55 protein-coding genes and 1 riboswitch (1 of these 56 cut by a window edge) are annotated in these 54,384 nt (G+C 74.7%); of the genes, 43 read left to right on the top strand and 12 right to left on the bottom strand.

Going from position 1 to position 54,384, the window contains the following annotated elements; genetic code table 11:
• The 14 genes from murG to LGQ04_RS14715 form a co-directional block, all read left to right on the top strand.
• Positions 1 to 989, top strand: the 3' portion of a protein-coding gene (murG, locus tag LGQ04_RS14650) for an undecaprenyldiphospho-muramoylpentapeptide beta-N-acetylglucosaminyltransferase (RefSeq protein WP_229244673.1). The gene continues 148 nt to the left of window position 1, outside the view; the window shows 989 of its 1,137 coding nt (coding positions 149-1,137); its start codon lies off the left edge, out of view; the stop codon is at positions 987 to 989.
• Positions 990 to 1,060: 71 nt separating this feature from the next.
• The gene (murC, locus tag LGQ04_RS14655; protein WP_267494978.1) at positions 1,061 to 2,431 is read left to right on the top strand and encodes a UDP-N-acetylmuramate--L-alanine ligase; all 1,371 of its coding nucleotides are present in this window, start codon (positions 1,061 to 1,063) and stop codon (positions 2,429 to 2,431) included.
• Positions 2,432 to 2,703: 272 nt separating this feature from the next.
• The gene (locus tag LGQ04_RS14660; RefSeq protein ID WP_229244675.1) at positions 2,704 to 3,486 is read left to right on the top strand and encodes a cell division protein FtsQ/DivIB; all 783 of its coding nucleotides are present in this window, start codon (positions 2,704 to 2,706) and stop codon (positions 3,484 to 3,486) included.
• Positions 3,487 to 3,674: 188 nt separating this feature from the next.
• Positions 3,675 to 5,021, top strand: a complete 1,347-nt coding sequence (gene ftsZ / locus LGQ04_RS14665; protein ID WP_229244676.1) for a cell division protein FtsZ — start codon at positions 3,675 to 3,677, stop codon at positions 5,019 to 5,021.
• Positions 5,018 to 5,809 carry a purine nucleoside phosphorylase YfiH/LACC1 family protein gene (locus LGQ04_RS14670; RefSeq protein ID WP_229244677.1) on the top strand — a complete coding sequence of 264 codons (792 nt, stop codon included), beginning with the start codon at positions 5,018 to 5,020 and terminating at the stop codon, positions 5,807 to 5,809. Before ftsZ ends, LGQ04_RS14670 begins: the two co-directional genes overlap by 4 nt.
• Before the next feature lie 130 nt (positions 5,810 to 5,939).
• Complete coding sequence (locus tag LGQ04_RS14675) at positions 5,940 to 6,422, top strand: cell division protein SepF (protein WP_229244678.1); 483 nt, start codon at positions 5,940 to 5,942, stop codon at positions 6,420 to 6,422.
• A gap of 162 nt (positions 6,423 to 6,584) precedes the next feature.
• Positions 6,585 to 6,869, top strand: coding sequence for a YggT family protein (locus LGQ04_RS14680; RefSeq protein WP_229244741.1), 285 nt, complete (start codon positions 6,585 to 6,587; stop codon positions 6,867 to 6,869).
• A gap of 254 nt (positions 6,870 to 7,123) precedes the next feature.
• On the top strand, positions 7,124 to 7,789 hold the full coding sequence (locus LGQ04_RS14685) for a DivIVA domain-containing protein (RefSeq protein ID WP_229244679.1): 666 nt from the start codon (positions 7,124 to 7,126) through the stop codon (positions 7,787 to 7,789).
• Between the two features lie 135 nt (positions 7,790 to 7,924).
• The gene (locus LGQ04_RS14690) at positions 7,925 to 8,386 is read left to right on the top strand and encodes a TraR/DksA family transcriptional regulator (protein ID WP_229244680.1); all 462 of its coding nucleotides are present in this window, start codon (positions 7,925 to 7,927) and stop codon (positions 8,384 to 8,386) included.
• Positions 8,387 to 8,446: 60 nt separating this feature from the next.
• The gene (locus tag LGQ04_RS14695) at positions 8,447 to 9,079 is read left to right on the top strand and encodes a signal peptidase II (RefSeq protein WP_229244681.1); all 633 of its coding nucleotides are present in this window, start codon (positions 8,447 to 8,449) and stop codon (positions 9,077 to 9,079) included.
• Positions 9,076 to 10,008, top strand: coding sequence for an RluA family pseudouridine synthase (locus LGQ04_RS14700; protein ID WP_229244682.1), 933 nt, complete (start codon positions 9,076 to 9,078; stop codon positions 10,006 to 10,008). The genes LGQ04_RS14695 and LGQ04_RS14700 overlap by 4 nt, the downstream gene beginning before the upstream one ends.
• A 59-nt stretch (positions 10,009 to 10,067) precedes the next feature.
• The gene (locus LGQ04_RS14705) at positions 10,068 to 10,538 is read left to right on the top strand and encodes a GNAT family N-acetyltransferase (RefSeq protein ID WP_229244683.1); all 471 of its coding nucleotides are present in this window, start codon (positions 10,068 to 10,070) and stop codon (positions 10,536 to 10,538) included.
• A 489-nt stretch (positions 10,539 to 11,027) separates the two neighbouring features.
• A complete protein-coding gene (gene dnaE / locus LGQ04_RS14710) occupies positions 11,028 to 14,561 on the top strand; it encodes a DNA polymerase III subunit alpha (protein ID WP_229244684.1) in 3,534 nt (1,177 codons plus the stop codon).
• A gap of 37 nt (positions 14,562 to 14,598) precedes the next feature.
• Positions 14,599 to 15,000, top strand: a complete 402-nt coding sequence (locus tag LGQ04_RS14715; protein WP_267494982.1) for a pyridoxamine 5'-phosphate oxidase family protein — start codon at positions 14,599 to 14,601, stop codon at positions 14,998 to 15,000.
• A 60-nt stretch (positions 15,001 to 15,060) separates the two neighbouring features.
• Here the strand turns inward: LGQ04_RS14715 and LGQ04_RS14720 are convergent, their stop codons facing one another.
• Complete coding sequence (locus LGQ04_RS14720) at positions 15,061 to 15,294, bottom strand: RNA-binding S4 domain-containing protein (RefSeq protein WP_229244686.1); 234 nt, start codon at positions 15,292 to 15,294, stop codon at positions 15,061 to 15,063.
• A 117-nt stretch (positions 15,295 to 15,411) separates the two neighbouring features.
• On the opposite strand from LGQ04_RS14720, the gene hisD reads away from it, so the two are divergent.
• Together hisD and LGQ04_RS14730 are read left to right on the top strand one after the other, a co-directional pair.
• Entirely contained in the window at positions 15,412 to 16,737 is a 1,326-nt protein-coding gene (gene hisD, locus LGQ04_RS14725) for a histidinol dehydrogenase (protein ID WP_229244687.1), read from the top strand.
• A 32-nt stretch (positions 16,738 to 16,769) separates the two neighbouring features.
• The gene (locus LGQ04_RS14730; protein WP_229244688.1) at positions 16,770 to 17,237 is read left to right on the top strand and encodes a GNAT family N-acetyltransferase; all 468 of its coding nucleotides are present in this window, start codon (positions 16,770 to 16,772) and stop codon (positions 17,235 to 17,237) included.
• Between the two features lie 54 nt (positions 17,238 to 17,291).
• Here LGQ04_RS14730 and LGQ04_RS14735 read toward each other — a convergent pair whose 3' ends face one another.
• The 3 genes from LGQ04_RS14735 to LGQ04_RS14745 all read right to left on the bottom strand — a co-directional run bounded on the left by LGQ04_RS14735 (position 17,292) and on the right by LGQ04_RS14745 (position 21,388).
• Positions 17,292 to 19,532, bottom strand: a complete 2,241-nt coding sequence (locus LGQ04_RS14735; RefSeq protein WP_229244742.1) for a RecQ family ATP-dependent DNA helicase — start codon at positions 19,530 to 19,532, stop codon at positions 17,292 to 17,294.
• 292 nt (positions 19,533 to 19,824) lie between these two features.
• Positions 19,825 to 20,856 (bottom strand): alcohol dehydrogenase AdhP, encoded by a 1,032-nt coding sequence (adhP, locus tag LGQ04_RS14740; protein WP_229244689.1) that lies wholly within the window; start codon positions 20,854 to 20,856, stop codon positions 19,825 to 19,827.
• A 106-nt stretch (positions 20,857 to 20,962) separates the two neighbouring features.
• Positions 20,963 to 21,388 (bottom strand): hypothetical protein, encoded by a 426-nt coding sequence (locus LGQ04_RS14745; protein ID WP_229244690.1) that lies wholly within the window; start codon positions 21,386 to 21,388, stop codon positions 20,963 to 20,965.
• Between the two features lie 183 nt (positions 21,389 to 21,571).
• Between LGQ04_RS14745 and LGQ04_RS14750 the strand changes: the two genes are divergently transcribed.
• The 7 genes from LGQ04_RS14750 to LGQ04_RS14780 all read left to right on the top strand — a co-directional run bounded on the left by LGQ04_RS14750 (position 21,572) and on the right by LGQ04_RS14780 (position 26,592).
• A complete protein-coding gene (locus LGQ04_RS14750; RefSeq protein WP_229244691.1) occupies positions 21,572 to 22,048 on the top strand; it encodes a Rieske (2Fe-2S) protein in 477 nt (158 codons plus the stop codon).
• A gap of 52 nt (positions 22,049 to 22,100) precedes the next feature.
• On the top strand, positions 22,101 to 23,261 hold the full coding sequence (locus LGQ04_RS14755) for a histidinol-phosphate transaminase (RefSeq protein ID WP_229244692.1): 1,161 nt from the start codon (positions 22,101 to 22,103) through the stop codon (positions 23,259 to 23,261).
• Positions 23,258 to 23,857: an imidazoleglycerol-phosphate dehydratase HisB gene (gene hisB / locus LGQ04_RS14760; protein ID WP_229244693.1), complete on the top strand. Its 600-nt coding sequence runs from the start codon at positions 23,258 to 23,260 to the stop codon at positions 23,855 to 23,857. The genes LGQ04_RS14755 and hisB overlap by 4 nt, the downstream gene beginning before the upstream one ends.
• Positions 23,854 to 24,387, top strand: a complete 534-nt coding sequence (locus LGQ04_RS14765) for a hypothetical protein (RefSeq protein ID WP_229244694.1) — start codon at positions 23,854 to 23,856, stop codon at positions 24,385 to 24,387. The genes hisB and LGQ04_RS14765 overlap by 4 nt, the downstream gene beginning before the upstream one ends.
• Positions 24,384 to 25,034, top strand: a complete 651-nt coding sequence (hisH, locus tag LGQ04_RS14770; RefSeq protein ID WP_229244695.1) for an imidazole glycerol phosphate synthase subunit HisH — start codon at positions 24,384 to 24,386, stop codon at positions 25,032 to 25,034. The genes LGQ04_RS14765 and hisH overlap by 4 nt, the downstream gene beginning before the upstream one ends.
• An 80-nt stretch (positions 25,035 to 25,114) precedes the next feature.
• On the top strand, positions 25,115 to 25,846 hold the full coding sequence (gene priA / locus LGQ04_RS14775; RefSeq protein WP_229244696.1) for a bifunctional 1-(5-phosphoribosyl)-5-((5-phosphoribosylamino)methylideneamino)imidazole-4-carboxamide isomerase/phosphoribosylanthranilate isomerase PriA: 732 nt from the start codon (positions 25,115 to 25,117) through the stop codon (positions 25,844 to 25,846).
• Positions 25,843 to 26,592 carry an SseB family protein gene (locus tag LGQ04_RS14780; RefSeq protein WP_229244697.1) on the top strand — a complete coding sequence of 250 codons (750 nt, stop codon included), beginning with the start codon at positions 25,843 to 25,845 and terminating at the stop codon, positions 26,590 to 26,592. Before priA ends, LGQ04_RS14780 begins: the two co-directional genes overlap by 4 nt.
• An 18-nt stretch (positions 26,593 to 26,610) precedes the next feature.
• Here the strand turns inward: LGQ04_RS14780 and LGQ04_RS14785 are convergent, their stop codons facing one another.
• From LGQ04_RS14785 to LGQ04_RS14810, 6 genes are all read right to left on the bottom strand, one after another.
• The gene (locus LGQ04_RS14785; protein WP_229244698.1) at positions 26,611 to 27,102 is read right to left on the bottom strand and encodes a hypothetical protein; all 492 of its coding nucleotides are present in this window, start codon (positions 27,100 to 27,102) and stop codon (positions 26,611 to 26,613) included.
• A gap of 63 nt (positions 27,103 to 27,165) precedes the next feature.
• Complete coding sequence (locus LGQ04_RS14790; protein WP_229244699.1) at positions 27,166 to 27,912, bottom strand: S1C family serine protease; 747 nt, start codon at positions 27,910 to 27,912, stop codon at positions 27,166 to 27,168.
• Positions 27,909 to 28,583 (bottom strand): hypothetical protein, encoded by a 675-nt coding sequence (locus tag LGQ04_RS14795; RefSeq protein WP_229244700.1) that lies wholly within the window; start codon positions 28,581 to 28,583, stop codon positions 27,909 to 27,911. Before LGQ04_RS14795 ends, LGQ04_RS14790 begins: the two co-directional genes overlap by 4 nt.
• Positions 28,580 to 28,942 (bottom strand): DUF1844 domain-containing protein, encoded by a 363-nt coding sequence (locus tag LGQ04_RS14800; protein WP_229244701.1) that lies wholly within the window; start codon positions 28,940 to 28,942, stop codon positions 28,580 to 28,582. The genes LGQ04_RS14795 and LGQ04_RS14800 overlap by 4 nt, the downstream gene beginning before the upstream one ends.
• Positions 28,943 to 29,042: 100 nt before the next feature.
• Complete coding sequence (locus tag LGQ04_RS14805; protein ID WP_229244702.1) at positions 29,043 to 30,557, bottom strand: catalase; 1,515 nt, start codon at positions 30,555 to 30,557, stop codon at positions 29,043 to 29,045.
• A 139-nt stretch (positions 30,558 to 30,696) separates the two neighbouring features.
• Entirely contained in the window at positions 30,697 to 31,128 is a 432-nt protein-coding gene (locus LGQ04_RS14810; RefSeq protein ID WP_229244703.1) for a Fur family transcriptional regulator, read from the bottom strand.
• Positions 31,129 to 31,613: 485 nt separating this feature from the next.
• Between LGQ04_RS14810 and infC the strand changes: the two genes are divergently transcribed.
• The 9 genes from infC (at position 31,614) to thiD (ending at position 40,904) form a co-directional block, all read left to right on the top strand.
• The gene (gene infC / locus LGQ04_RS14815; RefSeq protein WP_229244743.1) at positions 31,614 to 32,546 is read left to right on the top strand and encodes a translation initiation factor IF-3; all 933 of its coding nucleotides are present in this window, start codon (positions 31,614 to 31,616) and stop codon (positions 32,544 to 32,546) included.
• Between the two features lie 105 nt (positions 32,547 to 32,651).
• Positions 32,652 to 32,846, top strand: a complete 195-nt coding sequence (rpmI, locus tag LGQ04_RS14820; protein WP_229244704.1) for a 50S ribosomal protein L35 — start codon at positions 32,652 to 32,654, stop codon at positions 32,844 to 32,846.
• 69 nt (positions 32,847 to 32,915) lie between these two features.
• Complete coding sequence (gene rplT / locus LGQ04_RS14825) at positions 32,916 to 33,302, top strand: 50S ribosomal protein L20 (RefSeq protein ID WP_024840664.1); 387 nt, start codon at positions 32,916 to 32,918, stop codon at positions 33,300 to 33,302.
• Positions 33,303 to 33,358: 56 nt separating this feature from the next.
• Positions 33,359 to 34,279, top strand: coding sequence for a TrmH family RNA methyltransferase (locus tag LGQ04_RS14830; RefSeq protein ID WP_229244744.1), 921 nt, complete (start codon positions 33,359 to 33,361; stop codon positions 34,277 to 34,279).
• Positions 34,276 to 34,926, top strand: a complete 651-nt coding sequence (gene thpR, locus LGQ04_RS14835; protein ID WP_229244705.1) for an RNA 2',3'-cyclic phosphodiesterase — start codon at positions 34,276 to 34,278, stop codon at positions 34,924 to 34,926. The genes LGQ04_RS14830 and thpR overlap by 4 nt, the downstream gene beginning before the upstream one ends.
• A 271-nt stretch (positions 34,927 to 35,197) precedes the next feature.
• Positions 35,198 to 36,331 (top strand): phenylalanine--tRNA ligase subunit alpha, encoded by a 1,134-nt coding sequence (gene pheS, locus LGQ04_RS14840; protein ID WP_229244706.1) that lies wholly within the window; start codon positions 35,198 to 35,200, stop codon positions 36,329 to 36,331.
• The gene (gene pheT, locus LGQ04_RS14845; protein WP_229244707.1) at positions 36,331 to 38,919 is read left to right on the top strand and encodes a phenylalanine--tRNA ligase subunit beta; all 2,589 of its coding nucleotides are present in this window, start codon (positions 36,331 to 36,333) and stop codon (positions 38,917 to 38,919) included. The genes pheS and pheT overlap by 1 nt, the downstream gene beginning before the upstream one ends.
• Positions 38,916 to 39,815, top strand: coding sequence for an SDR family oxidoreductase (locus tag LGQ04_RS14850; protein WP_229244708.1), 900 nt, complete (start codon positions 38,916 to 38,918; stop codon positions 39,813 to 39,815). Before pheT ends, LGQ04_RS14850 begins: the two co-directional genes overlap by 4 nt.
• Positions 39,816 to 39,880: 65 nt before the next feature.
• A riboswitch (TPP riboswitch) is annotated at positions 39,881 to 39,976 on the top strand.
• Positions 39,969 to 40,904, top strand: coding sequence for a bifunctional hydroxymethylpyrimidine kinase/phosphomethylpyrimidine kinase (gene thiD / locus LGQ04_RS14855; RefSeq protein WP_229244709.1), 936 nt, complete (start codon positions 39,969 to 39,971; stop codon positions 40,902 to 40,904). It overlaps the preceding riboswitch by 8 nt.
• On the opposite strand, the gene LGQ04_RS14860 is transcribed toward thiD, so the two are convergent.
• Positions 40,868 to 41,149, bottom strand: a complete 282-nt coding sequence (locus LGQ04_RS14860; RefSeq protein WP_229244710.1) for a hypothetical protein — start codon at positions 41,147 to 41,149, stop codon at positions 40,868 to 40,870. The genes thiD and LGQ04_RS14860 overlap by 37 nt on opposite strands.
• Entirely contained in the window at positions 41,146 to 42,165 is a 1,020-nt protein-coding gene (locus LGQ04_RS14865) for a quinone oxidoreductase family protein (RefSeq protein ID WP_229244711.1), read from the bottom strand. Before LGQ04_RS14865 ends, LGQ04_RS14860 begins: the two co-directional genes overlap by 4 nt.
• A gap of 94 nt (positions 42,166 to 42,259) precedes the next feature.
• Between LGQ04_RS14865 and argC the strand changes: the two genes are divergently transcribed.
• From argC to tyrS, 11 genes are all read left to right on the top strand, one after another.
• Positions 42,260 to 43,348, top strand: coding sequence for an N-acetyl-gamma-glutamyl-phosphate reductase (argC, locus tag LGQ04_RS14870; protein WP_229244712.1), 1,089 nt, complete (start codon positions 42,260 to 42,262; stop codon positions 43,346 to 43,348).
• A complete protein-coding gene (gene argJ, locus LGQ04_RS14875; protein ID WP_229244713.1) occupies positions 43,345 to 44,556 on the top strand; it encodes a bifunctional glutamate N-acetyltransferase/amino-acid acetyltransferase ArgJ in 1,212 nt (403 codons plus the stop codon). The genes argC and argJ overlap by 4 nt, the downstream gene beginning before the upstream one ends.
• Complete coding sequence (argB, locus tag LGQ04_RS14880) at positions 44,553 to 45,500, top strand: acetylglutamate kinase (RefSeq protein WP_229244714.1); 948 nt, start codon at positions 44,553 to 44,555, stop codon at positions 45,498 to 45,500. Before argJ ends, argB begins: the two co-directional genes overlap by 4 nt.
• The gene (locus LGQ04_RS14885; RefSeq protein ID WP_229244715.1) at positions 45,497 to 46,789 is read left to right on the top strand and encodes an acetylornithine transaminase; all 1,293 of its coding nucleotides are present in this window, start codon (positions 45,497 to 45,499) and stop codon (positions 46,787 to 46,789) included. The genes argB and LGQ04_RS14885 overlap by 4 nt, the downstream gene beginning before the upstream one ends.
• A 2-nt stretch (positions 46,790 to 46,791) precedes the next feature.
• Complete coding sequence (gene argF / locus LGQ04_RS14890; RefSeq protein ID WP_229244716.1) at positions 46,792 to 47,736, top strand: ornithine carbamoyltransferase; 945 nt, start codon at positions 46,792 to 46,794, stop codon at positions 47,734 to 47,736.
• Entirely contained in the window at positions 47,733 to 48,275 is a 543-nt protein-coding gene (locus LGQ04_RS14895) for an arginine repressor (protein ID WP_229244717.1), read from the top strand. The genes argF and LGQ04_RS14895 overlap by 4 nt, the downstream gene beginning before the upstream one ends.
• Before the next feature lie 71 nt (positions 48,276 to 48,346).
• On the top strand, positions 48,347 to 49,576 hold the full coding sequence (locus LGQ04_RS14900; protein ID WP_229244718.1) for an argininosuccinate synthase: 1,230 nt from the start codon (positions 48,347 to 48,349) through the stop codon (positions 49,574 to 49,576).
• A 46-nt stretch (positions 49,577 to 49,622) separates the two neighbouring features.
• Entirely contained in the window at positions 49,623 to 51,056 is a 1,434-nt protein-coding gene (argH, locus tag LGQ04_RS14905; protein WP_229244719.1) for an argininosuccinate lyase, read from the top strand.
• 19 nt (positions 51,057 to 51,075) lie between these two features.
• Positions 51,076 to 51,705, top strand: coding sequence for a uridine kinase family protein (locus tag LGQ04_RS14910; RefSeq protein ID WP_229244720.1), 630 nt, complete (start codon positions 51,076 to 51,078; stop codon positions 51,703 to 51,705).
• Positions 51,706 to 51,790: 85 nt separating this feature from the next.
• Positions 51,791 to 52,474, top strand: a complete 684-nt coding sequence (locus LGQ04_RS14915) for a DNA-3-methyladenine glycosylase (RefSeq protein WP_229244721.1) — start codon at positions 51,791 to 51,793, stop codon at positions 52,472 to 52,474.
• A gap of 116 nt (positions 52,475 to 52,590) precedes the next feature.
• Positions 52,591 to 53,853 (top strand): tyrosine--tRNA ligase, encoded by a 1,263-nt coding sequence (gene tyrS / locus LGQ04_RS14920; protein ID WP_229244722.1) that lies wholly within the window; start codon positions 52,591 to 52,593, stop codon positions 53,851 to 53,853.
• Positions 53,854 to 54,384 lie beyond the last annotated feature (531 nt).

A 54,384-nucleotide genomic window follows, 5' to 3' on the forward strand; every position in this document is an offset into this window, starting at 1 on the left:
TGGTGCCCGCGCGCGGCTACCCGCTGCGCCACGTGCCCCGGGTGCCGCTGCCGCGGCGCCCCAGCGCCGAGTGGATCAACCTGCCCGGCCGCTTCAAGGCCGCCGTCGACGCCGCGGGCGCGGCGATCGACGAGACCCGTGCCCGCGCCGTCGTCGGGTTCGGCGGCTACGTGTCCACGCCGGCCTACGTCGCGGCGCACCGCCGCGGCGTCCCGGTGGTCGTGCACGAGCAGAACGCCCGTCCGGGCCTGGCCAACCGCGCGGGCGCGCGCTGGGCGTCACGGGTGGGCGTGACCTTCCCCGGGACCCCGCTCAAGGGCGGCGTGGTCACGGGGCTGCCGCTGCGCAGCGAGATCGCCGACCTCGTCGCGGCCCGCGCCGCCGACCCCGCGGGCGTCCGCGCACGTGCGGCGTCCGCGCTCGGCCTCGACCCCGCCGTGCGCACGCTCCTCGTCACCGGCGGGTCGCTCGGGGCGCAGAGCCTCAACACGGCGGTGTCGGGCGCGGCGGCCGACCTGCTCGGGTCCGGTGCACAGGTGCTCCACCTCACCGGGAAGGGCAAGGACGGGCCCGTGCGCGACGCGGTCGCGTCCGCGGGCGGGAACGGTGCCCGCTACGAGGTCCTCGAGTACCTCCCCGAGATGCAGCTCGGGCTCGCCGTCGCCGACCTGGTCGTGTGCCGGGCCGGTGCCGGGACGGTCGGCGAGCTCGCGGCGCTGGGCATCCCGGCCGTGTACGTCCCGCTGCCCATCGGCAACGGGGAGCAGCGTCTCAACGCCGCACCGGTCGTCGACGCGGGCGGCGGGCTCCTCGTGGACGACGCCGCGCTCGACGCCGGGTGGGTGGCGCACCACGTCCCCGCCCTCCTCCAGGACGCCTCCCGGCTCGGGGCGATGGCCGACGCGGCCGGTGCCGCGGGGGTCCGCGACGGGGCTGCGCGGGTCGCCGACCTCGTCGCGCAGGCCGTCGCCGAGAGCGACCGGTCGTGAGCAGGCCGTCCGACGTCCCGCGCCTCGCGGACCTCGGGACCGTGCACCTCGTCGGCGTCGGCGGGGCCGGGATGTCGGTCGTCGCGCGGCTGCTCGTCGCGCGTGGGCTGGACGTCCAGGGCTCCGACGCCCGGGACGGCGAGACCCTCGCAGCGCTGCGCGCCGACGGCGTGCGCACCTGGGTGGGGCACGACGCCGCGCACGTCACCGGGGCGGACACGCTCGTCGTGTCGAGCGCGGTCCGCGCGTCGAACCCCGAGCTCGCGGAGGCGCGCTCGCGGGGACTGCGCGTCCTGCACCGGTCGCAGGCGCTCGCGGCGCTCATGGCGGACGGGCGTGCCGTCGCGGTCGCCGGGGCGCACGGCAAGACGACGACGTCGGCCATGATCGCGACGACGCTACGGGGTACGGGGCAGGACCCGTCGTTCGCGGTGGGCGGGACCGTGCTCACCGCCGCAGGCCCGGTCCCGGGCGGGCACCTCGGGAGCGGCGACGTGCTCGTCGCCGAGGCCGACGAGTCGGACGGGTCGTTCCTCAACTACGCGCCCGACGTCGCGGTCGTGACCAACGTCGAGCCCGACCACCTGGACCACTACGGGTCCCGTGAGGCGTTCGAGCAGGCGTTCGTCGACTTCGCCGCCCGGATCCGCCCGGGCGGGACGCTCGTCGCGTGCGCCGACGACCCCGGGTCCCGCGCCCTGGCGGCCGCCCACGTCGCGGCGGGCGGCGCCGTCGTCACCTACGGGACGTCCGCGGACGCCGACGTCCGGGTGGCCGACGTCGAGGCCGTCGGGGCCGACGGCGCGCGCGGGGGCGTGCGTGCCGTGCTCTCGGGTGCGGTCGGGGGCGTGGGGCTCGGGACCGTCGAGCTCGTCCTGCGCGTCCCCGGGGCCCACAACGCGCTCAACGCGACGGCCGCGGTGGTCACCGCCGTGCTGCTCGGCGTCGACCCGGCGGCTGCCGCGTCCGCCGCTCACGACTTCCTCGGCACCGGGCGCCGGTTCGAGCCGCGCGGAGAGGCGGGCGGGGTGCGGGTGGTCGACGACTACGCCCACCACCCGACGGAGATCGCCGCGCTCCTCGCGGCGGCGCGCCCGGTCGCGGGCGACGGGCGCGTCCTCGTGCTCTTCCAGCCGCACCTGTACTCGCGGACCCGGGCGTTCGCGCGCGAGTTCGCGGACGCCCTCGGGGCGGCGGACCGTGTGGTGGTCACGGGCGTGTACGCGGCACGCGAGGACCTCGACCCGGAGGTGGACGCCCGCACGATCGCCGACCTCGTCCGGCCCGGGGTCGCGGACGCGGTCGAGGACCGGCTCGCCGCGGCGCGCCACGTCACAGGTCTGGCACGGCCCGGCGACCTCGTGCTCACCGTCGGGGCCGGCGACGTGACGGAGCTCGGGCCCGTGATCCTCGACACGCTCGCCGGGTCGGACGTGCGCTGATGCGGCCGCCGCCCCGTCCCCGCCCGCCCCGCCCTCCGCGCGCGACGCCCGGCGTGTCCTCGGGCGCGCCCGTGGCCGGTACCCGTGGCCCGTCCGACGCCGGCCCGGCGGCGCATGGCGGTCAGGGACGGGACGCGACGGGAGAGGGCGGTGCGCCGCGCACGGGGGCGGTCCCGCGCGCGACGGCGTCGACGGACGTCGTGACGACGTCGGTCCCGCGCGTCGCTCCCACGCGGAAGGCGGCCCCCGGGCGGACGGGCACGGTCCCGCGAGTGACTGCACGGACCACCGGTGCGGTGCCGCGGCCGGCCGACGGCGGCGTGGTCTCGCACGGGATGGCCCGGCGCCTCGCCGAGCGCGACGCCATGCGGCGCCACCGCGCGCTGCGGCTCGTCGCCTGGTGGACCGCCGGGGTTGTCGTCATGGCCGGTCTGGTGTGGGTGGCCTTCTTCTCCCCGGTGCTCGGCCTGCGGACGCAGGACGTGACGATCAGCGGGGAGGGCACGGTCGTCGACCCGGTGCAGGTTGCCGCCCTCGTGGCGGCGGAGGAGGGCACGCCGCTGCCGCGCCTGGACACCGTGGCGCTGCGCGACGAGGTCCTCGCGCTCAACGGCGTCCGGGACGTGGAGATCCGGCGCACGTGGCCCCACGGGCTGGACGTGCGGCTGGAGTCGCGCGAGCCGGTCGCGGCGGTGCCCGTCGACGACGGGTTCGCGCTCCTCGACGCGGACGGCGTACGGGTCCGCACGGACCCGGCGGTGCCCGACGAGCTCCCCGAGGTGGAGGTGCCGCTCGACGACGTGGACGCGCTCGACGCCGCGCTCGTGCTGCTCAACGCGCTGCCCCCGGACCTCGGGGCCGAGGTCGCCGAGGTGTCGGCGGAGACGCGGGACGCGGTGGTGATGCGCCTGCGCGACGGGGCGACGGTGGAGTGGGGGAGCGCGGAGGACGCGGCGCTCAAGGTGCGGGTGCTGGAGACGCTGCGGAGCGTGCCCGAGAACGCGGAGGCGACGGTCTTCGACGTCTCGGCGCCCACGCTGCCGGTGACGCGGTAGCGGGCGTGGTGCGCCGGACCGGGACCGGACCGGAGAACCGGCGCGAGCACGATCGCCGACACGCGCGGGCGGGTCGTTGATGAAGGGAATGTCGGCCCCTACCGTCGACACATGGCACCACCTGACATAACTCTAACCCTCTAGTTGAGGGTGAAGGTTCAGGGTCTGACAGATCGAGAGGCATCGACGTGGCAACTCCGCAGAACTACCTGGCCGTGATCAAGGTGGTCGGCATCGGCGGCGGTGGCGTGAACGCCGTCAACCGGATGATCGAGGTCGGCCTCAAGGGCGTCGAGTTCATCGCCATCAACACCGACGCGCAGGCCCTGCTGATGTCGGACGCCGACGTCAAGCTCGACGTCGGCCGCGAGCTGACGCGCGGGCTCGGGGCGGGCGCCGACCCGGAGGTGGGCAAGAAGGCCGCCGAGGACCACGCCGAGGAGATCGAGGACGTCCTGCGGGGCGCCGACATGGTCTTCGTCACGGCGGGCGAGGGCGGTGGCACGGGCACCGGCGGCGCGCCCGTCGTCGCCCGGATCGCGCGGTCGCTCGGCGCGCTGACCGTCGGTGTCGTCACCCGTCCGTTCACGTTCGAGGGCCGCCGCCGCTCGGTCCAGGCGGACCAGGGCATCGAGAACCTGCGCAACGAGGTCGACACCCTCATCGTCATCCCCAACGACCGCCTCCTGTCGATGTCCGACCGCAACGTCAGCGCGCTGCAGGCCTTCCACCAGGCCGACCAGGTGCTGCTGTCCGGTGTGCAGGGCATCACGGACCTCATCACGACGCCCGGTCTCATCAACCTCGACTTCGCGGACGTGAAGTCCGTCATGCAGGGCGCCGGCAGCGCGCTCATGGGCATCGGGTCGGCGCGGGGCGAGGACCGTGCCGTGCAGGCCGCGGAGCTCGCGATCTCGTCGCCGCTCCTGGAGGCGAGCATCGACGGGGCCCACGGCGTGCTGCTGTCGATCCAGGGCGGCTCCGACCTGGGCCTCTTCGAGATCAACGAGGCCGCCCGCCTCGTCCACGAGGCCGCGCACACCGAGGCGAACATCATCTTCGGCGCAGTGATCGACGACGCGCTGGGCGACGAGGTCCGGGTGACCGTGATCGCGGCCGGCTTCGACGGCGGCGCGCCCCAGGTGCGTGCGGACGGCCGAGGTCTCGGCCAGGTCGCCGGGTCGCCGCAGCGGCCCGCCACGAGCGCCGTCCCGGTGGTTCCGGGCGCCCGCCCGGCCACGGTGCCGGGGGCGACCACGGGCGCGCACACCCTGCCCCGCCCGGTCGTGCCGATCGCGACCGACGGCGACGACGTCCCCGTGACGCTCGACGGCGGGAGCGGGCCCGTCCCCGTCCAGCCGCCCGCACCCGCGCCGACGTTCACGGTCGTCGGGTCCGAGCAGCCCGCCAACCACAACGCCGAGCCGGCCGCGGGCGGGCAGAACCCCGGCGTCGAGGTGCCCCCGCGCATCTACGACGAGGAGCCCGCGCGTCGCAAGGTCGAGGAGCTCGACGTGCCCGACTTCCTCAAGTGACGGCCCGGCCGGCGCCCGCCGAGGGCGCGGTCCTGCCCGTGCTCGAGGCGGACCTCGGTCCCGGCGTCCGCGCCGGGTTCACGACCCGCGCCGGAGGCGTGTCGCCGGTCCCGTGGGACAGCCTCGACCTCGGGCTGGGGGTCGGCGACGAGCCGGAGCGGGTGCGGCGCAACCGTGCGCGCGTGGCGCAGTGGCTGGGGCGGCGGGTCGCCTTCGCGACGCAGGTCCACGGGACGCGGGTGCACGTGGTCGACGCCGCGTGGCCGGCCGGGTCGGCCGACGTGCCGGACTCGGTGGGCGAGGCCGACGCCCTCGTCACCCGGGGCGGCGCCGGGCTGGGCGTGCTCGTCGCGGACTGCGTCCCGGTTCTGCTGGCGGATCCCGTCGCGCGGGTCGTGGCGGTGGCGCACGCCGGCCGCCGGGGTGTCGCCGACGGCGTGGTCGCGCACGTCCTCGACGCCCTGGTCTCCGTGGGGGCCGACCTCGGGCAGGTGCGGGCCGCCGTCGGCCCGTCGGCCTGCGGCCGGTGCTACGAGGTTCCCGCCCCGATGCGCGACGCCCTCGCCGCGTCGCGCCCGGCGGCGTGGTCGACGACGCGGTGGGGGACCGCGGCGCTCGACCTCCCCGCCGCCGTGGAGGCGGACCTGCGGGCGGGAGGTGTCCCCGTGGTCGAGCGGTCCGGCGCCTGCACCCTGGAGGACGCGCGCTTCTTCTCCCACCGCCGGGCCGTCCGGGAGGGCGCGACGACCGGCCGCTTCGCCGGGGTCGTCGCGCTCGACGCGGCCTGACGCGACCGGTCCCGGTTCACCCGGCCCGGGCGTGTCGCTCCCGACGCTCGCCGACCGCGCGGTTTAGCGTGGATCCACTGGTCCGACGACCGGTGTCCGACGGTGACGAGTGAGGACGGAGCCAAGGCCCATGGCGGGAGCGCTGCGCAAGACCATGCTGTATCTGGGCCTCGCGGACGATCGTGGCGAGGTCGAGCAGGACGAGTACGTCGAGGACTACGACGAGACGGGGGCGGACGTGCCGCAGGACTACCAGGCCCAGGTGACCCCGCTGCACCGCGCGCTCGGTCCGCGCGAGGTGCCGCAGACCACCATGTCGGCCGCGGAGCTGCGGCGGATCACGACGGTGCACCCGCGCTCGTACAACGACGCGCGCGTGATCGGCGAGGCGTTCCGGGGCGGCACCCCGGTCATCATGAACCTCTCCGACATGGACGACGCGGACGCGAAGCGCCTCGTCGACTTCTCCGCCGGCCTGATCTTCGGGCTGCACGGGGCGATCGAGCGCGTCACCAACAAGGTCTTCCTCCTGTCCCCGGAGCACGTGGAGGTCACGGGCGAGGAGCAGGCGGCCCCGGCGGAGACGCGCGCGGGGTTCTACAACCAGAGCTGACTCCCCGCCCACGGCGCCCACCTCCGCCCGTGCACCCCTCACCGGGTGCGCGGGCGGAGGCGTTCGTGCCCGTCGCCCGCCCGCCGCCCGTCCGGAGTCCGTGAGAGCGTGTCGCGGCGGTCCTCGAGGCCCGCCGCGTCTGGCACAGTTGTCCCCGTGATCCTGGACCTCGTCACCGGCATCCTCGCGTTCGTCCTGTGGCTCTACCTGCTGCTGCTCATCGGTCGCCTCGTCTTCGACTGGGTGCAGGTGTTCGCCCGCGACTGGCGACCCAAGGGGATCGTCCTCGTGCTGGCCGAGGTGATCTACACCGCGACCGACCCACCCCTGCGGCTCCTGCGCCGGGTGATCCCGCCGCTCAACCTCGGGCAGATCCGCCTCGACCTCGGCTTCGTCGTGCTGTTCCTCGCGGTGACGATCGCCCTCCAGGTCGTGCAGAGCATCTGAGCGCACGCTGAGACGCACGTCACCGGCGTCGAGGCGTGTCGCCGGGCGCGCCCGGTTCGTCCGGGTCGGGGCGTCCGACCTGCACGGTATCTCCGCGTGTCCTCCCCGATCCCCGCGGTCAGGGCGGGCAGGGTCGTCGCTCGCGGCGCGCTCGTGCGCCCCGCTCCCGCCCCTGCGGGGCAATCTCCGCTACTTTGGACTCTGGTGATCGCGAGGTCGCCCGGACCGACACGCAGAAGCAACGAGGTGAACCGATGGCACTGCTCACTGCAGAAGACATCCTGAACAAGAAGTTCTCGGCGACGAAGTTCCGCGAAGGGTACGACGTCGAAGAGGTCGACGACTTCTTGGACGAGGTGGTGAGGACCCTCAACTCCGTCCAGGAGGAGAACGAGGACCTCAAGTCGAAGCTCGCCGCCGCGGAGCGTCGCGTCGCGGAGCTCAGCCGTGCCGACGCCTCCTCCGCCGCCGCGGTGCAGCCCGCCGTCGTCGACGCCCCGGCGGAGCCCGAGCCTGCACCCGCCGCGCCGATCTCGCAGGCCGTCGTGGCGAAGAACTCGGCAGAGCCCGAGTCTGCCACCGGGATGCTCCAGCTGGCCCAGAAGCTGCACGACGACTACGTGCGCTCCGGCCAGGAGGAGGGCGACCGCCTGATCGCCGAGGCGAAGGAGGAGGGCTCGCGGATCGTGAGCGAGGCCGAGGAGACGTCGCACCGCACGCTCTCCCAGCTGGAGCAGGAGCGGTCCCTCCTGGAGCGCAAGATCGACGAGCTGCGACTGTTCGAGCGCGACTACCGGACCCGCCTCAAGAGCTACCTGCAGAACCTCCTCGGCGAGGTGGACAACCGGGGCAGCGCGCTGCCGCCGCGCAGCAACGTCGCCGGTGCGGGCCGCACCAGCGACCTCGCGCCCGGTCTCTGACCTCTCGCGTCGACCGTCCGGCAGCGGCCGGTACGCCGACCCGCCCGCCCGAACGCCCTCCGGGGTGCGGCGTGGTGTGTTGTGCGTACCGGCCGCTGCGTCTACTCTCGCGGCACTCGATCCAGGAGGGGCGTCATGACCAAGCTCACCACCGCGGCCAGGTCGGCCGTGCGCGAACGGTTCCCGAACCTCACGAAGGACGTGAAGTCCTTCCCCGTGCGGGACGGGGAGGAGCCCTGGACGCTGCGTGAGGCGGAAGAGCTCGCCGCCGAGCTCCTCGAGGAGAAGGACCGCCTCGAGGGTGAGCTCGCCGCGGCCGACGAGGAGCTCTCGAACCTGCTCCGCCACTCGGGCGACGGCGCCGGCGACGACCAGGCCGACTCCGGGTCGAGCGCGCTCGAGCGTGAGCAGGAGCTCACCCTCGTGAACAACGTGCGCGACCTTCTCGCCCAGACGACGCACGCCCTCGACCGCATCGCCGCGGGGACGTACGCCACCTGCGAGGCGACCGGCCTGCCGATCGGCAAGGCGCGCCTCCAGGCGTTCCCGCGCGCCAACCTCTCGGTCGAGGCCAAGCAGCGCGAGGAGCGGCGCTGAACCACGCGGGACGGTCCCGCCGAGCCCGGCGGGCCTGAGCACGTGGCAGACTTGCGGCCGATGTCCACGTCCTCCCGCCCCGAACCGGTCGACCCCTCGACCCCGCCGTCGACCGCGCCCGCACCCGGGCACCCAGGCCCCCGACGGCGGCTCGTCGCCTGGACGGTCGGCCTCGCGGCGCTCGTGCTCGCCCTCGACCAGCTGACGAAGTGGTGGGCCGAGTCCACGCTCGCGCTCGGTGACGAGCCGATCCCGCTGCTGGGCTCCCTCCTCGGGCTGCGCCTGCTCTACAACCCGGGTGCCGCGCTCTCCATCGCCACCGGCATGACGTGGCTCCTCACCATCGTGGTGGTCGCCGTCGTCGTCGTGATCGTCCGCATGGTGGGTCGCATCGGCTCGCGCGGGTGGGCGGTCGCCCTCGGCCTCCTCCTCGGCGGCGCCGTCGGGAACCTGCTCGACCGGCTGTTCCGCGACCCCGGGTTCGCCCGCGGCCACGTCGTCGACTTCATCGACTACGCCGGCTTCTTCGTGGGCAACGTCGCGGACATCGCGATCGTCGCCGCCGCCGTGATGATCGCCGTGCTCTCGATCCTCGGGATCGCGCTCGACGGGACGCGCCACGGCACGACCGACGACGACGCCGTCCGCCCGGACGACGCGAACCGGACGGACGAGGCGAGGGACGGACGATGAGCCTGCGATCGCTCCCCGTCCCCGACGGGCTCGCCGGCGACCGCGTCGACGCCGGTCTGTCGCGCCTCCTCGGCCTCTCCCGAACGCGGGCCGCGGAGCTCGCCGGCGCCGGTGCGGTCCTCCTCGACGGTCGCCCCGTCGGCAAGTCCGACCGGCTCGTCGCCGGCGCGTGGCTCGAGGTGGACGTGCCCGACGCCGCGCCCCCCGCCGCCGAGGTGGTGCCCGAGCCCGTCCCCGGCATGGGCATCGTCCACGACGACGACGACCTCGTCGTCGTCGACAAGCCCGTCGGCGTCGCCGCCCACCCCTCGCCCGGATGGACGGGGCCGACCGTCGTCGGGGCACTGGCCGCCGCCGGCTACCGCATCTCGACGTCCGGCGCGGCCGAGCGGCAGGGGGTCGTGCACCGGCTCGACGTCGGGACGTCGGGCCTCATGGTGGTCGCGAAGAGCGAGCACGCCTACACGGCCCTCAAGCGCGCGTTCAAGGAACGCACGGTCGACAAGGTCTACCACGCCCTCGTGCAGGGGCACCCCGAGCCGACGACGGGGACCATCGACGCACCGATCGGCCGGCACCCGAGCGCCGACTGGAAGTTCGCCGTCACCGCGGACGGCAAGCCGTCGGTGACGCACTACGAGGTGCTCGAGATGCTGCCCGCGGCGTCCCTCGTGGAGGTGCACCTGGAGACCGGGCGCACCCACCAGATCCGTGTCCACTTCTCCGCCGTGCGCCATCCCTGCGTCGGAGACCTCACCTACGGCGCCGACCCGGTCCTCGCCTCGCGCGTCGCGCTCTCCCGCCAGTGGCTGCACGCCGTGCGCCTCGGGTTCGAGCACCCCGGGACCGGCCGGTGGCTCGAGGTCGAGAGCTACTATCCCGACGACCTGTCCCACGCGCTCGACGTCGTCCGGGCGGCCTACTCGTGACCGGTCCCCACGGCCCGGGCACACCCGAGACCTCACCTGCCGGAGGGCCGCCGCCGCTCATGGCGGAGCGCGTGCAGGACGCCGCGGGTCTCGCCGCCGCCCACGCGCTGCGGCTGGCGGTCTTCGTCGACGAGCAGCACGTGCCCGTCGAGGAGGAGATCGACGCGCTCGACACCGCCCCCACCACGACGCACGTGCTCGTGCGCGACGCCGGTGGCGCCGTCGTCGGGACGGGCCGCCTCCTCACCGACCCCGCGCACCCCGGCGAGGTCCACGTCGGCCGGGTCGCCGTCGCGGCGACCGCCCGGGGCACAGGGGCCGGCGCCGCGGTGATGCGCGCCCTGGAGGCGATCGCGCTCGCCGAGCACGCCGTGCCCGGCCCCGACGGTCGTCCGACGGTCCACGTCGAGCTGTCCGCCCAGGTCCAGGCGGTCGGCTTCTACGAACGCCTCGGCTATACCGTCTCCGGTCCCGTGTACCTCGACGCCGGCATCGACCACCGCGACGCCACGAAGACCCTCCAGGCGTGACGGCTTGACGGCTTGACGGCTTGACGGCCTGGCGTGGCGGTCGCCTCTGCGCGCGGGGCCGGGGCCGCGCTCGGGCCTACCCTCCGCGCCTCGTCCCTCGGCGCTCCCGCCAGGCCCGACCACGGCCCTTCGCACGGCCCCGACCCCGCGCGCTCGTCCTCGTCGCGCCTCTCCCGCCGGTCGGGACCTGGCCCTGTGAACGGCCCCGCGCGCTACGCACGCACGCCGCGCGGGATCTCCGTGCACCGTGAGCCGTGCACCGTGCACCGTGCAGAGGCGACGGACGGGAAGAGCGGGGTGGTGGGTGGTGTCGCGGCTCGTGGCGGGCCTGGCGGGAGCGCCGAGGAACGAGGCGCGGAGGGAGAGCCGCGACACCATCCACCACCCCGCGGCGGCGACCACACGGATCCTCGGGCGACCCGGGGGGACGTGACCGACGCGTCGCGCGCGGTGGCCGCCGATGTCCGTGCCCGCGCCTAGGATCGACGCATGCCGAGCACGACCGAGGACTTCGTCCATCTCCACGTCCACACCGAGTACTCGATGCTGGACGGTGCGGCGCGGATCGGGGACCTGTTCGACGAGGTCGAGCGGCTCGGCCAGAAGGCCATCGCGACGACGGACCACGGGTACGTGTTCGGCGCGTTCGAGTTCTGGTCGAAGGCGCAGGCGAAGGGCATCAAGCCGATCATCGGCGTCGAGGCGTACGTCACGCCGGGGACGAGCCGGTTCGACCAGACGCGTGTGCGGTTCGGGGAGAAGGGGCAGGAGTCCGACGACGTGTCGGCGCGCGGCGCGTACACGCACATGACGCTGCTCGCGAAGGACAACGAGGGCCTGCACAACCTGTTCCGGGCGTCGTCGCTCGCGTCGCTCGACGGGCAGATGGGCAAGTGGCCGCGGATGGACCGCGACCTGCTGCAGCGGTACGGCAAGGGCCTGATCGCGACGAGCGGGTGCCCGTCGGGCGAGATCCAGACGCGGCTGCGGCTGGGGCAGTGGGACGAGGCGGTGCGGACCGCGGGCGAGCTGCAGGACATCTTCGGTCGCGACGGGTTCTTCGTCGAGCTCATGGACCACGGGCTGGAGATCGAGACGCGGGTCACGAAGGACCTGCTGCGCCTCGCGGAGACGATCGGCGCGCGGGTCGTCGCGACGAACGACCTCCACTACGTGCGCGAGGACGACGCGTCGAGCCAGGAGGCGTTGCTCGCGATCAACTCGGGGTCGACGCTGGACGACCCGGACCGGTTCAAGTTCGACGGCACGGGGTACTACGTGAAGTCGGCGGCCGAGATGCGGCGGGTGTTCGCAGAGCTGCCGGAGGCGTGCGACAACACGCTGCTCATCGCGGAGCAGTGCGAGGTGTCCTTCAACACGAAGGCCAACTACATGCCGCGCTTCCCCGTGCCGGAGGGCGAGGACGAGACGAGCTGGTTCGTCAAGGAGATCGAGCGCGGCCTGCACCGGCGCTACCCGGGCGGGATCCCGGAGGCGTCGCGCAAGCAGGCGGAGTACGAGACCGAGGTCATCGTCCAGATGGGTTTCCCGGGGTACTTCCTCGTGGTCGCCGACTTCATCAACTGGGCGAAGGAGCAGGGGATCCGGGTGGGGCCGGGCCGTGGGTCGGCGGCGGGGTCGATGGCGTCGTACCTCATGGGGATCACGGAGCTCGACCCGCTCAAGCACGGTCTGATCTTCGAGCGCTTCCTCAACCCGGAGCGCGTGTCGATGCCCGACGTCGACGTCGACTTCGACGAGCGCCGGCGCGGTGAGGTCATCCGGTACGTCACGGAGAAGTACGGGGACGACCGGGTGGCGCAGATCGTCACGTACGGGACGATCAAGGCGAAGCAGGCGCTCAAGGACTCGTCGCGCCTCCTGGGCTTCCCGTTCGCGATGGGGGAGAAGCTCACGAAGGCGATGCCGCCGGCGGTGATGGGCAAGGACATCCCGTTGTCGGGCATCTTCGACCCGAAGCACGAGCGGTACGCGGAGGCGGGGGAGTTCCGCCAGCTGCACGACACGGACCCCGAGGCGCAGCGCGTGGTGGAGCTGGCGCGCGGTATCGAGGGCCTGAAGCGCCAGTGGGGCGTGCACGCGGCGGGCGTCATCATGTCGAGCGACCCGCTGATCGACATCATCCCGATCATGCGGCGCCTGCAGGACGGCGCGGTGATCACGCAGTTCGACTACCCGACGTCCGAGGGGCTCGGCCTCATCAAGATGGACTTCCTGGGGCTGCGCAACCTCACGATCCTCGAGGACGCGCTCGAGAACATCGAGATGAACGGCAAGGAACCCATCCAGATCGAGGCGCTCGAGCTCGACGACCGTGCGGCGTACGAGCTGCTGGCGCGTGGTGACACGCTGGGCGTGTTCCAGCTCGACGGCGGTCCGATGCGCGCCCTGCTGCGCCAGATGCGTCCGGACAACTTCGAGGACATCTCCGCCGTCATCGCCCTGTATCGGCCGGGCCCGATGGGCATGAACTCGCACACGAACTACGCGCTGCGCAAGAACGGCCTGCAGAAGATCGAGCCGATCCACCCGGAGCTCGCGGAGCCTCTGGCGGAGGTCCTCGACGAGACGTACGGCCTCATCGTCTATCAGGAGCAGGTGCAGAAGGCCGCGCAGGTGCTCGCCGGGTACTCGCTCGGCCAGGCCGACCTGCTGCGGCGTGCGATGGGCAAGAAGAAGAAGGAGATCCTCGACAAGGAGTTCGTGCCCTTCCACGCGGGCATGAAGGAGCGGGGCTACAGCGACGGTGCGATCCAGGCGGTGTGGGACACGCTCGTCCCGTTCGCGGGGTACGCGTTCAACAAGGCCCACTCGGCGGGCTACGGCCTCGTCTCGTACTGGACGGCGTTCCTCAAGGCGAACTACCCGACCGAGTACATGGCGGCGCTGCTCACGAGCGTGCGCGACGACAAGGACAAGTCGGCGCTGTACCTCAACGAGTGCCGCCGGATGCACATCACCGTCCTTCCTCCGGACGTGAACTCGTCAGCGGCGAACTTCACGGCCGTCGGGGACGACATCCGCTTCGGTCTCACCGCGGTGCGCAACGTGGGCCGCAACGTCGTGGACGCGATCGTCGCGACGCGCGAGTCGAAGGGCGAGTTCACGTCCTTCACGGACTTCCTCGACAAGGTCCCGGCGGTCGTGTGCAACAAGCGCACGATCGAGTCGCTGATCAAGGCCGGGGCGTTCGACTCCCTCGGGCACGGCCGCCGCGCGCTGCTCGTCGTCCACGAGCAGGCGGTGGACTCCGTCATCAGCGTCAAGCGCAAGGAGGCGGAGGGGCAGTTCGACCTCTTCGCCGACTTCGCCGCGCAGGACGACCCGTCGATGTCGTTCAGCGTGGACGTGCCGGACCTGCCGGACTGGGACAAGAAGCAGAGGCTCGCGTTCGAGCGCGAGATGCTCGGTCTGTACGTGTCGGACCACCCGCTGTCGGGGCTGGAGCACGTGCTCACCCGTGCGGCGGACACCGGGATCGCCGCGCTCATCGCGGACGAAGGACGCCCTGACGGGTCGACCGTGACGGTCGCGGGTCTGGTCACCTCGCTGCAGCGCAAGATGAGCAAGAACGGCAACCCGTGGGCGGCGGTGACGATCGAGGACCTCGAGGGGGCCGTCGAGGTGATGTTCTTCGGCGAGACGTACCTCGCGTACTCGACGATCCTCGCGGAGGACCAGGTCGTCGTGCTGCGCGGCCGGGTGCGCCGACGGGACGACACCATGCAGCTCCAGGCGATGGAGGTCTCCCTGCCGGACGTCACGGTCGGTGCCGAGTCGCCGCTCGCCGTCCGTGTGCCGCACACGCGGTGCGTCGAGCCGGTCGTCGCCCGGCTGCGGGACGTCCTCGCGACGCACCCGGGTTCCGCCGAGGTGCACGTCCAGGTGCTCGAACCGGGCAAGACGACGGTGGTGCGGGCGGGCGACGCCCTGCGCGTGGAGAAGTCCCCGGCGCTCTTCGGCGACCTCAAGGCGCTGCTCGGGCCGTCGTGCCTCGTGTGAGGGGCGTCCCCACGGCCGCGCCTAGACTCGGCGCGTGATGCGACTCAACCCTGAGCAGCGCGTGTTCGTCACCGAGCGGCACCTGGCCACCCTCACGACCCTGCGCGCCGACGGCACGCCCCACGTGGTGCCGGTGGCGTTCACGTGGGACGACGAGGCGGGTGTCGTGCGGATCACGTGCAACCGCGGGTCGGTGAAGGCCCGCAACGCGCGGCGCGTCGGCGCGGAGGGCGCCCTGCCGCGTGCGGCGGTGTGCCAGGTCGACGGGGGCCGCTGGATCACCCTGGAGGGGACGGTCGAGGTGGTCGAGGACGAGGCGGAGATCGCGGACGCCGTCGAGCGGTACGGCCGTCGCTACCGGCAGCTCGGTCCGAACCCGGAGCGCGTGGTGCTGCGGCTCACGCCGGACCGCGTGATGGCCTCGACCTACATGGCCTGACGTGACCTACATGGCCTGACGTCGGGCGACCAGTCCGGTGCCCGGGGTCAGACGATCGGGTCAGGCGACGGACGCGGCCTGGGTCCCGGCCGGGTGGTCGACCGTGACGACGTCGCCCCTGCGGAGCTGGCGGCCTCGTCGGGTGTCGATCTCGCCGTTCACCCGCACCTCGCCCTCGGCGACGAGCTCGCGTGCCTCGGCGCCGGACTCGGCGAGCCCGGCGAGCTTGAGGAACTGCCCCAGCCGGATGACGTCGTCGGAGATCTCGACGGGGGTGGCGTCCGTTGCGTCCATGCGCCCATCGTCCCATCCCGCGACGGGCACCCGACACCGGCCACGGCAGCAGAGGCGCGGCGCCCGGCAGGCGGAATCCTCTCGTCCGGCGCGGCCTCGCGCTCCTAGACTCGACCCATGATCACCCGCATCGATCTTCGAGGCCGCACCCTGTCCGCGCGTGAGCTCGTCGAGGCCCTGCCCCGGGCGGAGCTCGGTGTGGAGGACGCGGCGCATCGGGTGGCCCCGATCCTCGACGCGGTGCGCTCCCGGGGGGCGGAGGCGCTGCGCGAGTACGCGGAGCGGTTCGACGGGGTCCGGCCCGAGCACCTGCGGGTCCCGGCACAGGCGCTCGCCACGGCGCTCGCCGAGCTCGACCCTGCCGTCCGGTCGGGGCTGGAGGAGGCAATCCGCCGGGTCCGGCTCGTGCACGCGGCGCAGCGGCCGCGGGACTTCACGGTGCAGGTCGCCCCGGGTGCGCAGGTGCGCCAGCGCTGGGTGCCCGTCGGGCGCGTGGGTCTGTACGCGCCGGGAGGCCTCGCGGTGTACCCGTCGTCGGTCGTCATGAACGTCGTCGCGGCCCAGGAGGCGGGCGTCGAGAGCCTCGCGGTCGCGTCGCCGCCGCAGAAGGACGCCGGTGGCCTGCCGCACCCGACCATCCTCGCCGCGTGCGCGCTGCTGGGCGTCGACGAGGTGTACGCGGCGGGCGGCGCCCAGGCCGTCGCGATGTTCGCCTACGGCGCGGTGGGCAGCGAGCCCCAGGACGGCGACGTGCTGTGCGAGCCCGTCGACGTCGTGACCGGCCCGGGCAACGTCTTCGTCGCGGCGGCCAAGCGGCTGGTGCGGGGCGTCGTCGGCATCGACGCCGAGGCGGGGCCGACGGAGATCGCGATCCTCGCGGACACGACGGCTGACCCGGGGCACGTCGCGTCGGACCTCATCAGCCAGGCCGAGCACGACCCGCTGGCCGCGGCCGTCCTCGTGACGCCGTCGGTGGAGCTCGCGGCCGCGGTCGAGGCGCGGCTCGTCGACCTGGTGCCGGAGACGAAGCACACGGAGCGGGTCGCGCAGGCGCTCGCCGGGCCGCAGTCGGCGGTCGTGCTCGTGGACGACCTCGAGCAGGGGCTCGCGGTCGTGGACGCCTACGGGGCGGAGCACCTCGAGATCCAGACGCGGGACGCGGCGGCGTACGCCGAGCGCGTCCGCAGCGCGGGGGCGATCTTCGTCGGTCCGTGGTCGCCGGTGTCGCTGGGCGACTACATGGCGGGGTCGAACCACGTCCTGCCGACGGGCGGGTGCGCGCACTTCGCGAGCGGGCTCGGCGTGCACAGCTTCGTCAAGGCGGTCCAGGTGATCGAGTACGACCGGGACGCGCTGGAGGACGTCGCGGAGCGGATCGTGGCGGTCGCGGTGGACGAGGACCTGCCGGCGCACGGCGAGGCCGTGCGGGCCCGCTTCCTCTGACGGAGGGCTCTGTGTCGCGGGGCGAGGCTGTCGTGCCGGGAGACCACGGCGTGCGCCGGGCGCGTCCGGCGGACGCCTCGGCGCTCGTGGGCCTGCGTGTCGAGCTCATGCGCGCGATGGGGGAGGACGGGGCGGAGGACCGCGGGTGGCAGGACCGCGCCCTCACCTGGTTCCGGGACGCGCTCGCCGGCGACGACGCGGCGGCCTTCGTGGTCGACGACGGCGGCGCCGTGGTGACGGGCGCGCTCGTGACGCTGGGCCGGGGCGCGCCGTCCGCGCGCAACCCCCGCGGTGTCACGGCACACCTGTCCAACGTCTGCACCCTCCCTCCGGCGCGTGGGCGGGGGCACGCCCGCGCGTGCGTGGTGGCTGCGGTCGACTGGGCGCGGGGTGCGGGTGCGGACTCGGTGGCGCTGCACGCCACACCCGCCGGCGAAGGGCTCTACCGTGCGCTCGGGTTCACCGACACGACCTACACCGAGCTGAGGCTGCGCTGGTGAGGGGACCGCGCCCACCCGCGGTCGGCATCGCGCGGGTGGGCGTCGGGAGCCACGTCAGCGCACGCCGAGCACGAACGGGTGCACGGCCTCGGCCCCGGCCAGCCGCAGGAGCCGTGCGGCGACGGTGATCGTCCAGCCCGACTCCGTCCAGTCGTCGACGAGGAGCAGGCGTCGTCCGGCGAGACCGGCGCGCGCGGCGTCGGACAGCTCGAGACGCAGCCGGCCGGTGACCCCCGCGAGACGGGTCGCCGAGTTCACGTCGTGCCGGCCCGGCTCCTCACGACCCGGCACGGGCCCGATCGCGCCGACGAGGGGGCGGCCGAGGTAGCTCGCGAGACCGTTCGCGAGGTGGAACGTGAGCTGGGGTCGGGTCACCGAGCGGACGGCCACGACCCCGTCGACCAGCAGCCGGCGCTCCGGGACGGCGGTACCGGGCCCCTGCACCTCCTGGGCGGTGTCGCCCCCCTCGGGCACGTCGTACAGGTCGGTCCACTCGTCGAGCACGCGCGCCGCGGCGCGGCGGAGCGCGACGGGCGTCTCGCCGTCCGGGGCACCGGGGGAGAAGAGCTCGCGCAGGGGCCCCGACCAGCCCAGGCCGTCGAGCCGCGCGACCGCACGCCCCGGCTCCGCCTGCTCGTCGGCGGGGATGCGGCCGCGCACCTCCACGCCGAGACGGTCCATGCCGCTCGGCCACTGGCGGCGCGCGACGACCTCGACGCCGGGCCGGTCCATGTCGGCGCGGGCCGCGGCGACGGCGTCGGCGTCCGGCACGGCGGGCAGGGTGACCCCGCCGCACCGGTCGCAGCGCCCGCACTCCCAGCCGGGCTCCAGCTCGGGGTCGTCGAGGGTGGCGCGCAGGAACGCCATGCGGCACCCGGTCGTCGCCTCGTAGTCGAGCATCGCGCGCTGCTCCGCGGCCCGGGTCTGCTCCACGCGGGCGTAGCGCTCGGCGTCGTACTCCCACGCCTGGCCCGTCGCCTCCCACCCGCCCTTGACGCGGCGGACCGCGCCGTCGACGTCGAGGACCTTGAGCATCCCCTCGAGGCGCGACCGCTTGAGGTCGACCTGGGTCTCGAGCTGCGCGACGGACTGGGTGCCGCCGCCGTCGAGCGCGGCGAGGGTCGCGCGCACCTGCGCCTGCGGCGGGAACGCCGTGGAGGCGAACCACTCCCAGATGCGGCGGTCCTCCTCGCCGGGGAGGAGCACCACGACGGCGGAGTCGACGCCGCGCCCGGCGCGCCCGACCTGCTGGTAGTACGCGATGGGCGAGCTCGGTGCGCCCAGGTGCACGACGAACGCCAGGTCGGGCTTGTCGAAGCCCATGCCGAGCGCCGACGTCGCGACGAGCGCCTTGACGCGGTTCTCCTTGAGGTCCTCCTCCAGACGCTCGCGCTCGGCGGGGTCGGTCTGGCCGGTGTAGGCGGCGACGGCGAGCCCTGCCGCACGCAGCTGGCTCGCGACCTGCTCGGCGGCGGAGACGGTGAGGCAGTAGACGATGCCCGACCCGTCGACGTCCTGCAGCGCCTCGACGAGCCACGCGACGCGCGACGGCTGGTCGGGCAGGGGGAGAACGGCGAGGTGGAGCGACTCCCGGTCGAGCCCGCCGCGCAGCACGAGGACCTCGTCGTTCGACGCGGTCCCCGTCCCGGTCACGGCCTGGGCGCGGACCCCGAGCTGCTCGGCGACGTCGGCGGTGACGCGCGCGTTGGCGGTCGCGGTGGTCGCGAGGACGGGGATGCCGGCCGGAAGGTCGGCGAGGAGCGTGCGGATGCGGCGGTAGTCGGGCCGGAAGTCGTGGCCCCAGTCGGAGATGCAGTGGGCCTCGTCGACGACGACGAGGCCGGCGTCGGCGGCGAGCCGCGGCAGCACCTCGTCGCGGAACCCGGGGTTGTTGAGCCGTTCCGGGGAGCAGAGGAGCACGTCGACCTCGCCGGCGGCGATCGCGGCGTGCACCTCGTCCCACTCGGTGACGTTCGACGAGTTGATGGTCACGGCGCGGATGCCCGCGCGCGCGGCGGCGGCGACCTGGTCGCGCATGAGCGCGAGCAGCGGCGAGACGATCACGGTGGGCCCGGCGCCGCGGTCGCGCAGGAGGCGGGTCGCGACGAAGTAGACCGCCGACTTGCCCCATCCGGTCCGCTGCACGACGAGCGCGCGGCGGCGGAACGCGACGAGCGCCTCGATGGCACGCCACTGGTCGTCGCGCAGGCGGGCGTTCTCGCGACCGACGAGCGCGCGCAGCGCCGTCTCGGCGTCCTCGCGCAGGGACTCGCCGTCGAGGAGGCCGCGCAGCATCGCGAGCTTCGCGCGACGGACGGCGTCCGCGTCGCCCGACGGACCGGGGGCGGACGCCGGAGCACCGACCTCGGGCGCGTCGGGCGGCGCGGCAGCCGCGGCGTCGTCGGGAACGGGGTCGGTCGCGGCCCAGGGGTCCCCGCCGGGTTCGTCCAGCGGCGGCTCGTCGGCCGGGTCGAAGGGCAGGTCCGCGTACGGGTCGGTGGGGCTCACCCGCCCGATCGTAGGCGCACCCGCCCGTACGGGGGCCCGGTCGTCCCCAGGTGGGGACGACCGGGCCCGGGTGCGGGTGTCAGCCGCGCATGTCCATCACGACACGGCCGTCGATCGCGCCGGCCTCCATCTCCCCGAAGATGTCGTTGATGTCGTCGAGGGGGCGCACCGTGTACGTCGGCGTGACCTTGCCGCGGGCGAAGAAGTCGAGGGCCTCCGCCATGTCCTTGCGCGTCCCGACGATCGAGCCGCGCACCGTCAGCCCGAAGAGCACCGTCGTGAAGATGTCGAGCGGGAACTTCTCCGGCGGCAGACCGACGAGGGACACGGTGCCGCCGCGCCGCAGCGCACCGACGGCCTGGGGGAAGGCGTGGGCGTTGACCGCGGTGACGAGCGCACCGTGCACCCCGCCGCCGGTCTTCTCCTGGAGCTCCGCCGCGGCGTCGGCGGACGTCGCCGCGTTGACGGTCACCTCCGCGCCGTGCGTGCGGGCCAGCTCGAGCTTGGCGTCGTCGACGTCGACCGCCGCGACCCGGCGCCCCATCGCCACGGCGTACTGCACCGCGATGTGGCCGAGGCCGCCGATCCCGGAGATCAGCACCCACTCGCCCGGCTTCGTGTCGGTGACCTTGAGACCCTTGTACACGGTGACGCCGGCGCACAGGATCGGGCCGACCGCGGACTCGTCGACGCCGTCCGGGACCACCGGGCAGTAGCGGGAGTCGACGAGCATGTACTGGCCGAACGACCCGTCGACCGAGTAGCCGCCGTTCTTCTGGTTCGGGCACAGGGTCTCCCAGCCCGTCTCGCAGTACTCGCACTCGCCGCACGCGCTCCACAGCCACGCGTTGCCGACGAGGTCGCCCTCCGTGACGCGCGTCACCTGGTCGCCCACGGCCACGACCCGCCCGACGCCCTCGTGCCCGGGCACGAACGGCGGGCTCGGCTTGACGGGCCAGTCGCCGTGCGCGGCGTGCAGGTCCGTGTGGCACACGCCCGTGTAGTCGACCTTGACGAGCGCCTCGTGCGGGCCGGGGGCCGGCACGTCGATCTCGTCGACGGACAGCGGGCGGGTGAAGTCGTGGACGACGGCGGCACGCATGGTGGTCATCGCGTTCTCCTCGATCCTGGGTCGGTGATGGTGTCCTGCTCTCGACGCTACGCGCGCCGGGGTGCGCCGTCGCGGGGTACGGACGGATCGATGACCTTTCGATGACTCACGGCGCACCCGCCCGGGACCTTCGTCTCTCGACGAGCAGGACGAGCGTCCCGCCGACGACCGCGACCCACTCGCTCACGGCGGCCAGGACCTGCTGGGTTCCGCCGACGGACTCGTTCACGCCGAAGAACCCCACGGTCGTCGAGAGGTAGAACGCCGCGAGGGTGAGGGCGCCGAAGCCGATCGCGCCGAGCACCGGCAGCCAGTGGCGCCAGACCAGCACCAGGATCCCCAGCGCGAGGCCCGCGACGGCGTTGAGGAGGAACAGCGGCCCGACCACCTCGATGTCGTCGTAGCCCTCGGCGTAGAGCACCAGGTGGACGTCGGCGGACAGGAGGAGGCCTGCGGCTGTCAGCCCGCGCAGGGTCCACGCGCCACGGGAACGCGGTCCGGGCGGGGGAGGGCCCGGTGGGGACGAGGTCATCGGTGCCTCCAGGCACGTACGCCGTCACGTCCGGTCGGGGTCGGACGACGCCGTCCGCCCGGTGCCGGCCCGGGGCGCGCGACCCGGGCCCCGGTGCTTCAATTGAACCGCCGTCGGGTGCGGACCGCGCGCCGGCGGCCCGGGGGCGGGCCCCGGTCGTCGACGGCGTCGGAGGCGGAGAGCATGGGCGCACCCCGGATCACGGACGGGTCGCAGAGGTACGGCACGACCCGCCGCGCGGTGCTCGCCGGGTCCGGCGCGGGCGCGGCGCTCGCGGTCCTCGCCGCGTGCGGCGGGGACCCGCCGTCGGGCACCGGCGACCCGGACCGGTCCGCGGGCACGCCCGGTGACGAGGTCGCCGTCGAGCCCGGCCAGGTGCTCGCCCGGGCCGACGACGTCCCGGTCGGCGGTGCGCTCGGCGTCACCGTGGGCGGCGCGCAGCTCCTCGTCACCCAGCCCCAGGAGGGCACGTACGCGGCGTTCAGCGCGATCTGCACGCACCAGGCGTGCGTCGTCGCGTCGGGCGACGGGGACCTGCGCTGCCCGTGCCACGCCTCGAGCTACGACCTCGCGACGGGCGAGGTGCTCGGCGGCCCCGCGCCCTCGCCGCTGCCCGAGGTGCCCGTGACGGTCGCCGAGGGCAAGATCACCGCGTCCTGACCGGGTGCCGGACGGCACGACCTCCGTCGCCCGGGGTTCGTAGACTGTGCGGGTGACCCCACCCACCCTCGCCGGGACGTCCGGGCTGCCGCTGCGCCCGGAGCTCGCGGGCATCGAGCCCTACGGCGCCCCGCAGCTCGACGTGCCGGTCCTGCTCAACGTCAACGAGAACCCCTACGCGCCGGGGCCGGCCGTCGTCGAGACGATCGCCGAGCACGTGCGGGAGGCCGCCGGCGGCCTCAACCGCTACCCCGACCGCGACTTCGACGCGCTGCGCGCCGACCTCGCCGCCTACCTGCTCACCGAGGCCGGGGTGCACCGCGACGCCGACCAGGTGTGGGCGGCGAACGGGTCCAACGAGATCATGCTGCACGTGCTCCAGGCCTTCGGGGGTCCCGGGCGCACCGCGGTCTCGTTCGCGCCGACGTACTCGATGTACCCCGAGTACGCGCGGGACACGCACACCGCGTGGGTCGTGGGCCGCCGCGCCGAGGACTTCACGCTCGACCCCGACCACGCGCGGGAGGTGGTCACGCGCGAGCAGCCGTCGGTCGTCCTGCTCGCCAGCCCCAACAACCCGACCGGCACGGCCCTGCCCGCCGCGACGGTCGAGGCGGTCTGCGAGGCGGCCCTCGCGGTCCGGGTGCCCACCGCGGCGGGCCCGGCGCCCGCCGTCGTCGTCGTCGACGAGGCGTACGGGGAGTTCCGCCGGAGCGGGACGCCGTCCGCGCTCGAGCTGCTCGACCGGTACCCGAACCTCGCCGTGACGCGCACGATGTCCAAGGCGTTCGCCCTCGCCGGGGCGCGCGTGGGATATCTCACCGCCTCGCGCGAGCTCGTCGACGCGCTGCGCGTCGTGCGCCTGCCCTACCACCTGTCGGCCGTCACGCAGGCGGTCGCGCGGGGCGCGCTCGCCCACTCTGCCGAGCTGCTGTCCCAGGTCGACGCGCTGCGCACCGAGCGCGACGCGACCGTCGCGTGGCTGCGCTCGCTGCGCCACCCGGACGGCCGCCCGCTCGACGTCGCCGACTCCGACGCGAACTTCGTGCTGTTCGGCACCTTCGCCGACCGGCACGCGGTCTGGGCCGGCCTGTTGGAGCGGGGCGTGCTCATCCGCGAGACTGGACCCGACGGTTGGTTGCGGGTGTCGATCGGCACCCCCGAGGAGATGAGGGCGTTCCGCGACGCCCTCGTGGAGGTGGCAGGACTGTGAAGCGCACCGCGCGCATCGAGCGCGCGACGTCCGAGTCGAGCGTGCTCGTCGAGCTCGACCTCGACGGGACGGGGGTCACCGAGATCTCGACGACCGTCCCGTTCTACGACCACATGCTCACCGCCCTGGGGAAGCACTCGCTCATCGACCTGCGGGTCGAGGCGACCGGGGACACCCACATCGACGCGCACCACACCGTCGAGGACGTCGCGATCACGATCGGCGAGGCGCTGCGCGTCGCGCTCGGCGACAAGCGCGGCATCTCCCGCTTCGGCGACGCGACCGTGCCCCTCGACGAGGCGCTCGCGCTCGCCGTCGTCGACGTGTCGGGCCGGCCGTACCTCGTGCACTCCGGCGAGCCGGAGGGGCAGGAGTACCACCTGATCGGCGGACACTTCACCGGGTCCCTCACGCGCCACGTGCTCGAGTCGATCGCGCACCACGCGGGCATCTGCCTCCACGTGCGCGTGCTCGCCGGTCGCGACCCGCACCACGTCGTGGAGGCGCAGTTCAAGGCGCTCGCCCGTGCGCTGCGCGCCGCCGTCGCCCCCGACCCCCGCGTCGAGGGCATCCCGTCGACCAAGGGGGCCCTGTGAGCACCGACCCTGCGCCGACGCCCCCGTCGGACGACGACCTGCCCGCCCTCGACGGCGTCGAGATCCCGGACGACCTCTCCGGCCTGACGTCGGGCTCCGCGCCGGAGCTCGTGGCGCTCGTCACCCAGATCGCGGGCGCCGAGCCGCTCGCGGCGGCGTGCTCCCTCGCCCAGGTCGAGGCGGACGTCGTCGCGACGGACGTCGGTGCCGTCGCCGTCCTGCGCGACCGCGCCGGGGACGCCCCCGCGCACGCCGCGGCCGCCCTGACGACCCTCGTCAAGGGCGTCCCGCTCATCCTCGTCGAGCGCCGGGGCGAGCAGCTGTCGATGCGCCGGTGGGCCGACGGCGCGGAGGGCGACGTGCTCGCCCCCGGGCTCGTGCTGGGCGGTGCGCCCGAGGAGCTCGAGGACCTGCTCGTCGGCACGACGGCGCTCACCGACCTCCCGGGCGTCGTCGCGAGCACGTCGATCTCGCGCTGGAAGGCGATGCGCCTGCTCACCTCGGCCGCCCGACGGGCGCGCAAGCAGTGAGCGCCGCCCGACCCGCCGTCGTCGTGCTCGACTACGGCTTCGGCAACGTCCGGTCCGCGGTCCGCGCGCTCGAGCGCGTGGGCGCCGACGTCGAGCTCACCGCCGACCGGTCGCGCGCCCAGGAGGCGGACGGCCTCGTCGTGCCGGGCGTCGGCGCGTTCGCCGCCGTCATGCAGGGACTGACCTCCGTGCGCGGGCACGAGGTCGTCGGCCGGCGCCTCGCCGGCGGTCGCCCCGTGCTCGGCATCTGCGTCGGCATGCAGGTCATGTTCGCCGAGGGCGACGAGCACGGCACCCGCACGGACGGGCTGGGCGAGTGGCCGGGGCTCGTGGACCGGCTCGAGGCCGAGGTCGTGCCCCACATGGGCTGGGACACGGTCGACGTCCCCGAGGGCAGCACCCTGTTCCGCGGCGTCGAGGACGAGCGGTTCTACTTCGTGCACTCCTACGCCGCGCGCTCGTTCACGCTCGGTGACGACCTGCCCGCCGACTCGCCGATCCGGCGCCCGCTCGTCACGTGGTCCGACCACGGCGGACGGTTCGTCGCGGCCGTGGAGAACGGGCCGCTGAGCGCCACGCAGTTCCACCCCGAGAAGTCCGGCGACGCCGGCGCCACCCTGCTCGAGAACTGGGTCCGCTCGCTCTGACCCGTTGCCGGCGCGCCGCACGTCCGCCGCGACCGCACCCCACCCGCGCGGGCGACCGCGCACGACCGATGGAGAACCTCGTGACCGACCGCCTCGTGCTGCTCCCCGCCGTCGACGTCGCCGACGGCCAGGCCGTCCGCCTCGTCCAGGGCGAGGCGGGCTCCGAGACCTCGTACGGCGACCCGCTCGCCGCGGCCCTCGACTGGCAGTCCGGCGGGGCGGAGTGGATCCACCTCGTCGACCTCGACGCGGCGTTCGGGCGCGGCTCCAACGCGGACCTGCTCGCCGACGTCGTCGGCCGGCTCGACGTGCAGGTGGAGCTCTCCGGCGGGATCCGCGACGACGCGTCGCTCGACCGTGCGCTCGCCACGGGCGCGCGCCGCGTCAACCTCGGCACGGCCGCCCTGGAGAACCCGGACTGGACCGCCAAGGTCATCGCCGAGCACGGCGACAAGGTGGCCGTCGGGCTGGACGTGCGCGGGACGACCCTGGCCGCCCGCGGCTGGACCCAGGAGGGCGGCGACCTGTGGGAGGTGCTCGACCGCCTCGAGTCCGCGGGCTGCTCGCGCTACGTCGTCACGGACGTCACGAAGGACGGGACGCTGCGCGGCCCGAACCTCGACCTCCTGCGCGACGTCGCGGCGCGGACCGACGCCCCCGTCGTCGCGTCGGGCGGCATCTCGAGCCTGGCGGACCTCGAGGCACTGCGCGGGCTCGTCCCGGCGGGCGTCGAGGGCGCGATCGTCGGCAAGGCGCTCTACGCCGGGGCCTTCACGCTTCCCCAGGCGCTCGACGTCGCAGGGCGCCCGTGACGGGCGACGGCGGGCAGGTCGGGGGCGGGGGCAAGGCGCTGCCGCCCTCGTCCGGGTTCTCGGGCGACGACGGGTCGGCGGACCCCGCGCTCGCGGCGACGCTCACCGCGTTCCACGCCGGCCAGGCGCCCCTGCGGGACGTGGTGAGCCGGCTCGCCGCGACCCGGGTGCTGGTCCCGATCCTCGCCGAGCTGGAGGCCGCCGAGGAGGGGGAGCACGGGCACACGGTCGACAAGGAGGCGTCGGCGGGCGTCGTCGCCCTCCAGGCCCCCGACGGCCGGCGCGCGCTGCCCGTCTTCACCTCGGTCGCCGCCATGGCCGCGTGGCGGGCCGACGCCCGGCCCGTCCCCGTGGACGCCCGGCGTGCCGCGCTGTCCGCGGTCAGCGAGGACTGGGCCCTGCTCGTGGTCGACCCCGCGGGCCCGGTCACCGCGCTCGTCCCGCGGCCCGCGGTCTGGGCTCTCGCCCAGGGCGAGGAGTGGCACCCGGCCGTGGTCGACGGCACGGTCGACGACGCCGTCCAACAGGCCGTCACCGCGGCGGTGACCGGCGTGCCGCACGTCGCCCGCGGCTGGGCCGAGCCCGGCCGCCGGGCCGAGGTCGCCGTCGTGCTGCGGATCGACCCGGGGCTCGACCGCGCCGGGCTCGACGCGGTCCTCGCACAGGTCAACGCCGCGCTCGCGGCCGACGACGTCATCTCCGGACGTGTCGACGGCCTCGAGCTGCGGATCGGTCGCGCGGGCTGACGCGGCCGGGCGACCGTCTCAGCGGCGCAGGCGGCCGATCGCCCATGCGAGGGACGCCGCGACGCCCACGACGGCGAGGAGGGCCTGGCCGCCGAGCACGACGCGGTTGACGTCGACGGCGGGCTGCCAACGCACGCCCTGCGCGTCGACGACGTAGACACCCGTCGCCTTGACCCGGACACCGAAACCTCCGCCGCCGCCCGACCCCTCGCCCCCGGCGTTGCCGTCGGCGTTGCCGGAGCCGGGCTCGCCGGGTCCGCCCTCGGGGGCGTCGCCGCGCCGGGGGAGGTGGGGCAGGCCGGCCGCGCCCTTGCCCGACATCTCGCCGGACCCCGCGCCCCACCCGGAGCCGGTCCCTCCCCAGACGGTCGCGACGGGGATGACGAGCGTCCCGTCCCGCTCGTAGGAATCCCCGAAGACCCGGCGGACGTTCAGGGTGTCGCGTGCAGCCTGCGTGATGTGCGCCGGGTCGACGGCGGGCGCGTCGCCGGAGCTCGCGGTGTGTGCCATGGCACCCGAGAGTAGACCCGCGAGGGCCCTGACGCGCGGGCTCCGGCGCGGCGTCTCCGGGGCTCAGCCGTCGCACTCCGGGACGGGCTCGAAGGACGCCTCGTCGGCGAGCAGCTCCTGCACCGTGCTCACGGGGACGAGCAGCGACTTGTCGGTGGAAGTCTTCGCGTAGACCACCCCGATCACCTCCCCGTCCGCGTTGAGCGCGGCCGACCCGGAGCTCCCGGGCTCCACGGGGGCGTCGGTGACGAGGACCTCGCCGAGGTTCTCGTGCAGCGGGTCCGTCGTCGTCCCGATGACGGTGCCCTGCGTGACGGTCAGCCGGCCGCCCTCGGGGTAGCCCACGACCGTCACGGGGTCGCCCGTGGCCGGGTCGTCGGTCGCGAGCGTGGGCGCGGACGGCAGGTCCTCGGCCGTCCGCACGACGGCGAGGTCGGCGAGCGGCGCGGTGCTCGCCGTGCGCGCGGCGATGTCACGGCCGTCGTAGGTGAGGAGCTGGAGGGACCGGGACGAGTCCACGACGTGCTTGTTCGTGAGGAGCGTGCGGGAGTCGAGCGCGAACCCCGACCCGGTCGACAGCCCCTCGCACCCGACGTTGCGGATCCGGACCGCCATGCGCTGCAGCGCGTCGAACCCGTCGGGGGAGAGGTTCTCCGACCCCTCGGGTTCGTCCGGCGCGGCGAACGACGGGACGACGCTCGACGGCACGGGGTCGGGCAGCTCCGGCAGCACGCCGCACGCGGGTGTCAGGACGAGGGCCGCCGCGACGACGGCGCCGGCGCGTGCGGCGCGACCGTGCCTCCGCCTCATCCGGCGAGCTCCTGCTGGAGCTGGGCGTTCGCCTCCGTCGCCTGGCGGCACAGGTCGTCGACCTGCCCCGCGAACCGCTCGAGGTCCGCGGCGTCGTACGCCTCGCGGTCGTCGAGGTAGCCGATGAGCTGGGACTGCGCCGTCGTGCACTGGGTCAGCGCGGCCGCGACCGTCCCCGCCGCCTCCGACACCCGGCTCTGGTAGTCGAGGTACTGCTGCGACGCCTCGTTCTCGTCGCCGAGCTGCGCCTTCTCGTTCGCGAGCTCGCTGATCCTGCCCTGCGCGGTGCTCAGCTGTCCGCGCGCCGACTCCAGCTCCGCGTTCACCCCGTCGAGCTCCGTCGTGAGCCGCGCGACGTCCTCCCCGAGGTCCCGGGCCTGCGCCTCCCAGCCGGCGCTGGACTCCTCCCAGCGCGTGGTCGTGACCCACAGGTACGCGCCGGTGCCGAGCGCGCCGGCGAGCAGCACCGCGAGCACGACGACGGCGACCACGAGCCCTCGCCGCCGTCGCGGGCGGGTCGACGGCGCGTCCTCGGACGGCGTGCCCGGGTCCGGCGCGGTGACCGTCGGGGGAGGCCCCGCCGTCGCGCTCGCCGGCGCGGGGGCCGGCGTCGGGGTCGTGGCCGTGTCGTCGTCGCCCGGCACGGGCGCGGGGCTCGGGGGCGTGCTCAACTCACCGCGCCCGTGTACTTCTCGCCCGGCCCCTCGCCGGGGGCGTCGGGGTAGACGGACGCCTCACGGAACGCGAGCTGGAGGGACCGCAGGCCGTCGCGCAGCGAGCGCGCGTGCTGGTTGCCGATGTCCGGGGCGCTCGCCGTGACGAGCGCGGCGAGCGCGGTGATGAGCTTGCGGGCCTCGTCGAGGTCGAGGTGCCCCTGCCGCTCGGCGTCCTCGGCGAGACCGCACTTCACGGCTGCCGCGCTCATGAGGTGCACCGCCGCGGACGTGATGACCTCGACGGCGGCCACGTCGGCGATGTCGCGCACGGCGTCGCTCGTCGGGTCCTGCGCCGGGACGTTCTCGGTAGTCATGGGCACCATCCTCGCACCGTCGGGCGCACGGGATCCCCGGGGACGGCGTCGGCCGCCACCCGCGCTGGTGACGGCCGACGCCGCGTGGCCGGGTCAGGCGTCAGACGCGGACCGGCTCGCTCGCGGTGCCCGGCTCGCCGAGCTCGACGGGGGTGCCGGCGTCGGCCAGCGCGGCGCGCAGGCTCGCGCCGAGACCGGCGTCGACGTTCGTCCAGTACGCGACCGCGCGCGCCCGGATCTCGTCGCTGCGCACGGCCCCGACGTGACCGGTGATGGTCTCGAGGAACCGCGCGCGGGCCGCGTCGTCGAACACCTCGCGGTAGAGCGTCCCGGCCTGGCCGAAGTCGTCGTCCTCGGGGTGCAGGGTCGCGGCGGCGCGCGTCAGCTCGCCGTCGGACTCCCAGCCGGGCGACTCCGCGGCACGCGCCGGGTCGGCGTGCGCGCCACCCTGGCTGTTGGGCGCGTAGACCGGGGTGGTGGCCGACGAGAAGAAGTAGCGCATCGCGCCGTCCTTCGCGTACGAGTGGCCGCCCTCGGCCGCCGCGTGCGGCGCGTTCACGGGGAGCTGGGCGTGGTTCGTGCCGACGCGGTACCGGTGCGCGTCCGCGTAGGAGAAGATGCGCGCGAGCAGCATCTTGTCCGGGCTGGCCGCGATGCCGGGCACGAAGTTGCTCGGCGCGAACGTCGCCTGCTCGATCTCGGCGAAGTAGTTCTCCGGGTTGCGGTTGAGCTCCATCACGCCGACCTCGACGAGCGGGTAGTCCGCGTGCGGCCAGACCTTGGTGAGGTCGAACGGGTTGAAGCGGTACGTCTTCGCGTCCTCGTACGGCATGATCTGCACCGACACGGTCCAGCGCGGGAAGTCGCCCGCCTCGATGTGCTCGTAGAGGTCGCGGATGTGGTGGTCGGCGTCCGAGCCCGCGAGCTGGGCCGCCTCGTCGGCGGAGAGGTTGACGATCCCCTGCTGGGTGGTGAAGTGGTACTTCACCCAGAACCGCTCGCCCGCGGCGTTGATCCACTGGTACGTGTGCGAGCCGAACCCGTCCATGTGGCGCCAGCTCGACGGCAGTCCGCGGTCGCCCATGAGCCAGGTGACCTGGTGTGCCGACTCGGGGGACAGGCTCCAGAAGTCCCACTGCATGTCGTTGTCGCGCAGGTTCGAGCCCGGCAGGCGCTTCTGCGACCGGATGAAGTCGGGGAACTTGATCCCGTCGCGCAGGAAGAACACCGGCGTGTTGTTGCCGACGAGGTCGTAGTTGCCCTCGGTCGTGTAGAACTTCAGCGCGAAGCCACGCGGGTCGCGCCACGTGTCGGGCGAGCCGTGCTCGCCGGCGACGGAGGAGAAGCGCGCGAGCATCTCGGTCGTGGTGCCCGGCTGGAACAGCGCCGCACGGGTGTAGGCGCTCACGTCGCCGGTGACGGTGAGCGTGCCGAACGCGCCGCCGCCCTTGGCGTGCACGACGCGCTCCGGCACGCGCTCCCGGTTGAACTGGGCCAGCTTCTCGACGAGGTAGTGGTCGTGCAGGACGATCGGGCCGTCGGCCCCTACGGTCTGGGCGTGCGCGTCGGACGCGACGGGTGCGCCGGCGTTCGTCGTGGTGAAGCGTGCGGTCATGGGGTGCTCCTTCGTCGATGGTCGGTCAGGACCGGTCGGAGGGTGTCGGACATCGCAGACAAAAAGGGCGCACGCAGGGTAGGCGTCGCCCCTTCCGTGGGGTTTCGGGTCGCCGGTCGGGCGTCGGGGCAGGTGGTGGTCAGTCGGTGCAGTCGGGGCACAGGCCCCAGAACGTCACCTCGGCGGTGTCGATCCGGAAGCCGCCGGTGCCGCTCGGCGCGAGGCACGGGGCGTGGCCCACCGTGCAGTCCACGTCGGCGACGGCGCCGCAGCGTCGGCAGACGACGTGGTGGTGGTTGTCGCCGAGGCGCCGCTCGTAGCGCGCCGGGTGGCCGGCGGGCTCGATCCGGCGCAGCAGGCCCTTGTCGGTCAGGGTGTTGAGGACGTCGTAGACCGCCTGCACCGACACGGAGCCGAGGCTGTCACGGACGCTGCGGAGCACCGTGTCGGCGTCGGCGTGCTGCTGGTCGTCCACGGCGCCCAGGACGGCGAGACGTGCCGCGGTCACCCGCAGCCCGTGGCCGCGCAGCTCGGCCTCGTGCTGCGTGCGGTGCGTGGCTCCCGTCGTCATGCCGCCACTCTAACCCGCTTTACTGGAATAGTTCCAATGTTGGATCTCGTCTAGTTCGTCGACGTCGTCGAGGGCGGGCGTCCCGACGAACCGGCGACACGCGCCCGCGCGGGGCGTCTGCTACCCTTGATGGCTGACCGACCCGTGCGACGTCTCGTCGGCGGTCCGGCGCGGCCCCTGGGCGCGACCGGTCCCCGGTGTGCCGAGCGCGGGTGCGCAAGTGGATCCCATCCCACCCGGGTCTCGACCGTCGGCCGTGTGCCGCGACGGAGGCCGGGTCCTGGTCAGGACCGACGTCCCTCGTGGCGCCCGGACCTGACGCGGTCGTCGTGGTGCACCCACGACGACCGGCTCCGATGGCCTCCGTTCTGCGCTCAGGGACGGGGGCCTTCCTCGTCCCGGGTGGTCTCACGACGAGTTCCTAGGAGCATCACATCAGCGAGCCTCGCATCAACGATCGGATCCGCGTCCCCGAGGTCCGACTCATCGGTCCCGGCGGGGAGCAGGTCGGCGTCGTCCGCACCGAGGTTGCCCTGAGCCTTGCCCAGGACGCCGACCTCGACCTCGTCGAGGTCGCCCCGGACGCCCGTCCGCCCGTCGCCAAGCTCATGGACTTCGGCAAGTTCAAGTACGAGTCCGACATGAAGGCGCGCGAGGCGCGGCGCAACCAGGCGAACACCGTCCTCAAGGAGATCCGGTTCCGCCTGAAGATCGACCCGCACGACTACGGCACCAAGAAGGGCCACGTCGAGCGCTTCCTCGCCGCGGGCGACAAGGTCAAGGTCATGATCATGTTCCGTGGCCGCGAGCAGTCGCGCCCGGAGATGGGCGTGCGCCTGCTGCAGCGCCTCGCGGACGACGTCGCGGAGCTCGGCTTCGTCGAGTCGATGCCCAAGCAGGACGGGCGCAACATGACCATGGTGCTCGGCCCGGTCAAGAAGAAGGCCGACGCCAAGAGCGAGCAGCGCAAGCGTGCGCAGGAGGCGGAGCCGCGCCTCACGAAGTCGGCGCAGCGCGCCGCGGCCCGCGCGACGGACGCCCCGGAGCCGTCGGCCGAGCAGCCGGAGCAGCCCGCGGCGGAGCCGCAGGCCGTCGAGCAGCCGCAGGCCGTCGAGGCGCCGGTGGCCGAGCAGCCCGCTCCCGCCGTCGAGCAGCCCGCCGAGGCACCTCGGCCGCGCGCCGCGGCGACGTCGGCGCCGCGTGCCGCTGCCCCGAGGCCCGCGACGGCCAAGCCTGCGACGGCCAAGCCTGCGACGGCCAAGCCGGCTGCGGCGAAGCCCGCTGCCGCGAAGCCGGCGGGCAGCACGCCCCGTCCGGCCGCGGCCAAGCCCGCCGCACCTGCGCCGCGGCCCGCGGCACCCAAGCCGGGTGCCCCGCGCCCGGCCCCGAAGCCCGCTCCGCGCGGCAAGGCCGGCTGAGTCCCGGCCGACCAGACCGAACGCTCTGGTCCGGGCCCACCGGCCCGGCCCGAACACGTCGGCCGCCTCGCGGCAGCCGACCGGACACGAGGAGAGACGGCAGCCATGCCGAAGAACAAGACGCACTCGGGCGCCAAGAAGCGCTTCCGCATCACCGGGGGCGGCAAGGTCATGCGCGAGCAGGCCAACCGCCGTCACCTGCTGGAGCACAAGCCGACCAAGCGCACCCGCCGCCTGGCCCAGGACCAGCAGGTCTCGCCCGCAGACGTCAAGTCGATCAAGAAGCTGCTCGGCAAGTGACCCGGTCGCGGTGACGGCACCCCGTCACCGACCGGCTCACCCTGAGCCCCGAACTGCAAGGAGCATCACGTGGCACGCGTGAAGCGGGCGGTCAACGCCCAGAAGAAGCGTCGTACGACCCTCGAGCGCGCCAGCGGCTACCGCGGCCAGCGCTCGCGCCTCTACCGCAAGGCGAAGGAGCAGGTCACCCACTCCCTCGTCTACTCCTACCGCGACCGCAAGGCGCGCAAGGGCGACTTCCGCAAGCTGTGGATCCAGCGCATCAACGCGGCGTCGCGCGCCCAGGGCCTGACGTACAACCGCCTCATCCAGGGCCTCAAGGCCGCGGGTGTGGAGGTCGACCGTCGCCTGCTCGCCGAGCTCGCGGTCAACGACGTGGCGGCGTTCAACGCGCTCGTCCAGGTCGCGAAGGACGCGCTCCCCGAGGACGTCAACGCGCCGAAGGCCGCAGCCTGAGCGGCGACACCCACGCCACGGACGCCCGGTCGGTGCCGGACCCCCTCGACCCCTCGCTGACGAATCCTCGCAGCGACCGGGTCAGGGCGGTCCGGGCACTGGCCGGGCGTCCGGCGCGTTCGCGGCACGGTCAGCTCCTCGTCGAGGGGCCGCAGGCCGTGCGCGAGGCGGTCCGGCACGCGGCGGACCGCGTGCGGGACGTGTACCTCACCCCGGCCGCGGCGCAGCGCTACGACGAGATCCTGGGCGCCGCGCGCGGCGCGGGCCTGCACGTGCACGTCGGCACGCCCGAGGTGCTCGCGGCGATGAGCGCCGACGCCCAGGGGGTCCTCGCGGTCCTGCGCGCCGTGCGCCCGTCGCTCGACGACGTCCTCGTCGCCCTCACCGGCGCACCGACCGGCCCCGTGACCGTTCCCGGGACCGATCCTGTGGCCGACCCGTCGACCGGTTCCGCGACCGCCGCCGCACGGGGACCGTTCCTCGTCGCGGTGCTCGCCGCGGTCCGCGACCCGGGCAACGCGGGCACGGTGATCCGTGCGGCGGACGCGGCGGGGGCGGACCTCGTCGTGCTCGCGGGGGAGAGCGTCGACGTGGACAACCCCAAGGTCGTGCGGTCCACGGCGGGATCGTTGTTCCACGTGCCCGTCGTGACGGGCGTGACCCTGGCGGAGACGGTGGCCGCCCTGCGTGGCGCGGGCCTCCTCGTGCTCGCTGCCGACGGGACGGGCGAGCACGACCTCGACGACCTCCTCGACGTGGCGGGTGCGAGCGGCGGCACGTCCGTCCCCGACCTGGCCCGGCCGACGGCGTGGGTGTTCGGCAACGAGGCGTGGGGCCTGCCGGAGCAGGACCGGGCGCTCGCCGACGCGGTGGTGCGCGTCCCGATCCGCGGGCGGGCCGAGTCGCTCAACCTCGCGACGGCCGCCACCGTGTGCCTGTACGCGTCCGGTCGCGCCCAGCGGGGGGCGCGGGCGTGAGGCTGTTCGCGGCCCTGTACCCGGGCGTCGCGGCGTGCGACCACCTCGATCTCGCGCTGGGCGCCGTCCGGGCGTTCGAGCCGTCCCGGCCCGACGGGGCGCCGCTGGTGCGCTGGACGCCCCGCGACCTGTGGCACGTCACGCTGGCGTTCTACGGCGAGGTGCCCGACGGCGCGGTCCCCGACCTGGTCGACGGCCTCGCCGACGCGGCGCGCGGCACGGCGTCGCTCGACCTCGCGCTGCGGGGTGCGGGGGTCTTCGACCACCGCGTCCTGTGGGTCGGCGTGGGCGGCGAGCGGTCGTCGGTCGACCGTCTGCGTGCGCTGAGCGCCGCCGCGGCCGAGTGCGGCGCGGACGCGGGCGCCCGGCTGGACCGGCGGCCGCGGCAGCGCGCCCACCTCACGGTCGCGCGTGCCGCCGCGGGCGCACGCCAGGCGGAGCGGCGGGCGGCGCGCCGCCGCCGGGAGCAGGACGAGGGGCCCACGCTGCGCGACGCCCTCCAGGGACCTGCTGCGGCCCTGGCCGTCTACGACGGGCCGCGGTGGACCGCGGACCGGCTCGTCCTCGTGGCCTCCGACCTCGGCGACGGTCGCCCGGTCCACCGCGAGGTCGCGTCCGTCCCGCTCGTCGGCACGCTGCACGAGTAGGGCCGCAGGAGAGCCGCGGTTCGGGCGCACCGGGCACGCCTGTGCGAGGATGGCCGGGTGACCGCGCGAGCTGATCGCCGATTTACCGGGCCCGTCACGGGCCCGCGCTGACGCGCGCCGTCGTGCCTCCCGGTCGTCCGGGACGCGGACGGGACCGGCCCGGACGGGCGCCCTAGAATGACGCGGACGCGCCGAGCGCGTCCGCGCGTCCGCCCACGTGACGCGCTCCGTGGGCACGGCCCACCGTCCCGCCACCGCCAGGAAGGCACGTATGTCCAGCCCTGACGCCGCCGTCGCGCCCGCCACCGGGTCCGACGACGCGGCCCCGCCCGCCGCGCCGTCGCCCCTCGACGCCGACGCCCTGCAGTCCGCGCTCGACGCCGCGCTCGCGGCCGTGGCAGCGGCGCCCGACCTCGACGCCCTGAGGTCGGTGCGGACCGAGCACACCGGCGACCGCAGCGCGCTCGCGCTCGCGAACCGGCAGATCGGGTCGCTCGCGCCCGAGGACAAGAAGACGGCCGGGCGGCTGCTCGGACCGCTCCGCGGCCGCCTCAACCAGGCGCTCGCCGCACGCCAGGCCGAGCTCGAGGCCGAGCGTGACGAGCGGGTGCTCGTCACGGAGGCCGTCGACGTCACGCTCCCGACGGACCGTGCGCCCCGCGGCGCGCGCCACCCCCTGGAGTCGCTCCAGGAGCGGATCGCCGACTTCTTCGTCGGGCTGGGCTGGGAGATCGCCGACGGTCCCGAGGTCGAGGCGGAGTGGTTCAACTTCGACGCGCTGAACTTCGGCCCGGACCACCCGGCACGGCAGATGCAGGACACGTTCTACGTGGCCGGCGAGCCCGCGGGGGCGACGCAGGGCGGGGGCGAGGCCGCGCCGTCGAACCTCGTGCTGCGCACGCACACCTCGCCCGTGCAGGCGCGCTCGCTGCTGGAGCGGGGAGTTCCGCTGTACGTCGCGTGCCCGGGGAAGGTGTTCCGCACGGACGCGCTCGACGCCACGCACACGCCCGTGTTCCACCAGGTCGAGGGCCTGGCGGTCGACAAGGGCCTGACGATGGCGCACCTGCTCGGCACGCTCGACGCGTTCGCGCGCGCGATGTTCGGGCCCGAGGCGCGCACGCGGCTGCGCCCGAGCTACTTCCCGTTCACGGAGCCGAGCGCCGAGATGGACCTGTGGTTCCCGCAGAAGAAGGGCGGGCCGGGCTGGATCGAGTGGGGAGGCTGCGGCATGGTCAACCCGAACGTGCTGCGCGCCACCGGGATCGACCCGGACGAGTACTCGGGGTTCGCGTTCGGCATGGGCGTGGAGCGCACGCTCATGCTGCGCCACCAGATCGCGGACATGCACGACATGGTGGAGGGCGACGTGCGCTTCTCCGCCCAGTTCGGGACGGAGATCTGATGCCCTACGTCGACCTCGACTGGCTCGGCGACCACGTCGAGCTGCCCGTCGGTCTCACGGCCGAGCGGCTCGCGGCGGACCTCGTGCGCGTGGGCCTGGAGGAGGAGGAGGTGCACGGAGCGGCCGTGACCGGACCCCTCGTCGTCGGGCGCGTGCTGGAGCTGACGCCCGAGCCGCAGAAGAACGGCAAGACCATCAACTGGTGCCAGGTGGACGTCGGCACGCACAACGTCGACGGCGTGCCCGCCGCCGAGGGCGGCCAGGCGCGCGGCATCGTGTGCGGGGCGCACAACTTCGGCCCCGGCGACCTGGTCGTCGTGGCGCTGCCCGGCGCAGTGCTCCCGGGGCCGTTCTCGATCGCGAGCCGCAGGACCTACGGGCACGTGTCCGACGGCATGATCTGCTCGGCGCGCGAGCTCGGCCTGGGCGAGGACCACGACGGGATCATCGTGCTGCCGCGGATCGGCTTCGCCGCGGCCGACCTCACGCCCGGCCAGGACGCCGTCGCGCTCCTCGGTCTCGGCACCGAGGTGCTCGAGATCAACGTCACGCCGGACCGCGGGTACGCGTTCTCCTACCGGGGCGTCGCGCGCGAGTACGCGCACTCGACGGGTGCCCGGTTCACGGACCGTGGCCTCGCGGGCTCGCTCCCGACGCCGCCGCCCGCCGCGACCCCCGACGGTTTCGCCGTCGAGGTCGACGACGACGCCCCGATCCACGGCGTCGCCGGGTGCGACCGCTTCGTCACGCGCGTCGTACGGGGCATCGACCCCGCCGCGACCACGCCCGCATGGATGCAGCGGCGCCTCACGGCGTCCGGCATGCGCCCGATCTCGCTCGCGGTGGACGTGACGAACTACGTCATGCTCGACCTCGGCCAGCCCCTGCACGCGTACGACCTCGCGTCCGTCGCGGCGCCGGTCGTCGTGCGCCGGGCGCAGCCCGGCGAGCGGCTGGTCACGCTCGACGACGTCGACCGCGCCCTCGCGCCCGAGGACCTGCTGATCACCGACTCGCCCGACGGCGCACGCGGCGCGCGGGTCCTCGGTCTCGCCGGGGTCATGGGCGGGGCGTCGTCGGAGGTCGGGCCGACCACGACGGACGTCCTCGTCGAGGCCGCGCACTTCGACCCGGTCTCCGTCGCGCGCACGTCGCGTCGGCACAAGCTGTCGAGCGAGGCGGCGAAGCGCTTCGAGCGCGGTGTCGACCCGCGCCTGCCCGCCGTGGCGGCGCAGCGCGTCGTCGACCTGCTCGTGGCGCACGGCGGCGGCACGGCGGACCCGGCGGTCTCGGACCTCGACCGCGTCGTGGCGCCTGCGCCCGTGCGGCTGCGCGTGTCCGAGCCGGAACGGCTCGTCGGCGTCGCGTACACGCGCGAGCAGGTCGCGGGAGCGCTCGCGTCGCTCGGCTGCGACGTCGTCACCGACCCGGCGGACCCCGACGTGCTCGTGGTCACGCCTCCGTCGTGGCGCTCGGACCTCACGGGCTCGGCCGAGCTCGTGGAGGAGGTCGCACGTCTCGTCGGGTACGACGCGATCCCCTCGGTGCTCCCGAAGGCGCCGGGAGGCCGGGGGCTGACGCGCGAGCAGTCGGCGCGTCGCTCCGTCGCGCGCGCTCTCGCGGAGGCCGGGTTCGTCGAGACGCTCAGCTACCCGTTCGTCGGGACGGCGGAGCTCGACGCGCTGCGCCTGCCCGCGGACGACGAGCGGCGCCGGGCCGTGCGGCTCGTCAACCCGCTGGCCGACGACCGGCCGCTCCTGCGCACCGACCTGCTGGCGACGCTGCTCGAGACGGCGCGCCGCAACGTCGGGCGCGGCCTGACGGACCTCGCGGTCTTCGAGACCGGTCTCGTGACGCGGCCGCGTCCGGGCGCGCCCGCCGCGCCGACGCTGCCCCCGGGCGTCCGACCCTCGGACGACGCGCTCGCGCAGATCGACGCGGCGGTCCCGGACCAGCCGCGGTTCGTCGCGGGCGTCCTCGTGGGGCGTCGTGAGCCTGCCGGGTGGTGGGGCGCGGGCCGTGCCGCGGACTGGACGGACGCGCTCGACGCCGCCCGCCTCGTGGCCGCACGCGTCGGCGCGGAGGTCGTGGTGGACGCGGACACCGGCCGTGCGCCGTGGCACCCGGGGCGGTGCGCGCGCGTCGCGCTCGCGGACGGGACCGTCGTCGGTCACGCGGGCGAGCTGCACCCCAAGGTGCTCGAGAACCTCGGCCTGCCGGCCCGCTCGGTGGCGTTCGAGCTCGACCTCTCGGCGCTGGTCGCCGCCTCGCCCGACGAGCCCGTGGTCGCGACCCCCGTCTCCGCGTTCCCCGCGGCGAAGGAGGACCTCGCGTTCGTGGTGGGCTCCGACGTCGCGGCCGAGGACCTGCGTGCCGCGGTCGCCGCGGGCGCGGGCGACCTCCTCGAGGAGATCACGCTGTTCGACGTCTACACGGGCGAGCAGGTCGGCGAGGGCCGCGCGTCGCTCGCGTTCTCGCTGCGCCTGCGCGCGCCGGACCGCACGCTCACGGCCGACGACGTCGCCCGTGTCCGCGCGGGGGCCGTCGAGTCCGCCCGGGCACGGGTGGGCGCGGAGCTGCGCGCGTGAGCGCGGGCACGGCGGGCCCGGCGACGGCCGACGGCGCCGGTGCGGCGCGGGTCGTCGCGCCCGCGCGCACGGCGCTCGTCACGGGGGCGTCGCGCGGCATCGGGCGCGCGATCGCCGTCGGGCTCGCGGCCGCCGGGCTCGACGTCGCGCTGCTCGCGCGGGACGGCAACCGGCTCGCGGGCGTCGCGGAGGAGATCTCCGCCGCGGGCGGCCGCGCCGTGGTCGTCACGGCGGACGTGACCGACGCGCAGGCGGTCGCCGACGCCGTCCGTGCGGCGGAGTCCGCGCTCGGCGGGGTCGACCTGCTCGTGAACAACGCGGGCCGGGTCGACGCCGAGGTGCCGCTGTGGGAGGCCGACCCGGACGAGTGGTGGGCGATCGTCGAGACGAACGTGCGCGGGCCGTTCCTCCTGGCGCGCGCCGTCGTGCCGGGCATGATCGCGCGCGGCGGGGGACGCGTCGTCGACCTCAACAGCGGCGCGGGCTCGCACGACATGGAGGGCGCGAGCGCCTACAACGCGAGCAAGACGGCGCTCCTGCGGATCGGCGCGAACCTGCACCGGTCCGGGTACGCGCGCGGGCTGCGCACGTTCGAGGTCGCGCCCGGGGTGGTGCGGACGGACATGACCGGCTCGATGGAGATGCACCGCGCCCGGACCGAGTGGACGCCGGTGGAGCGCACGGTCGAGATGGTCGTCGCGATCGCGCAGGGTGACCTGGACGCGTTCTCGGGCGCGTTCGTGCGGGTGACGCACGACTCGCCGGAGTCGCTGCGCGCGGCGCTCGACGCGGCGGCACGCGAGGGCCGCGCGGTCCCGGGGCCCGACGGTCGCCGTCTGCGCGTCACGCGGTGGGGCGACGACGACCCGATGCAGGGCGCGCTGCCCGCCCGCTGACGCGGCACGGCCGACGGCAGGTGCGTTCGGGACCGCTCGACGCACCTGCCGGGACCGCTAGCATGGCCGACGACACGGGGTGCCCCGACCGCGGGGCTGAGATCACACCCGTCGAACCTGCTCTGGCTCGTACCAGCGAAGGGATGTCCGCCGATGACGCTCGCCCCCGCCCGACCCTCCCGCCCGCGCGTCCTGTCGATCGCGGGCACGGACCCGACCGGAGGGGCCGGCATCCAGGCGGACCTCAAGGCGTTCTGCGCCCACGGCGCGTACGGCATGTCCGTCACGACGGCGCTCGTCGCGCAGAACACGCACGGTGTGCGGTCCGTCCACGTCCCCGGCCCGGCGTTCCTGCGCGCCCAGCTCGACGCGGTCTCCGACGACGTCGAGATCGACGCCGTGAAGATCGGCATGGTCGCCGACGAGGCGAACGCGCGCGAGATCGCGGCGTGGCTCGCCGCGCTCGCCGCGACCCGGCGCGAGCGCGGTGCACGCGCCCCGGACGTCGTGCTCGACCCCGTCATGGTCGCGACGTCCGGCCACCGGCTCCTCGACGCGGGCGCGGAGCAGGCGGTGCGCGACCTCGCCCGGCTCGCCGACGTCGTCACGCCCAACCTGCCCGAGCTCGCGGTGCTCGCGCAGGAGCCCGTCGCGGGGACCTGGGAGGCCGCCCTCCACCAGGCGCGGTCCGTCGCCGCGGCCACCGGGACCGCGGTCCTGCTCAAGGGCGGGCACCTCACGGGCGACGGGTCGCCCGACGCCCTCGTCGAGCCGGCCTCGGCGCAGGACCCCTGCGGGCGGGTCACGCGGTACGACGCCGAGCGCGTCGACACGCCCCACACGCACGGCACGGGCTGCTCGCTCTCCGCGGCGCTCGCGGCACTGCGGCCCCAGCGTGCCGACTGGGTCGAGACCGTCGCCGAGGCCAAGGACTGGCTCACGGGCGCGCTGCGCGCCGGGGCCGCGCTCCACGTGGGGACGGGCCGGGGCCCGGTCGACCACCTGCACGCGCTCCCCGTGGGGCCGGGCGCGCCCCGTCGGGCAGCGCCCGGTCAGGCCCGCGTCACCGAGCCGTCGCTCGCCGGGTAGACGCACTCCGTGCCGGGCGGCCACCACCGCCACCGCGACTCGACCTGCTGCGCGCTCACGCCCTCGGGCCGCTCGGCGACGCACCGGTCCGGGCCCTGCCGCACCCCGATCGTCAGGTAGTACGCCACGAGCGCACCCGTGAGCAGCACGGCGAGCACCGTCACGGCGCGGCGCAGGGCGGGAGAAGGGCCGCCGTCGGACCCGTCCTCCTCGCCGGGGCGCGCCGGGACCCAGTCCCAGCTCATGCGCCACGTCCGGGGACGCCCGACGCCGCGGCGTCGGGCACCAGGAGCACCTTGCCCGTCGTCGCACGACCCTCGAGCGCGCGGTGCGCGTCGGCCGCCTCGGCGAGCGGGTAGGTCGCCCCGACGCGCACGTCCAGCGTGCCGCCCGCGACGGCCCCCAGCACCTCCGTCGCGCGTTCCACCAGCTCGGCGCGCGTCGCGGTGTGGTCCGCCAGCTTCGGACGCGTGAGGACGAGCGACCCGGCGGCGTTGAGCCGCTGCGGGTCGAACGGCGGCACCTGGCCCGACGACCCGCCGAACAGCACGAGCGTCCCGCGGCGCCGCAACGACGCGAGCGACGCGTCGAACGTGTCCCGGCCCACCGAGTCGTACACCGCCGCGACGCCCTCGCCGCCCGTCAGGCCGCGCACGACCTCCGGCAGGTCGTGGGCCAGGTCGCCGAACGCGGTGTACTCGATCACGTGCTCGGCCCCTGCCGCGCGCGCGAGCTCGGCCTTCGCGGGCGTCGAGACCGTCGAGATCACGTGCCCGCCGCGCGCCACGACCATCTGCGTGAGCAGCAGGCCGACCCCGCCCGCACCGGCGTGCACGAGCACGCGGTCGCCCGGACGCACCGCGTAGGAGGACGTGCACAGGTAGTGCGCGGTGAGGCCCTGCAGCGCGACGGCGGTCGCGTCCTCGAAGGAGACCGCGTCCGGGACGTGCAGCGCCTCCCGCGCGGCGACGACCACGAGGTCCGCGTACGAGCCGGGCGCCTCCGTCCACACGACACGGTCCCCGACCGCGAACTCCTCGACGCCGTCGCCGACCGCGACCACCTCGCCCGCGCCCTCGCTGCCCACCACGTGCGGGAAGGGCATCGCGTACACGCCCGAGCGCTTGTACGTGTCGATGAAGTTCACGCCCGCGACGGCCGTGCGCACGAGCAGCTCGCCCGGCCCGGCCTCGGGATCGGCCACCTCGCGGTGCTCCAGGACGTCAGGGCCACCCGCCGCGCGGGCCACGATCGCGTGCATGGGCCCAGCCTAGGCGGGGCCCGATCGTGGCGGCCGCAGGAGCACCTGCCGGCCGGCGCATCGAGCCAGTGCATAAGTATGTATAGTTGTGCATATGACGATCAGAGTCGCGGTCGCGGGCGCGTCCGGGTACGCGGGGGGCGAGACGCTGCGCCTCCTCGCGGGGCACCCCGACGTGGAGATCGGCGCCGTCACGGCGCACAACAACGCGGGGACGCCGCTCGGGGCGCACCAGCCGCACCTGCGCTCGCTGGCGGACCGCGTGCTCGTCCCCACGACCGCCGAGCACCTCGCCGGTCACGACGTCGTGGTCCTCGCCCTGCCGCACGGCGCGTCGGGCGAGATCGCCGCGCAGCTGCCCGACGACGTGCTCGTCCTCGACCTCGGCGCGGACCACCGCCTCGAGTCGGCCGCCGACTGGGAGACGTTCTACGGGTCGGCCCACGCGGGCTCGTGGCCCTACGGGCTGCCCGAGCTCCTGCTCACGCAGGACCCGGGGGCGAGCGCGGCCGAGACGCGCCAGCGCGAGCGGCTCGTCGGTGCGCGGCGCATCGCCGTGCCGGGCTGCAACGTCACGGCCGTGACGCTCGGGCTCCAGCCCGGGGTCGCGGCGGGCGTCGTCGACCCGCGCGACGTCGTCGCGGTCCTCGCGAACGGCTACTCGGGCGCCGGGAAGTCCCTCAAGCCGCACCTGCTCGCCTCGGAGGGGCTCGGGTCGGCCCAGCCGTACGCCGTCGGGGGGAGCCACCGGCACGTCCCGGAGATCGTGCAGAACCTGCGCGCCGCGGGCGCCGTGGAGGTCCGCCTCTCGTTCACGCCGACGCTCGTGCCGATGGCGCGCGGCATCCTCGCGACCGTCACGGCGCCCCTGTCCGCCGACCTCGTCGGGCAGGACCCGGCCGAGGTCGACGCCCGCGTGCGCCAGGCCTGGGACGACGCGTACGTCGGCGAACCGTTCGTGCAGCTCCTGCCCGCGGGACGGTGGCCGAGCACGGCCATGACGCTCGGGGCCAACACGGCGCTCGTGCAGGTCGCCGTCGACCACGCCGCACGCCGCGTCGTCACCGTCACGGCGATCGACAACCTCGTCAAGGGCACCGCGGGCGCCGCGGTGCAGTCCATGAACATCGCGCTCGGCCTGCCGCAGACGGCCGGCCTGACCACCGAGGGGGTGGCCCCGTGACCGTCACGTCGCCGCAGGGCTTCCGGGCCGCCGGCGTGGCCGCCGGCCTGAAGTCGACCGGCGCGCACGACGTCGCGCTCGTCGTCAACGACGGGCCGCTCGACGTCGCCGCCGCCGTCCTCACGACGAACCGCGTGTTCGCCGCCCCCGTGGCGTGGACGCGCCAGGCCGTGGGCGACGGCCGGGCGAGCGCCGTCGTGCTCAACTCGGGGGGCGCGAACGCGTGCACGGGGCCGGACGGGTTCGCGGACACGCACCGCACCGCCGAGCACGTCGCGGACGTCCTCGCGACGTCCGCGGGCGACGTCCTCGTCTGCTCGACGGGTCTCATCGGCGTGCGCCTGCCGATGGACCGGCTGCTCGCCGGGGTCGACGCCGCCGCCGCGGCGCTCGACGACCCGTCGTCGGCGACCACGGGCGGCGAGGACGCGGCGCTCGCGATCATGACCACGGACACCGTGCCGAAGACCGTGCACGTCGTGCGGGAGACCGCGACCGCGGGCTCGACGGACGGCGCCGCGAGCTGGTCGGTCGGCGGCATGGCGAAGGGCGCGGGCATGCTCGCACCCGGCCTCGCGACGATGCTCTGCGTCGTCACCACGGACGCGGTGGTCGACGCGGCGACCGCGGACGCGGCGCTGCGGTCGGCCACGCGCACCACCTTCGACCGGGTCGACTCCGACGGCTGCATGTCGACGAACGACACGGTGATCCTCCTGGCGTCGGGCGCCTCGGGCGTCGCGGTGACGCCGGACGAGCTCGCCGACGCCCTCACCGAGGCGTGCGGGTCCCTCGCCCGCCAGCTCGTCGCGGACGCCGAGGGCGCGAGCCACGAGATCGCGGTCACGGTCGTCAACGCGAGCAGCGAGGACGCCGCGGTCGCCGTCGCACGGGCCGTCACCCGCTCGAACCTCTTCAAGACGGCGATCTTCGGCAACGACCCCAACTGGGGCCGCATCGTCTCCGCCGTCGGCACCGTCCCCGAGGAGGTCGCGCCGTTCGACGCGCTCGCCCTCGACGTCACGGTCAACGGCGTCCAGGTGTGCCGCGGCGGGGGAGTGGGCGAGCCGCGCGAGCTCGTCGACCTCGCGGCCGCCCGCGAGGTGCGCGTGGAGATCGACCTGCACGCCGGGTCCGCGACGGCGACCGTCCGGACCAACGACCTCACCCACGACTACGTCCACGAGAACAGCGCCTACTCCTCATGAGCGACCCGCAGACCCCCGCCCCGCACGACGACGCGTTCGACACGCGGACCGACCTGCGCCCCGACCAGAAGGCCGAGGTGCTCGTCGAGGCCCTGCCGTGGCTCCAGGAGTACGCCGGCGCGCTCGTCGTCGTGAAGTACGGCGGCAACGCCATGGTCGACGACCGTCTCAAGGCCGCGTTCGCGCAGGACATGGTCTTCCTGCGCCGCGTCGGGCTGCACCCGGTCGTCGTGCACGGCGGGGGACCGCAGATCTCCGCGATGCTCGCGCGGCTCGGCATCGAGTCGGAGTTCCGCGGCGGGCTGCGCGTCACGACGCCCGAGGCGATGGACGTCGTGCGCATGGTCCTCACAGGCCAGGTGTCGCGCGAGCTCGTCGGGCTCATCAACGCGCACGGTCCGTACGCGGTCGGGCTCTCGGGGGAGGACGGCGGCCTGCTGCGCGCGCGGCGCCGGCACGCGACGGTCGACGGCGAGCTCGTCGACGTCGGGCTCGTGGGGGACGTCGTCGAGGTGCACCCGTCGGCGGTGCAGGACCTGCTCGACGCCGGGCGCATCCCCGTCGTGTCGACGATCGCGCCCGACCGCGACGACCCGACCCAGGTGCTCAACGTCAACGCGGACACCGCCGCGGCGGCGCTCGCGGTGGCGCTCGGCGCGAAGAAGCTCGTCGTGCTCACCGACGTCGAGGGCCTGTACACGTCGTGGCCGGACCGGGGCTCCCTCGTCGCGCAGATCACGCGGTCCGAGCTCGCGACGCTGCTGCCGTCGCTCGAGTCCGGCATGGTCCCGAAGATGGAGGCGTGCCTGCGCGCGGTCGAGGGGGGCGTGGGCGCGGCGACCGTGATCGACGGCCGCGTGCCGCACTCGCTGCTGCTCGAGGTGTTCACCACGCAGGGCAACGGGACGATGGTCGTGCCGGACCCGGCCGGAGGTGCGGCATGAGCGACGTGATCCCCGCCGGCGGCGACGTCGTCGACACCGCGCCCGGCTCCGGGCCCGAGTGGACCGAGCGGTACACGCACGCCGTCATGGACACGTTCGGGCCGCCGCAGCGCGTCCTCGTGCGCGGCGAGGGCGCGTACGTCTGGGACGCCGACGGGCGGCGCTACCTCGACCTGCTCGCCGGGATCGCGGTGAACGCGCTCGGCCACGCGCACCCGACCCTCACCGCGGCGGTGAGCGCGCAGCTCGGCACGCTCGGCCACGTGTCGAACTTCTTCGGCACGCCCACGCAGATCGCGCTCGCCGAACGGCTCCTCGCGCTCGCGGACGCCCCCGACGGGTCGCGCGTGTTCTTCACCAGCTCGGGCACCGAGGCGAACGAGGCGGCGTTCAAGATGACGCGCCGCACCGGACGCACGCGCGTGCTCGCGCTCGAGGGCGGCTTCCACGGCCGCTCGATGGGTGCGCTCGCGCTGACGAGCAAGGCCGCGTACCGCGAGCCGTTCGAGCCGCTGCCCGGCGGGGTCGAGCACGTCGCGTTCGACGACGTCGCCGCGCTCGAGGAGGCCTTCTCGCCGGCGGTCGTCGCCCGGCGCGGCGAGGTGGCGGCGCTCGTCGTCGAGCCCGTCCAGGGCGAGGCGGGCGTGCGCTCCCTCTCGCCCGGCTACCTGGCGGCCGCGCGCGAGCTCACCGCGCGCCACGGCGCGCTCCTCGTCCTCGACGAGGTCCAGACCGGGGTGGGACGCACCGGGTCGTGGTTCGCCTACCAGCAGCCCGAGCTCGGCGGCGGGGTCGTGCCCGACGTCGTGACGCTCGCCAAGGGCCTCGGCGGCGGCTTCCCCGTCGGTGCGGTGATCGCGTACGGCGAGCGCGCCGCGACGCTGCTCGGCCGCGGTCAGCACGGGACGACGTTCGGGGGGAACCCGGTCGCGGCCGCCGCGGCGCTGGCGACCCTCGGCGTGATCGAGCGCGACGGGCTGCTGGACAACGCCCGGACCGTGGGCGCTCTCCTGCGGGACGGCGTCGCCGGCGCGGGCAACCCGCTCGTGGCGGGGGTGCGCGGCCGCGGGCTCCTGCTCGCGGTGCTGCTCACGCGCCCGGTCGCGGCCGACGTCGCGGCCGCCGCCCTCGACGCGGGGTTCGTCGTCAACGCGGTCGCGCCCGACGCCGTCCGGCTCGCCCCGCCGCTGATCCTCACCGCCGACCAGGCGCGCGACGTCGTCGCGTTCTTCGCCGACCTGCGCCTGCCCGACGGCGCACCCGCCGACACCCCCGAGACGAGGGACTGACGATGACCCAGCCGGCCCCGCGCCACTTCCTGCGCGACGACGACCTCACGCCCGCCGAGCAGCGGCAGGTGCTCGAGATCGGTCTCGCGTTCCGCGACGACCGCACGTTCCGCCAGCCGCTCGCCGGTCCCCGGGCCGTCGCGGTCCTCTTCGACAAGCCGACGCTGCGCACCCAGGTGTCGTTCGCCACCGGCATCGCCGAGCTCGGGGGCTTCCCGCTCGTCGTCGACGGCCGTCTGGCGGGAGTCGGGGTGCGCGAGTCGGTCGCCGACACCACGCGCGTGCTCGACCGCCAGGTCGCCGCGATCGTGTGGCGCACGTACGGGCAGGACCGCATCGAGGAGATGGCGTCGATCAGCCGTGTCCCGGTGGTCAACGCGCTCACGGACGACTTCCACCCGTGCCAGATCCTCGCGGACCTCCTGACGATCGCCCAGCTCCGCGGCGGCACGGGGGCGCTCGCGGGGCAGACCCTCGCCTACGTCGGCGACGGCGCGAACAACATGGCGCACTCCTACCTCCTCGGCGGGGCGACCGCGGGGCTCCACGTGCGCGTCGGCACGCCCGAGGGGTACCTGCCGGACCCGGCGGTCGTCGCGGACGCGCAGCGGGTCGCGGCCGAGACGGGCGGGTCGGTCCTCGTGACGAGCGACCCCGTCGAGGCGGTCGCCGGCGCCGACGTCGTCGCGACCGACACGTGGGTGTCGATGGGCGACGAGGACGAGGCCGCGGAGCGTGCGCTGCCGTTCCTGCCCTTCCAGGTCGACGACGCGCTCGTGGCGCACGCGAAGGACGACGCGATCGTGCTGCACTGCCTGCCCGCGTACCGGGGCAAGGAGATCACCGCCGAGGTGATCGACGGCCCGCGCTCGGCCGTGTGGGACGAGGCGGAGAACCGCCTGCACGCCCAGAAGGCCCTGCTCACGTTCCTCCTGGAGCGGTCGTGACCGAGGCGCGCGGCGACCTGCGGGGCGACGGGGCCGCGACCACCGCCCCGACGAAGACGGCCCGCCACGCGCGGATCGCCGAGATCGTGCGCCGCACGGCCATCCACTCGCAGGCCGAGCTCGCCCGCGCCCTCGCCGCCGACGGCCTGACCGTCACGCAGGCCACGCTGTCGCGGGACCTCATCGAGCTGCGGGCCGAGAAGGTGCGCGGCACGTCGGGCGCGCTCGTGTACGCGCTGCCCGGCGAGGGCGGCGACCGCACGGTGCAGAGCGTCGAGTCGCCCGAGTACCTCGCGGCGCGCCTCGCGCGGCTGTGCTCCGAGATGCTCGTCTCCGCGGAGGCCTCGGCGAACCTCGTCGTGCTGCGCACCCCGCCGGGGGCCGCGAACTACCTCGCGTCCGCCATCGACCACTCCGTCCTGCCGGGCGTCCTCGGCAGCATCGCCGGCGACGACACCATCCTCGTCATCGCCCGCGACCCCGACGGCGGCGCCGAGCTCGCGCGCCGCTTCCTCGACCTCTCCGGGCCGGGCTCCTGACGCGTCGTCGACGCACCGCCCGCCCTGCCACACTGGACCACAGACCCCCTCACGGACAGAAAGAGATCGTCATGACTGAACGCGTCGTGCTCGCCTACTCGGGCGGCCTGGACACCTCCGTCGCCATCGGCTGGATCGCCGAGGCCACGGGCGCCGAGGTCGTCGCCGTCGCGGTCGACGTCGGCCAGGGCGGCGAGGACCTCGAGGTCATCCGCCGCCGCGCCCTCGACTGCGGCGCCGTCGAGGCGTACGTCGCCGACGCGCGCGACGAGTTCGCGACCGAGTACTGCATGCCCGCGCTGCGCGCGAACGGGCTCTACCTCGACCGGTACCCGCTGGTCTCCGCGATCTCGCGCCCCGTCATCGTCAAGCACCTCGTGCGCGCCGCCCGCCAGTTCGGCGCCACGACGGTCGCGCACGGCTGCACCGGCAAGGGCAACGACCAGGTCCGCTTCGAGGTCGCGACGACGTCGCTCGCCCCCGAGCTGAAGACGATCGCGCCGGTGCGCGACCTCGCCCTGACGCGCGAGAAGGCCATCGAGTACGCCGAGAAGCACGCGCTGCCCATCGCGACGACCAAGCACAACCCGTTCTCGATCGACCAGAACGTGTGGGGCCGCGCCGTGGAGACCGGGTTCCTCGAGGACATCTGGAACGCGCCGACCAAGGACGTCTTCAGCTACACCGACGACCCGACGTTCCCGCCGGTCGCCGACGAGGTGATCGTCACGTTCGAGCAGGGCGTGCCGGTCGCGCTCGACGGCGTCCCCGTCACCCCGCTCCAGGCCATCCAGGAGATGAACCGCCGCGCGGGCGCCCAGGGTGTCGGCCGGATCGACATCGTCGAGGACCGCCTCGTCGGCATCAAGTCGCGCGAGGTGTACGAGGCGCCGGGCGCCATCGCCCTCATCGCCGCGCACCAGGAGCTCGAGAACGTCACGCTCGAGCGCGAGCAGGCCCGCTTCAAGCGCGGGGTCGAGCAGCGCTGGACCGAGCTCGTCTACGACGGCATGTGGTTCAGCCCGCTGAAGAAGTCGCTCGACGTCTTCATCGACGACACCCAGCGCTACGTCTCCGGCGACGTCCGCCTCGTCCTGCACGGCGGCCGCGCCACCGTGACGGGCCGCCGCTCCGAGGCGAGCCTGTACGACTTCAACCTCGCCACCTACGACGAGGGCGACTCGTTCGACCAGTCGCAGGCGAAGGGGTTCATCGAGATCTACGGCCTCACCGCGAAGCTCGCCGCCGCGCGCGACGAGAAGTTCGGTAACGGCGTGGACTTCGGCACCGGACGTCTCTGAGGACGCCTCCGCCACCCCCACCCCCCCTCGGCTGCGGAGAGAATCGATGACTGACAGCAACGACCCTGCTGAGACCGGGCGCGTCAGCCTGTGGGGCGGCCGGTTCGCCGGCGGCCCGAGCGACGCGCTCGCGGCGCTGAGCAAGAGCACGCACTTCGACTGGCGCCTCGCGGGGCAGGACATCGCGGGGTCGAAGGCCCACGCGAAGGTGCTGCACGCGGCACGCCTGCTCGACGACGACGAGCTCGACGGCATGCTCGCCGCGCTCGACCGCCTGCGCGACGACGTCGCGTCGGGCGCGTTCGTCGCGGCCGACGACGACGAGGACGTGCACACCGCCCTCGAGCGCGGCCTCATCGAGCGCGCGGGCGGCGCGCTCGGCGGGAAGCTGCGCGCGGGCCGGTCCCGCAACGACCAGATCGCGACCCTCGTGCGCATGTACCTGCGCGACGAGGCGCGCACGATCGCCGGGCTCGTGCTCGACGTCGTGGACGCGCTCGTCGCGCAGGCCGCGGCGCACCCCGGCGCCGCGATGCCGGGCCGCACCCACCTGCAGCACGCGCAGCCGGTGCTCCTCGCGCACCACCTGCTCGCGCACGCGTGGCCGCTCCTGCGCGACGTCGACCGCCTCATCGACTGGGACGTGCGCGCCGCGCGCTCGCCGTACGGGTCGGGGGCGCTCGCGGGCTCGTCGCTCGGGCTCGACCCCGCCGCCGTGGCGGCCGAGCTCGGGTTCGACGGCCCGGTGGAGAACTCGATCGACGGCACCGCGTCGCGCGACGTCGTGGCCGAGTTCGCGTTCGTCGCGGCGATGATCGGCGTCGACCTCTCGCGGCTCGCGGAGGAGGTCATCCTCTGGGCGACGAAGGAGTTTGGCTTCGTGCGCCTGCACGACTCGTTCTCCACGGGGTCGAGCATCATGCCGCAGAAGAAGAACCCGGACGTCGCGGAGCTCGCGCGCGGCAAGGCGGGCCGCCTGGTCGGCGACCTCACCGGGCTGCTCGCGACCCTCAAGGGGCTGCCGCTCGCGTACAATCGTGACCTGCAGGAGGACAAGGAGCCGGTGTTCGACCAGGTCGACACCCTCGAGGTGCTCCTGCCCGCGTTCTCGGGCATGGTCGCGACCCTGACGTTCGACACGGACCGCATGGCGTCGCTCGCACCGCAGGGCTTCTCCCTGGCGACCGACGTCGCGGAGTGGCTCGTGCGCGAGGGCGTGCCGTTCCGGGTGGCGCACGAGGTCGCGGGGGCGTGCGTGCGGGTCTGCGAGGAGCGCGGCATCGAGCTGTGGGACCTGTCCGACGACGACCTGGCGGAGATCTCGGAGCACCTCGCGCCCGGCGTGCGGGACGTGCTCAGCGTCGAGGGGTCGCTCGCGTCGCGCGACGCCGTCGGCGGCACGGCGCCCGCCCGGGTGGGCGAGCAGCTCGTCGCCGCGCAGGAGCGCTCGGCCGAGTACCGCTTCTGGGCGCAGGGCTGACCGTGCCCCGGCCGGGCCGATGAGCGTCGAGCCCGCGGTGCTCGCGGAAATCGTGCGCCGCGTGCACGACGCCGCGCCGCGCCTCGGTCCGCGTCGGCCCCCGACCCCCGTGCCCGGCCCCGCGGACGCGTCGGGCGAGGGGGCGGCGTCGGGCACGCGCCTGGTGGTGGTGGACGGTCCGGCCGGCTCGGGCAAGACGACGCTCGCGGCCCGGCTCGGCGAGGCGCTGCCCGCCCAGGTGCTGCACATGGACGACCTCTACGAGGGGTGGCGCGGCCTCGAGCCGGCGTGGTCCCGGCTCGAGGAGTGGGTCCTTGGCCCGCTCGCCGCGGGCAGGCCGGGACGCTACCAGCGCTTCGACTGGGACGCCGACGCCTTCGCCGAGTGGCACGACGTCCCCGTGGCACCGTTCCTCGTGGTCGAGGGGTGCGGGTCCGCGCGGCGCGAGGCGGACGACGTCGCGGTCCTGCGCGTCTGGGTCGAGGCTCCCGACGACCTGCGCCTGCGCCGCGGGCTCGAGCGCGACGGCGAGGCTCAGCGCGACCACTGGCTCGCGTGGATGGCGGCGGAGCGCGAGCACTTCGCCCGTCACCGCACGCGCGAGCGCGCGGACGTCCGGCTCGACGGGTTCGGCCGCATCGCCCGGTGATACGCCCACGGCGTCGTCGTGCTCCGGGGCGGCGGTCGCGGCGTCGGCGTAGCCTGTCCGGGGATCGGTCCGCAGGGAGGTCGGGATGGCGAGCACGCAGGAGACGAGCCCGAGGGTCGAGGACCGCGTCGGGGCGTGGGACGTCCCCGGGCGCGGCTGGTACGCGCGCGACGTCCACGAGGTCGCGCACGACCTGCTCGGCGCGCTGCTCACGCGGCGCAGCGCCGACGGCGACGTCACCCTGCGCATCACCGAGGTCGAGGCCTACGCCGGCGAGCAGGACCCCGGCTCGCACGCCTACCGAGGTCGCACCGACCGCAACCGCGCGATGTACGGCGAGGCGGGCCGCCTCTACGTCTACCACCACCTCGGCCTGCACCACTGCGTCAACGTCGTCACGGGAGGGGTGGGTCACGCGGCGGCGGTCCTGCTGCGCGCGGGCGAGGTCGTCGAGGGACTGGGGCTCGCCCGGTCCCGCCGTCAGGCGGCCGGGCGGTGCGACTCGGACCGCCAGGTGGCGCGCGGACCCGCACGGCTCGCGGTGGCGCTCGACCTGGACCTGCGCCACTACGGCGCCGAGCTCACCGACGCCCGCGGGGACCTCGTGCTGCACCGCCCGGCCGGCCTCCTGCGCCCGGTGATCGCGAGCGGCCCCCGCGTGGGCGTGGCGGGGGAGGGCGGCGACGGCGAGAGGTTCCCGTGGCGGTACTGGCTCACGGGCGACCCGACCGTCTCCGCGTACCGCCGGGTGAGCGCCCGCGCGCGGTGACGTCCGTCGAGGGCCGGACCGGTGCGCCGGTGACGACGTCGACACGGCACACTAGGACGGCGGCCCGTCCGGGCCGCGCCGTGCGTGCCCACCGGGCACCGGACGAAGGAGTGAGGGTGAGCGACGTTCTCGACGAGCTGCAATGGCGGGGTCTGGTGGCGCAGTCCACCGACGAGGCCGCGCTGCGCACCGCGCTGGCCGAGGGTCCGATCACCTACTACTGCGGCTTCGACCCGACCGCACCGAGCCTCCACCACGGGCACCTCGTGCAGCTCGTCGTGCTGCGGCACCTCCAGCTCGCCGGCCACCGCGCGGTGGCGCTCGTCGGCGGGGCCACGGGCCTCATCGGGGACCCGCGCCAGTCGGGCGAGCGCGTGCTCAACACCAAGGAGACCGTCGCCGAGTGGACGGAGCGCCTGAAGGCGCAGGTCTCGCGCTTCCTCGAGTTCGACGGCGAGAACCCGGCCCGGCTGGTCAACAACCTCGACTGGATCTCGGGGCTCTCGGCGATCGACTTCCTCCGGGACGTCGGCAAGCACTACCGCCTCGGCACGATGCTCGCGAAAGACACCGTCGCCCGACGGCTGCGGTCCGAGGAGGGCATCAGCTTCACGGAGTTCAGCTACCAGATCTTGCAGGGCATCGACTTCCTCGAGCTCTACCGTCGCCACGGCGTCACCCTCCAGACGGGCGGCAACGACCAGTGGGGCAACCTGCTGTCCGGCGTGGAGCTCGTCCGCAAGTCGGAGGGCGCCGCCGTCCACGTGCTCACGACGCCGCTGATCACCAAGGCGGACGGCACCAAGTTCGGCAAGACCGAGGGGGGCGCCGTCTGGCTCGCCCCCGACATGATGAGCCCGTACGCCTTCTACCAGTACTGGCTCAACGCCGCGGACGAGGACGTCGTCGGCTGGCTGAAGATCTTCACGTTCCGCACGCGGGAGGAGATCGCCGAGCTCGAGACCGCCGTCCGGGAGCGGCCCGGAGCCCGGGAGGCTCAGCGCGCCCTGGCGAACGACGTCACCACGCTCGTCCACGGCGCGGAGGCGACCGCGGCCGTCGTGGCCGCGAGCCAGGCCCTCTTCGGCCGGGGCGAGCTCGCCGACCTGGACGAGCAGACGTTCGCCGCAGCGGTCGCCGAGCTGCCGCACGCCACGGCGACGGTCGGGACCCCGGTCGCCGACCTGCTGGTGGGCGCGGGTCTCGCCGCGTCCAAGGGGGCCGCGCGCCGGGCGATCGGCGAGGGTGGCGCGCACCTGAACAACGTGAAGGTCGTGCAGGACGACGCGGTGCTCGATTCGGACGACCTCCTCCACGGTCGCTACGCGGTGCTGCGCCGGGGGAAGAAGACGCTGGGCGTCGCGGTCGTCGAGGACTGAGCGCGCCCGAGGGCTGGTGGCGGGAGCTCCGGCCCGGGGAGGGCGGACCGTGTTGCGGTCCGCCCTCCGGCGCGTCCGGTGCCGCGCTCTCAGGTCCCGACAGGCCCGTCGTTCTGCGGATTTGGCACGACCGCGGACCGCGTGTAGTGTTCTCGACGTTCGCCCGGCAGGGAGGAACGGACACCGAACGACAGGCTCCACGGAGACGTCACGGTGGCTGGTCCCGCAGGGCGGTCCCCCTCCATCAAGGACTGGTAGCCTTGTGCGCCGGCCCTCGTCGAGGGTGTTGGATCCGCCTCCGCTGCTTCCCACCTCGGTCATCGCACCGAGTTGGAAGACGGAGAAGGGCCTGGTAAGATCGAGAAGTTGCCCCAAGCGAGGTTGGGCCCGGGTGGGTCTGGCTGAGTTGGTGTGTGTCGGTTGTTTGAGAACTCAACAGTGTGCTTGTTAGTCAATGCCAAATTTTTGTCCTCGTGGGCATGGCTGGCTGTTCTTCGCTCGTCTGGGTGGGGTGGTTGGTTGTGTCTGGGG

This window comes from Cellulosimicrobium marinum (assembly GCF_020551945.1).
Taxonomy (GTDB): Bacteria; Actinomycetota; Actinomycetes; order Actinomycetales; family Cellulomonadaceae; genus Cellulosimicrobium; species Cellulosimicrobium marinum.

Bases quoted from the DNA above. Each gene is read 5' to 3' on its own strand.
- murC (WP_267494978.1), top strand. From the start codon at position 1,061: ATGTCGGTCGTCGCGCGGCTGCTCGTCGCGCGTGGGCTGGACGTCCAG.
- LGQ04_RS14675 (WP_229244678.1), top strand. From the start codon at position 5,940: ATGGCGGGAGCGCTGCGCAAGACCATGCTGTATCTGGGCCTCGCGGAC.
- LGQ04_RS14685 (WP_229244679.1), top strand. From the start codon at position 7,124: ATGGCACTGCTCACTGCAGAAGACATCCTGAACAAGAAGTTCTCGGCG.
- LGQ04_RS14690 (WP_229244680.1), top strand. From the start codon at position 7,925: ATGACCAAGCTCACCACCGCGGCCAGGTCGGCCGTGCGCGAACGGTTC.
- LGQ04_RS14695 (WP_229244681.1), top strand. From the start codon at position 8,447: ATGTCCACGTCCTCCCGCCCCGAACCGGTCGACCCCTCGACCCCGCCG.
- LGQ04_RS14700 (WP_229244682.1), top strand. From the start codon at position 9,076: ATGAGCCTGCGATCGCTCCCCGTCCCCGACGGGCTCGCCGGCGACCGC.
- LGQ04_RS14705 (WP_229244683.1), top strand. From the start codon at position 10,068: ATGGCGGAGCGCGTGCAGGACGCCGCGGGTCTCGCCGCCGCCCACGCG.
- dnaE (WP_229244684.1), top strand. From the start codon at position 11,028: ATGCCGAGCACGACCGAGGACTTCGTCCATCTCCACGTCCACACCGAG.
- LGQ04_RS14715 (WP_267494982.1), top strand. From the start codon at position 14,599: ATGCGACTCAACCCTGAGCAGCGCGTGTTCGTCACCGAGCGGCACCTG.
- LGQ04_RS14720 (WP_229244686.1), bottom strand. From the start codon at position 15,294: ATGGACGCAACGGACGCCACCCCCGTCGAGATCTCCGACGACGTCATC.
- hisD (WP_229244687.1), top strand. From the start codon at position 15,412: ATGATCACCCGCATCGATCTTCGAGGCCGCACCCTGTCCGCGCGTGAG.
- LGQ04_RS14735 (WP_229244742.1), bottom strand. From the start codon at position 19,532: ATGCTGCGCGGCCTCCTCGACGGCGAGTCCCTGCGCGAGGACGCCGAG.
- adhP (WP_229244689.1), bottom strand. From the start codon at position 20,856: ATGACCACCATGCGTGCCGCCGTCGTCCACGACTTCACCCGCCCGCTG.
- LGQ04_RS14745 (WP_229244690.1), bottom strand. From the start codon at position 21,388: ATGACCTCGTCCCCACCGGGCCCTCCCCCGCCCGGACCGCGTTCCCGT.
- LGQ04_RS14750 (WP_229244691.1), top strand. From the start codon at position 21,572: ATGGGCGCACCCCGGATCACGGACGGGTCGCAGAGGTACGGCACGACC.
- LGQ04_RS14785 (WP_229244698.1), bottom strand. From the start codon at position 27,102: ATGGCACACACCGCGAGCTCCGGCGACGCGCCCGCCGTCGACCCGGCG.
- LGQ04_RS14790 (WP_229244699.1), bottom strand. From the start codon at position 27,912: ATGAGGCGGAGGCACGGTCGCGCCGCACGCGCCGGCGCCGTCGTCGCG.
- LGQ04_RS14800 (WP_229244701.1), bottom strand. From the start codon at position 28,942: ATGACTACCGAGAACGTCCCGGCGCAGGACCCGACGAGCGACGCCGTG.
- LGQ04_RS14805 (WP_229244702.1), bottom strand. From the start codon at position 30,557: ATGACCGCACGCTTCACCACGACGAACGCCGGCGCACCCGTCGCGTCC.
- LGQ04_RS14810 (WP_229244703.1), bottom strand. From the start codon at position 31,128: ATGACGACGGGAGCCACGCACCGCACGCAGCACGAGGCCGAGCTGCGC.
- rpmI (WP_229244704.1), top strand. From the start codon at position 32,652: ATGCCGAAGAACAAGACGCACTCGGGCGCCAAGAAGCGCTTCCGCATC.
- pheS (WP_229244706.1), top strand. From the start codon at position 35,198: ATGTCCAGCCCTGACGCCGCCGTCGCGCCCGCCACCGGGTCCGACGAC.
- pheT (WP_229244707.1), top strand. From the start codon at position 36,331: ATGCCCTACGTCGACCTCGACTGGCTCGGCGACCACGTCGAGCTGCCC.
- thiD (WP_229244709.1), top strand. From the start codon at position 39,969: ATGACGCTCGCCCCCGCCCGACCCTCCCGCCCGCGCGTCCTGTCGATC.
- LGQ04_RS14860 (WP_229244710.1), bottom strand. From the start codon at position 41,149: ATGAGCTGGGACTGGGTCCCGGCGCGCCCCGGCGAGGAGGACGGGTCC.
- LGQ04_RS14865 (WP_229244711.1), bottom strand. From the start codon at position 42,165: ATGCACGCGATCGTGGCCCGCGCGGCGGGTGGCCCTGACGTCCTGGAG.
- argC (WP_229244712.1), top strand. From the start codon at position 42,260: ATGACGATCAGAGTCGCGGTCGCGGGCGCGTCCGGGTACGCGGGGGGC.
- argB (WP_229244714.1), top strand. From the start codon at position 44,553: ATGAGCGACCCGCAGACCCCCGCCCCGCACGACGACGCGTTCGACACG.
- LGQ04_RS14885 (WP_229244715.1), top strand. From the start codon at position 45,497: ATGAGCGACGTGATCCCCGCCGGCGGCGACGTCGTCGACACCGCGCCC.
- argF (WP_229244716.1), top strand. From the start codon at position 46,792: ATGACCCAGCCGGCCCCGCGCCACTTCCTGCGCGACGACGACCTCACG.
- LGQ04_RS14900 (WP_229244718.1), top strand. From the start codon at position 48,347: ATGACTGAACGCGTCGTGCTCGCCTACTCGGGCGGCCTGGACACCTCC.
- argH (WP_229244719.1), top strand. From the start codon at position 49,623: ATGACTGACAGCAACGACCCTGCTGAGACCGGGCGCGTCAGCCTGTGG.
- LGQ04_RS14910 (WP_229244720.1), top strand. From the start codon at position 51,076: ATGAGCGTCGAGCCCGCGGTGCTCGCGGAAATCGTGCGCCGCGTGCAC.
- LGQ04_RS14915 (WP_229244721.1), top strand. From the start codon at position 51,791: ATGGCGAGCACGCAGGAGACGAGCCCGAGGGTCGAGGACCGCGTCGGG.